Raw genomic sequence first — 57,671 nt, 5'->3', positions numbered from 1 at the left:
CCCAGTGACCAAGTCGAAATCAAGCAGACGGTCATAAATTTGATGAGACGATACGTCAACCGTAGTGCCCGACGTGTCAAGTTGAGGGTTAAAGCTGACCGGGTTACCTTCTGAACAATAGATGATGCCATTGGGGTGCTGGTATTCGCTGGACTCAGGACTACAGCCAATTAACGTCAATGATATTGTCACGAACATGCTGACAAACATAACGGTGGAAGAGGGCAGCCAAGCATAATTCATGACTGTTATTCTCTGTCTTCTGGGGGCGTATCAAGCAAATTGTATTTCTTTAGATAGCCGCGTAATTGATGGTACGTTAGAGACAATCGCTCCGCGGTTTTCTTTTGATTGTATTGGCTATCAGCAAGGGCTTGCTTGATTAAATCAATTTCAAAGTCTTGTGAAAGCTCTTTTAAATCAACTGGGAAATGAAAGCTATTTGAGTGCAAGCTGGTAGAATTGAGTTCGTTATCAACCGAATTCGCTTGGGGCGCCGTTGTTGTAGGTGCAATATCTGGTATTGTTGCATCTGGGGTTTTTATTCTATCGGCGGTACGCATTCTTGTGGCAGGGCGATATATGGACTCAAATGGGTCGAGTATAATATTGTGCACTGGAATATCAGGGTTATTAGCGCGATATACTGCGCGCTCAACAACGTTTTTAAGTTCTCGAATGTTGCCTGGCCATTGATATTCGAGCAAGGTGCGTTTAGCTTTTTCAGTAAAACCACTGAATACTTCCATTTCGAGCTCTCGCGCCATATTGATCGCAAAGTGCTCAGCCAGCATCATAATGTCGTCTTTACGTTCGCGAAGTGGGGGCAGGGTAATAACATCAAACGCTAGTCTGTCGAGAAGGTCAGCTCTAAACTCCCCTGTTTGGGCAAGCCCTGGTAAGTCTTCGTTGGTGGCTGCGATCAGGCGTATATCTACTTTTACACTCTTTGAACCACCTACTCGTTCAAATTCTCCGTATTCGATAACCCGTAATAATTTCTCTTGAATTAACCCTGACGTGTTCGCCAACTCGTCTAAAAAAAGGGTACCGTTATCTGCCGCCTCAAATCGACCTTCTCTTCTTTTAGCTGCGCCAGTAAATGCGCCTGCTTCGTAACCGAAAAGTTCGCTCTCTAGTAAACTTTCACTTAATGCTGCGCAGTTGAGCTTTGAATAGGTTTGGTCCCAGCGTTTAGACAGAAAGTGCAATCGGGCGGCTACACCTTCTTTACCTGTGCCTCGTTCGCCGATAATCAATACAGGTTTATTCAGCGGCGCAATTTGCGATATTTGCTCTAACACTTCGAGGAAACTATTGGATTGTCCTAACAAATTATCTTGTTGGCGAAAGCGGTTCATCAATATCCTCAAAAAGTGGTCTAATCGACTAACTTGTGGTGTATGTAATTATAATTGTAGATCTCAGTCGACTGAGAGTAAATTAATATTTGTTTAAAATCAGATATTTAGTCATTACACTAAGTTGGCCTGCTAATTGAATAGTAATCACCAAGACGAGCTTCCAGCACATGCTAGTTGTTCACCATTAGCTGACATTATATAGAGGTAAAGACTATGGGTATATTCTCGCGTTTCACAGACATAGTGAACTCAAATATCAACGCCATTTTAGATAAGGCGGAAGATCCTGAAAAAATGGTGCGCTTAATTATACAAGAAATGGAAGACACATTGGTTGAAGTACGTTCAGCCTCGGCGAAAACAATCGCTAATAAAAAGGAAATTACAGCGCAAATTAGTAAATTGCAAAACGAGGGTCGTGACTGGCAGAGCAAAGCTGAGCTAGCGATCAATAAAGACCGAGAAGATCTTGCTCGTGCGGCCCTACAAGAAAAGAAAAAGTGTGATGAATATGCGGTAACGCTTGACGCTGAGCTATCAGCGGTAGATGAGCAAATTAGTAAATTACAAAGTGAAGTGACGCAATTACAGGATAAACTGGCAGATGCTAAAGCTCGTCAGAAAACCATTATCATGCGTCAAAAAACGGTAAGTTCTCGTTTGGATATTAAGCGTACCTTGAACGATGGCAAAGTCGATGCCGCTATGGGACGCTTTGAGCAATATGAGCGTAAAATAGATGATCTAGAATCTCAAGTGGATGCATATGATCTTGGTAAAAAGACCTTAGCGGATGAGTTTGCTGATTTAGCCGCCGATGATGACATAGATGATGCGTTAGCGGCATTGAAGAAGAAAGTGAAGAAGCAATCAGCTGATTCGAAAAATCAAGACTAATATCGATTAAAGGAGAAAGGTTGTGGAAGATATCATTGGGATAATTATTGCGCCAATCATCATATTTATGGTGATTGTCGCCCCGATTTGGTTAATTTTGCATTACCGCAGTAAGAAACAGATTAGCCAAGGATTGTCTGATGAAGAATACGCTACCCTTCAAGGGCTAGCTGACCGAGCAGAGAAAATGGCAGATAGGATCCACACGTTAGAATCTATTCTTGACGCAGAGGCGCCGCAGTGGAGAAACAAGGTATGAATACCAGAGGCGAGTTAACACGTGATCCGGACAAAGGTAAAATTGCCGGGGTGTGTGCTGGAGTCGCAGAGTACTTTGGCATCGAGTTATGGCTAGTACGTATTTTAGTGGTATCTGCTTTCTTCTTAACGGCAGGCACGTTTGTGGTGGTAAGTTATGTGGCGGCTTGGTTTATTTTAGAAAAAAAATCAACGCGTCACAGTTCTTCGACTGCTAAAAGTACCCGCCATCAAGGAGGTCAATCGACCTCAGGCGGTAAAGGGTGGCAAAACGCCAGTGAAGATGAAGAAGAGAAGGTAAAAGTAAAATCTAAGGTGTGGCAATCAGGTGAGCCCCCTAAGCAAGCCTTCGCGGATATAAAACAGCGATTTGAGAAAAATGAAGTGCGATTAAGACAGATTGAAACGTATGTAACTTCTGCTCAATATCAATTAAATCGCGAAATTAATAATTTATAAACCTTGCTGTACCTGATTTTTAGGCCTGTGCCATGGTTACGCTTAGTAAACATGAGCAGGCCGATACCCTTTCAATTTGACCTCTTGCCTCCATATCGAATGACTTACTCTGTGTGATTGCTCTGTGCTCAAGACCGTTCATTAGTTTAATAGGATGTCGCAATGAAAAAACTGTTAAATACCAGCCACTTAATCGAGAAAGTGAAGCATAACGTGAAAGTGACTGGGGCACGTATCGCCGATAGGCATCTTAATCTTGCCGTGACCGGTTTGAGTGGCAGTGGCAAAACAGCGTTCATAACCTCGATTGTTAACCAGCTATTAGAAGCAAATGAAACGGCTGAATTAGCCTTTTTCTCAGTGGTGAGAGAAGAGCGCTTGATTGGGGTAAAGCGTGAAGCGCAACCCAATCTTAGTTTAAAACGTTTTGCCTATGAGCAAGCGATGCAAGCGCTGAATGCTTCGCCGCCGACTTGGCCTGAGTCAACGACTGGCATCAGTCAAGTGAGGCTACACATTCGTTATCGCAAAGACTCTGGCCTATCCCGTTACATAAGTGAAGATACTAAGCTCACACTTGATATTACTGATTATCCGGGCGAATGGTTGCTCGACTTACCTTTATTGGAAATGGATTTTTTAGCATGGTCAGAATATTGTGAATCGGAGCTTCAGTCACTGGAGCGTCAAGCACTGGCCAGCGATTTTCTGATAGCCAGGGATGCACTCGATTTAGACGCGGAGGGAGATGAGCTCGGCCTAAAGCACGTTGCCAAACTGTATACTGATTATCTGCATAAGTGTCGCAATGCTGGGTTTCAACTGCTGCAACCTGGGCGTTTTATTCTGCCAGGTGAGTTGGCCGGTGCGCCAGTGTTGGACTTTTTCCCATTATCAGCAACACAGATTGAACGACTCGCACAAAATCGTAAGCGAAAGGGCAGCAATCAAGACTTACTTTTCAGACGCTATGAACACTATCAAGAGCAAGTCGTTAAACCGTTTTATGTAGAGCATTTTAAACGCTTCGATCGCCAAGTTGTATTGGTAGATTGTTTATCTGCGTTAAATAATGGCAAAGCGCATTTTGACGATTTGCAGCGCGCATTGAATTGGCTGCTAACCAGTTTTTCCTATGGAAAATCGAATTTATTATCACGTTTGTTCACACCTAAAATTGATAAACTCATTTTTGCCGCAAGCAAAGCTGATCATGTCACTCCTGATCAGCAAAGTAACTTGGTGAAATTGTTGGACTCCATGCTACACAATGCAAGAAAACAAATGCAATTTGATGGTGTATCCACAGAATCTACAGCAATAGCCGCTATTCGGGCGTCTCGTGCTGGCAGAGCTGAGCATGCGGGGCAAGACATTCAGATTTTGCAAGGCGCAGATGCTGACGGAAAACCTATTCGTTTGTTTCCAGGGGATGTACCAGCAAAGTGCCCCGACGGTCAATTTTGGCGTCAGCAGGGGTTTGATTTTCCCCGCTTCGCACCGCCCGTCAGAGAAGAAAATCATGCATTGCCGCATATCAGAATGGACAGAGTCCTAGAGTTTATTCTTGGAGATAAAATACGATGAGTACGCTTGACAACAATATTGACAAACCAGAGGTTGAAGGTAAGGAAGGCCCTGAGAATATCAAGTCCAAGGTACTTTTACCCTCCCAATCTGAAGAGGTTCCACTCGAACCTATTCGACGCGCCGCGACTATCGATCCTGCTGCAAATTGGCAGGCTTTGGCTCAAGATGAGTATGAATTTGACACTACGCATGATAATGATGTTGATGAAAACACGCCTAAACGTAAACGATGGTTGGTAACGTTTTTCACTATGCTGAGCGTGGTTGTACTGCTTGCAAGCTTTGTAGAGATAGGCCTTTTTATACGCGATATGTATCTAAGCGAAGATTGGCTTAGTGGCATCTGGTTGGCCATTGGTGTGTCCATATTAGCGTTAGTATTTGCTGCTTTGTACAGTGAGTGGCGTGGCTTAAAGCGCCTTAAAAGACAAAGCGCTTCCCGCCAAATCTCTTTGGAGCTTTACGCGACACCCGCAATAGGGCTGGCTAAACAACATTGTTTAGACATTGCTAACACGCTGCCAGCAGGCTACGAAAACGAGGTAGCGTTGTGGCAAAAGAGCATTGATGAGCACCATACCGACACTGAAGTATTGAGCTTGTTTGAACAACAAGTCATCACCAAGGTGGATCAAGCTGCACTGGCTAAGGTGATGCGTAACGCAGGCGCATCAAGCGTGATGATTGCAGTGAGTCCGTTTGCGCTGGTGGATATGGCAATTGTGCTGTGGCGGAATATTCGCATGATGCAACAGGTGAGTGAAGTGTACGGTGTACACTTAGGGTATTGGGGACGCATCGCTTTGATTCGGCAAGTGTTTAAAAATATGCTTTACGCAGGTGCTGCTGAAATCATCTCTGACGCAGGCAATTACGCCCTTGGGGCAAGTATTACTGGCAAGCTGTCCACTCGTATCGCCCAAGGAATGGGGGCGGGGGTACTAACCGCCAGAATTGGTTTAAATGCAATCCATAGTTGTAGGCCTTTACCTTGGCTGTCAGTGAAGCGACCAGGTTTGAATCAGTTAAGTAAGAAAATATTGACAGATTTGCATAAGCAGCTGAAATAAGGGCTTTTTATTTAAGGATTGTGGACCTGTACTGTGATGCACCGCTGCAGCCCGTAAGCCATTTACGGAAGGTGAGTTTGTATGGAGTATGTATAAGTGAGTGGCGTTGCTTCAAAAGCATCCAGCGCAGTATGAGTTGTGCACTAGTGTTATCTAAGGCGCCATTGGTGTGCTTTACTCTTTTTTATACCCCCTAACCATAAAATCTGCAGGTTTGTCTTGAGATTAACCTAGCCTCCATATAAGCCGAAATTCGCACGGATAAGTTAAAACAGATCTACTTTTCTTTAGAGTATGGACAATACTGTTTTGTAGCTTAATGTTTACATTTTGTAATTTTATTGTTGCTAGCTTGTGTCTTCTGATTTAGTCAGTTTTGGGTAGACTTCGTGCGAAGAATGACTCAAATATGGCAGTTTTGTTATTATGACTAAGCAATCTCAATATATCTCACATGATCCTGATGCAAACGGTGTTGTTCATTGGAGTGACTCTGAAAATAAAAGGTGGCAGCGCCTGTTTCATCAGCAAAAAGGCCTGCTAAACGGACGTGCCTGTGATGAATACTTGCAAGGCTTAGCGTTACTTAATTTACCTGAGGATCGCGTGCCGCAACTGGCAGAGGTTAATGCCGTACTGGCAGAGACTACCGGCTGGCAGGTCGTTCAAGTTTCAGCCTTAATTAATTTCGATTCGTTTTTTAAATTACTGGCCAATAAGCAATTCCCTGTCGCGACATTTATTCGCAATGAAGAGGAATTTGATTACTTACAAGAGCCAGATGTTTTTCATGAAATATTTGGTCACTGTCCGTTACTTACCAACCCTGATTTTGCTCATTTTACCCATACCTATGGCAAACTCGGATATGCCGCCTCGCCAAAAGAGCGCCAATATCTAGCGCGCCTTTATTGGTTTACTGTGGAATTTGGTTTAGTGAATACTGATGAAGGAATGCGTATCTATGGTGGGGGAATTTTATCCTCACCTAAAGAGACTCGCTTCGCGCTAGAAAATGCCAGCGCGGAGCGTCGTGAAATGAACCCACTCGTGGTGATGCGTACGCCTTATCGTATTGATATTATTCAACCTATATATTTTGTCATCGACTCGCTTTCATCACTATTTGATTTAGCTAACACAGATATTATGGCGTTAGTAGAGCAGGGACGGCAATTAGGTTTATATCCCGCTATGTTTGAGCAAAAGAGTAGCGTGACTAGCTAGCAACACTTACATTTCGTAACAATCTGCAGAGAATTTACTCACCTAAAGGCACATCTGGATAGTTTTATGTGGTGTGTTGCTGCGTGACTTTGTGTAATATTATCTTTACATTAATTAAAATTAAGAATTGCTATGCGTCTGGAAATAAGCTGTCAGGACCGTCTGGGGATCACGCAAGATGTCCTCGATATTTTGGTCAGTCATGAGGTCGACTTACGCGGTATTGAAATCAATGAAATGGGTAAAATTTACCTAAGTTTCCCAAATATGGATTTCGAGCACTTCCAACATCTGATGCCAAAAATTAGAAAGATAGCAGGTATCGATGATGTGAAAACTATTCCTTTTATGCCCCTCGAACGGGAGCAAAATCAGTTACGCGCACTTCTACAAACCTTACCAGACCCTGTATTTTCCGTTGATACCAAAGGGCGGATTTTGCTTATTAATGATGCGGTTACAGCGAGTTTAGAAACCGAGCGTGAAGCACTGATCGGTGTTGATATCGATGAGTTAGTGAAAGGGTTCAATACACTGCGCTGGTTAGAAAGTAAGAAGATTGCCAGCCTTACGCAGAAGGTACGCTTCATTGAGCAAAATTACTTAGCCGATATCTTACCCGTTATGGTGCCTGATTCTGGAGGCGACCCTATTTTAGCTGGAGCAGTATTTATGCTTAAGTCAGAACAGCGCCTAGGACAGCAATTAACCGTATTTCACGAGGCGTCACTTGACAGTTTTATGTCGATTCAAGCCTCGAGCAAGGTGATGAAAAAAGTGGTTCGTGAGGCTAAGCGGATGGCTGAGCTTGATGGCCCAATTATATTGTACGGCGAAACAGGCACAGGCAAAGAGTTAATCGCCCATGCCTGTCACGAAGCAAGTCGAAGAAAAGACGCCAGTTTTTTAGTGTTAAATTGTGCTTCGCTGCCTGACAACGTAGCTGAAACTGAGCTATTTGGATATGCCGCCGGCGCCTTTGGGCAAAGTACAGGGAAAGAAGGGTTACTTGAACTTGCACAGGGTGGAAGTTTATTCCTTGATGAAGTCGGGGATATGTCGCCTCAACTACAAGCGAAGTTACTACGCGTGCTTCAAGATGGAAAGTTTAGGCGCGTTGGAGATACTAAAGAAGTAAAAGTAGATGTCAGGTTTATTTGCACAACGCAAAAAGACCTCGCTCAGTTAGTCCAAGAGGGACGTTTTCGAGAGGACTTATATTACCGTTTAAATGTGCTCAGTTTGGGAATTCCGCCATTGCGTGAACGTAAAATGGACATCATTCCTTTAGCGGAAACCTTTTTGAAGCAGCACAGCCTGACGCTGGGTCGTAAAGTCCCTAAATTAACCAAATCCTGTGTCGATTATATTCAAGCCTATCCTTGGTTTGGCAATGTGCGTCAATTAGAGAATGTGCTCTATCGGGCGGTCTCTTTGCTGGAAGGCAATGAGCTTGGAAAGGAGCATATTCAAATCCCTTCGAGTGCCAATGCCATGAGTTTTGTGACCGAAGACTTCGATGGTAGTTTAGACGAAGAAGTAAAACGCTTTGAAAAAAGTATTTTACAGCGGCTTTACCCGAGTTACCCCAGCTCAAGGCTTTTAGCAAAAAAACTGGGTCTTAGTCATACCGCTATTGCGAATAAGCTTCGTGATTATGGAATAAATAAAAAGTCCGTAAAGATATAACTACAACTCTGTAGCGTTAAGTTGACAAGCTCATACTTAATATTGGCGATTCTGACCGCTTGAAGCGAGCAAAAAATGTAATGTAAAGTTTATGTTACTTTTTGTTCGTTTCGTTTGTTTTAACTGATCACTTTTTTCCTCTATTCACCACTTCGTTTTTACGCTCTATTAGTGCCTTATCGACAAACAATAACGAGAAAATTATGTGTCCAGATACGCACTACAATCCATTAAATACCGATGGTTTCGAATTCGTCGAATATACCGCAGCCGATGAAAAAGGAATAAAGGATTTAGCTGATTTGTTTAGCTCTTTAGGGTTTGCTGAGGTAGCAAAACACAGATCAAAGCGTGTTTGGTTGTATAAGCAGGGAGACATTAACTTCATTATTAACGCTGAACATGCTTCGCAAGCACAGGAGTTCGCTAGGTTGCGCGGTCCTAGTGTGTGCGGTATGGCATTTAGAGTAAAAGACGGCAAGGTAGCGTTCGAACACGCGCTTGAGAACGGCGCAAAAGCATTTGTTGGGAACTTAGGAGCTATGGAGCTGAATATTCCTGCGGTCTATGGCATAGGCGAGAGTACACTTTACTTTGTTGATCGCTATGGTGATGATTCTATTTATGAGGTGGATTTTCGCTTTTACCCCAACTGGCGTGAGAAGATGAAAGAGTGTGACGCTGGTCTTTTGACTCTGGATCACCTAACGCACAATGTGAAACGCGGCAACATGGTAGTGTGGGCAAACTTCTATGAACGGTTAGGTAATTTTAGAGAAGTTCGTCATTTTGATATCGAAGGGAAATTAACCGGTCTGGTGAGCAGGGCTATGACATCGCCTTGCGGAAAAATTCGTATTCCAATAAACGAATCTTCTGACGATAAATCCCAAATTGAAGAGTTTATTCGTGAGTACAATGGAGAGGGTATTCAGCATATCGCGCTCTGTACTAATGATATTTATCAGACGGTTAAAACCTTACGCAATGTAGGTGTAAACTTTATGGATACTCCCGACACCTATTATGAAGGCGTTGACGCTCGCGTTGCTGGAAACGGTGAGAACTTGGCTGACTTACAAAGCTTAAAACTCTTAATTGATGGCGCACCAATGAGAGACGGCATTTTGCTACAGATTTTCACTGATACGGTTATCGGACCTGTTTTTTTTGAGATAATTCAGAGAAAAGGGAACGAGGGGTTCGGGGAAGGGAACTTCAAAGCGCTATTTGAATCGATTGAGCAAGACCAGATACGTCGCGGTGTTATCGATCAAGATCGTTAATCAAATAAGGCTAATAGTCATTGGCGCCGCAGTTCGCAATATGCCAGTTTAATTTTAAGTTGATATGTCTGCGTGAGCTAATGTTTAAACTAGTAATGAAGCAGGCTTAACCTGCTTAAATACTTCCCATGTTACTGCTGTTTGATCGGTAACTCTGTGGTGTTTTTCACTTGCTTTAAAGCAAAGGTTGAACTGAGGTGATCCACTAAAGGTAGATGAGTCAATGTAGACTTGAGTAAGTGTTCGTATTCTTCGATGCTCTCGACAATCACTTTTAATAAATAATCTTTATCACCACTGGTGGTGTGACACTCAACTATTTCATCTATATTTTGTACCGCTTTTTCGAAATCATTTAATGATTCCCCATCGTGATTTTTCAGCGTCACGTATATAAATACAGATACACCCAGGTTGAGTTTTTTGCTGTTGAGTAAAGTCACTTTTTGCAAAATAATGCCGTCAGCTTCCATTCTTTTAACTCGGCGCCAACATGGAGTATGGGAAAGTCCAACTTTTTGACTTAACTCAGCCATAGAAACGGTGGCATCTTTTTGCATCACTCTTAAAATTTCGCGGTCGAACTTGTCCAATTTCATCATTAATTTTCAATTTTTAGCGAAGTAAAATTCGCGGCTAGCATGCTGAATATTTCTATCATTTTCAAGCACGAATATTAGGATATATATCCTATATTAACTACCGGATAATGACCACTGTTGCAAGGTAGTAATTCTGTCACATTAACATCGCAAGGCATGTCCTCTTTGATTTGCGCTAGTATAGCGACAAGTTTCGTTAACCTTACTCAGAGTATTATTAGAATGTCTGTTTTTGACCATATCGAATTTGATGAACACGAGCACGTCGCTTTCTGCCACGATAAAAAGACCGGATTAAAAGCTATTATTGCCGTGCACAATAGTCATTTAGGTCCCGCTCTTGGTGGCTGTAGGATGTGGCCATATGCTAATTCGGATGAGGCACTGAACGATGTGCTTAGATTGTCAAAAGGCATGACCTACAAAGCGGCGATGGCCAATCTAAACCAGGGTGGCGGTAAAGCCGTTATTCTTGGGGACCCTCGCATGCATAAAACAGCTGATATGATGCGTGCTATGGGCCGCTTTGTGGAAAGCTTAAGTGGTAAATACATCAGTGCAGAAGATTCGGGCATGTCAGTCGCTGATCTACAAATCATGGCTGAGGAAACCACACATGTTTCAGGTACCAAAGCCACCTACCATTTTGCAGGAGAGGAAGCAGACGGAAACCCCGCGCCCTCAACCGCTTATGGCGTATTCACAGGTGTTAAAGCGTCTGTTAAATATCACTTTGGCTCTGATTTACAGGGTAAGAAAGTCGCTATTCAGGGACTAGGGCATGTTGGGTACAGGCTTGCGGAACACTTGCACCGGGAGGGGGCTGAACTATTTGTTGCTGATATTTACCCTGAAGGGGTAAATCGAGCGAAAGAAAAATTAAATGCGACTATAGTATCACCCGATGAAATTCTTACATTAGATGTGGATGTGGTCGCCCCTTGTGCAATGGGCGCTACTATTAACCGTCAGTCGATTAATACGCTAAAAGCAAAGGTCATTGCAGGAGCCGCAAATAATCAATTGGCGTCGGAAGATTTAGGTGAATTGCTTAAAGATAAGGGGATCTTGTATGCCCCTGACTACGTTATTAATGCTGGAGGGATCATCGATATTTACCATCAAAAGATGTTGAGTTCTAATGAAGCATTAAAAACGCACTTGGAAAAAATTGGCGCAACACTAATGGAAGTATATACACGTGCCGATGAACAAAACTTAGCCACTAATAGGGTCGCTAACACTATTGCAGAAGAAAAATTCAAAAAATAGTGGCAAAAAAGTCCTTATATCAAGGATGTGGCTTGCATCTAAATCTAGTTTTGTCATAATGCGCCGCCTAACTGATGTAGAGCAACTTTATATCATTTAGGCAAGTTTCTATGGTGGTTCTTTGGTCCCTCCGCAATGATACTCTGTGAACTCGGTCAGGCCTGGAAGGGAGCAGCCGCAGCAGACGACTCATGTGCCGGAATGTGGCTGGAGAACCGCCACCCAATTCCCCGCATCAACTTATTTATTGTCTTTCTTATCTAAGAATTGAATGGCTTTATTCACGGCGTCCTGTGTATTCATCTCCATTTGCTGACGTTCGCTCTGCGCCAAATAAAAAGACATGTCTACTTCGTAACGTATATACCTAGGTGGCAGCTGGTTCAGTGCTAAACAACATAAATCTGCTATGTAGTCCTCGTCCTGGGACAAAGGCAACTTTAACTTTGCAATGTGTTCAAGCACCAAGTGCTCGTAATAATTATGTATGTCATCATCAAGCTTCATCCTAATTGTTCCTGTGTTGCTTAAATAATTGATCTCGCGCGCACTTTTTAGCTCAGGTGCGTGTCAGAACAAAGTCAGCATAAACCAACACGAAAAATATGAAAGTCTTTGTTTCAGAGCTTTACACTTTTAACCTTTTGATAAAACGTTTAATCGCCTAGACGAATAAATGTTGTCACTTTTCCTTTGATGCCTTTCTCTAGCTAAACTTTTAATTATTTTTAACATCGCTTATAAAATTTAGTCTTGAACGTGTATTCGCAGTTATATAAGTGTCAGGAGAACAGGTCAAACGTTGTGTATTGTAAATATAAATTTACTTTTACCGCCCTATATTGGTATTTCGTTCATAACTTTTGAGTATTAGATGTTCTAAAGCATTGACCTAGGCAAGTTTGTTTGGATACTATTCAGATGAGGTTCACTACCTTTATTTAATAAAAAATCGCATTAGCGAATAAACACTAAACACATATAGTGGTCCAGGGAGACATACATGTTTACAAACTCAAAGTTGACGAAGTCGATTCGTCTTGCTATGGCTGTTGGTACAGTTGCAGCTATTTCATCTAGTAATGTTTACGCACAAGAGGCTGCAAGCGCTGCGGAAGACGCAGCCGTTGAAAAAATTCAAGTTACAGGTTCACGCATTCAACGCGCTAACATGGTTAGCGCTAGCCCAGTTACTGAAATTTCAGCTGCTGATATCAAAGTAAGTGGTATTACTCGCGTAGAAGATATATTAAATGATATGCCAGCAGTGTTTGCTGGACAAACTTCAGGTACAGCTAACGGGGCTACCGGTACTGCTACTATTGACTTACGTAACCTTGGTCCTGAGCGTACACTAGTTCTACAAAACGGTCGCCGTTTACCATCTGGTTCACCTTCTGCTGGTGGTATCAGCGCGGATGTTAACCAAATTCCAGCTGCATTAATTGAGCGAATCGAAGTACTAACAGGTGGTTCCTCTGCTACTTATGGCTCAGACGCGGTTGCAGGCGTAGTTAACTTTATTCTTAAAGATGACTTCGAAGGTTTCTCCTTTGATTATCAACACAGTTTTTACCAACACGATAATGATAACTCTGGTATTCAAGACCTAGTATCAGGCTCTGGTTTCCCAGTTGCCAGCGGCAGCGTTGATGATGGTAATGCGAACGACTTCTCATTCTTGTTTGGTGCAAACACTGATGACGGTCGAGGAAACGTTACCATGTATGGTACTTTCCGTGACATTCAAGCCGTGGTTCAGTCATCACGTGATTACAGTTCTTGTGCAATAAACGGCTCACCAGATGCAATGGGATGTGGTGGTTCAAGTACTACTCCTTTAGGTCGTTTTACCGATTTTGACACATTTAACTATCAATTAAGCGGCGAAGAGTTTGTGCCGTTTACTGACCTGTATAACTATGGTCCTTTAAACTACTTCCAACGCCCAGATGAGCGTAAAACGTTTGGTGCGACCAGTCATTATGAGATTAATGAGCATGTAGAAGTGTACGCAGAGTTAAGTTACATGGATGATCGCAGCGTTGCGCAAATCGCTCCATCTGGTAACTTCTTTAGCACTGACCGTTTATACTGTGGTAACCCTTATCTTTCAGATTCTCAATTCGATCTAACATGTGGCGCTGCAGGTTTAACTGATGAAGATTATTATGAAGGCTTTTATATTGGCCGTCGTAATGTTGAAGGCGGCCCTCGTCAAGATGATCTTCGCCATACTTCATTACGTGGGGTACTAGGTGTTCGCGGTATTATCGATGACAACTGGTCCTATGACGTATTTGCTAATTACGGAACAGTTTCTTACCTCGAAACGTACCGTAATGAACTATCTGTTGATCATATGAAAAAAGCGTTAGACGCTCGAATTGATCCTGATTCAGGCGACATTGTGTGTGCATCAGTCCTAGATGGAAGCGATCCTAGCTGTGTAACGTGGAATATTTTCAGCGAAGGTGGAGTCACAGACGAAGCATTAGCTTATTTAATTAAGCCGCTTTACTCTCGCGGTGATACTAAATCAACGCAAGTGAGTGGTTATGTAACGGGTGATTTGACTGACTCAGGTATTGTTGTTCCGGGTACATCAACGGGTGTTGGTGTTGTCGCTGGTGTTGAATATCGTAAAGAACAACTAATTCTTGAGCCTGATTTTGGTTTCACATCTGGTGACGGTGCAGGTCAAGGTGGACCAACTGCGGGTGTACGTGGTGACTTCAGTGTTAAAGAAATCTTCGGCGAGTTGAACGTTCCTTTACTAGAAGGAAAAGAGTTTGCTGAAGAGCTGACGTTAGAGCTTGCTTATCGTTATTCTGATTACTCAACAGACAAAACAACGAATACTTACAAGTATGCATTGAACTGGGGTATTAACGAGCAAGCACGCGTTCGGGCCAGCTTCCAACGCGCTGTTAGAGCCGGCAACATACGTGAGTTGTTCCGTCCTTCTTCCCTAGGTTTGTTCAACATGGATATCGATCCATGTGGAGTAGGCGGAGACTTTACATTGGCCCAGTGTCTAAATACTGGCCTCACAGAGGCGCAGTATCAGACTAGTGCTTTAGAAAGCCCTGCTGGCCAGTACAATAGTATCACTGGTGGTAATACTGAAGTGAACCCAGAAGAATCAGATACGTTCTCTTTCGGTGTTGCTTTATCGCCTGATTTCTTACCAGGTTTCACACTTAATATCGATTACTTCAAAATTGAAGTTGAAGACGCAATTGATTCAATTCCTGAGACCACAATACTCCAACTATGTGGTGATACGGGCAATGCTGCTTACTGTGATTTGATTAATCGTGGACCTAACGGAAACTTATGGGTTGGTACTTCATCAATTACAGCAACTGATCTTAACATTGGTTATCTTAAGACTGAAGGCGTTGACTTTGACGCTAACTACGAGATGGACTTAGGTGAAGGTGGCGAGCTTAGACTTGGCTTTATCGCAACCTTACTTGATTCGTTGGCTACACAATCGATTCCTGGTGGCGACGTCGACGAGTGTGCTGGTTACTGGGACCGTACGGTATGTGGACAGCCGACCCCAGAATGGCGTCATAATTTGAAAGCGACTTGGGTTTCACCTTGGGACGTGAATGTGACGGCTACTTGGAGACATATGTCTGAAGTCAATGAGTACGAAGGTGTTGGACAAGAAGATGGTCCAGGTAAAATTGATGCTCAAAACTATCTTGATTTGAGTGCTAACTGGCAAGCGCATGAGAATGTTAATTTACGTGTTGGTGTAAATAACATTTTAGACCGCGATCCACCTATCATTGTTAACGCCCCTTCTGGTACGGGCAATGGTAATACTTTCCCTGGATTCTACGATGCTTTAGGTCGTTATGTATTCGGTGGCGTTACAGTAACGTTCTAATTACTGATTTACCGTTTAAAAGGTCGGCTTATATGCCGACCTTTTTTTTGACATTTTAAATATTTAGAGTTTTTAAAACGAGAATAGATTTGCAAAATGTAGGATTGGAAAAAATAGTTGGCTTATTTGAATTGCTTAAGTTCGACGAGGCGGAAGAAAGTTGTTTAGCCTTGTTAGAGCAGAGTAATGTTGAAAAAGAATCGTTATATATCATCCTCCTAGAGATATCAAAAAGGCGAAAAGATGACGCACTTACTTTTCGATACCTTGAGATTCTTATTGAACTCAATAATAAGAAAACGTGTTTCTATTACGAGAAGGCGGAACTTTGTTACAAGAGGGGAATGATAAAGGAAGGCATATCCTGCTACGAGAAGTTAATTGCTAGAAGGCCTGACTATGCAAATGCAAGATATAACTTCGCTATATATTTAAAGAGATGCGGTGAGCCTAATCGAGCATTAGAAAGTTATCGTGTGGCGCTATCGTTAAATATCGATAATCCAAGCGAAGTTTATTTAAATATGGGAGTGATATACGCAGGAATTAACGATGCTGATAATGCGATTGAACATTATTTCAAAGCTCTGAAAGCTAACAAAAGTTATCTACCCGCTATGTATAATTTGGGGGGGATATACGAAGAGCTAGGAGAAAAAAATCAAGCTGCTGAACAGTATTTGAAAATTTGTAGCCTTGAACCTGACAATATTAAAGCACTTACAAGATTATTATATCTAAAAGGTGATCAAGCGTTAGGTAGCGAAGAGCTTCAGAGGCTCGAATCTGTCCTAAGAAGGTCAAGTACAAATATTTCAAATATTGAATTAGAAGCTTCTTATTTTGCTTTAGGTCATAGCCATGATGTAGGTAGAGATTACCCTAAAGCTTTCTATTATTTTACGCTTGCAAATGATCTAGGAAGCAGGCGTGTAGATAAATATTTACCAATTCGGACTGAAAACGAAACAATAAAAATTCTTTCACATTTCACTGAGCTTTGGCGCGAAAAAAATCAACTTGATAATGATTTCGCTCCAATATTTGTATGTGGCATGTTTAGAAGCGGTTCAACTTTAATTGAAAGCTTATTATCAGAACATCCCCATGTAGTACCGGGCGGAGAGCTTAACTTTTTACACCAATCAATTCGAAATTTGGAAGCTGACATTACAAATTTAGGCAAACCAGAGCTCAAAATAATTTCAGAAAATTATCGAAATCTTGTCTCAAAGGCAAACATACAGAATGGATTAGTAGTGGATAAACGTCCAGATAACTTTAAATATATTGGCTTAATTAAAGCTATTTTTCCAAACGCTAAAATCATCTGTACTGATAGGAATACCATAGATACTTGCTTATCTGTGTACTTTCAACAATTGGATTCATCATTGGGATACGCTGTTAAACTTGAGTACATTGCACACTATTATCAAGAATATAAAAAGCTTTTACGCCATTGGCAGAATCTTTTCCCAAATGATATTTACGTAGCTGACTATGAGCGTCTCGTCGACTTTCCTATGGAGGTGTGTAATGAAGTGTTCGAACACTGCAATTTGGTTTGGGATGACGATTACTTAGACTTTTATAACAGTAATAGATTAGTTAAGACCGCTAGCATATGGCAAGTTAGGAAACCTCTAAAAAGGGGCGTTTCGAGAAGTCAAAACTACAAATCTGAAATACATCATATTAAAGCTTTCGAGGGTTTTAATTCTACAGGCCAATAGAATGAGACTAATTTGAAAAGTAGATTGTTGTTTGATGGTGGAAATTATAAGATTGAAACTCAAATATAATAGACTTAAGTATATAAGTCACAGTTAAAAGGGAATATTCATGATTTTCAAAAAAATTATTGTTGTTGGTTGCATTGCACTAGTTTCAGCTTGCAGTACCAATAATAACGCAGACCAAGTGGAGGCTGAAAACCAAGAGAGTGCTTCAGCAGCTAGTAACACAGGTGATTTACGCTGTAAAAACGTTACGGTGACTGGAAGCCGTTTTCCTGTGAAGAGATGTACTACTGCAGCTCAAAGAGCCAGAGAACTAGAGGATGCGAAAAAAGTCTTAAATGATGCTCGAAATAATGTAGGTGCACAAGGTAGTTAACAGTAATAGCTCAGACCTGATCTGACAGGTAACTACATGTAATTTTCGTGGAGTTCTGGTTAGGTTCGAGCTAAATTAACTTTATACTTTGCAACTATCAATGGTCGTTCTGTTAGAGTTTGATTGCCTTAAACTCTCAAGCTCATGCTAAGCATCTAGGTAGTCTCTTAGAGCTCATCATAACTTGTGTAGTAAGATCTTGTTTAATTACACAACAACGATTACTAAAAGACCTCAATTGCCCAAGCAAATGGTTTAAAATTTCGATTAGCGCTCAAAACATCGATTTTAACGTTTCTAACCCCATTAGCTGTAAACGCTTCGACTGCTTTGTTCAACGATAAATTATTGAGTGAACTTTGAAGCATCAAAATCATTCTTTCTTGATAATTGGTTAACTCTTCTTCCATTTTAGTTAGCCAATGCAACACAGCAGACGTATCGAACCGAGTTAAATTTTCATACATGTAACGCGTGTCGTTAAATAGCCTAAGTAACTGTCCCCCAGCTGCATATGGTTGCCGCGTTACCAAATCAGAGACGTCATAAAGCGCATTCCTAAATGTTGCATCAATTTTTATGGAAAAATCTCCAGACATTTTGTCATCTTTTGCGTTAAAAGCACGCCTAGCATGTGCAAAAAAATCAATATCGCTTAAAGCATATAAGACTTTTAAGTTACGCTCGCATTCAGCTTGAATAGCGCCATCTTGGTAGTGACATATAGCAATAAACCTACCGTCTTTACGCAATACACGACTGCATTCTTTAAATGCGCTGAGTCCACAGTACTCAATTCCAAATTGACTTATGATGAAGTTAAATGATTCATTTTTAAATGGGAGCTGTGCACAGTTAGTTTGCAAAACTTTGCTAAGTGGATATTTTGATTTAACAGAGCGTAAAGCAGAATAAGATAAGTCTGCAGAGTAAAATTCAGACAGTTTTTCAGGCAATATACAGTCTTGTCTAACCAAGGTTTCAAGCAATGCTCCCCCACCAGAGGCTATGTCTAATAACTTATTTCTCTCCAGCGAGATTGCACTGAACCTATTTTTCCAAAAATGGTTTAGGGTTTTTACGTGCGTTGCACTAGCATCATAAGCAGCGACATCAGACGTTTTGCCCCAGTGATTATTCCATGAATTGTTGTTCAGTTGTGATTTCAGGGGAACAGCAGAAGCCATAATATATCCCATTATTGAATGCTCCACGGGATAATAGTGCGTTATAGCAGACATTAGTATTCACAAAAGTATCACGGCAGACGCTCACCTCTAGCGGTTGATGATTTAATTAAGTCTTGGAGAAAATGTAGGTTCTTTTAAGTCTAAAAATTTTATTTATATTACAATACGGAAAATTCATGGGTATTCATTTAAGTATCAAGTTTTCTTATTTTTATAACTGTTAGTACTTACATTGTATAAAAAATAATCTCGTTCGGTCATGTAAAGCCAGTTTTGTTCGAAATTTGAGTAAGAACAATGAAAAACAGTGAAATCTCTATGCATTTAGTTCAGCTACTTTGTCGCTTAATATGAATGTGTCACCTTGACAATTCGCAGGGTTCCATGTGAATATCTTGAAGTCTTAGTGTTAAATTCCATTAATGCTAAGCCCCTATAACTTATAAAGCTTAGAAGCCCCTTGCGACGTTTTTTTACCCGTCGGCGAGGATCCAAAACAAGAAAATTGGTTGGGAATTATGTCCAAAATGAGCAAGAGAAACCTTATTGCTTCTACCGTTATCGGTGCACTAGCACTCGGTAGTAGTGCTGTTGTCTCTGCAGACCCGTTGAATGATCTTCATAAAGAAGAGTCAAAGATTCACGTGGATGCAGCGAAGTCTCAAGAAAAAATTAACAAACTATACGAGCAATCGTTAGACATCTTTTCTGAATATCGCCAAGTTGTTGATGAAACAGAAAACCTTAAAGTTTATAACGACTATCTAGCAACTTTGGTTGCAGACCAGCAGCGCGGTATCGATTCTCTTCAACGTCAAATTGACGGTATTGAAGGTGTTAAACGTGGTGTTGTTCCATTGATGTTCAGAATGATCGATAGTTTAGAGCAATTCATTGAACTTGATATTCCAATTAACCTTGAAGAACGTCGTGCTCGTGTTGAGCGTCTTCGTGACGTTATGGCTAATTCAAACGTAACTACGTCTGAACAGTTCCGTCAGGTAATTGAAGCTTACCAAATCGAAAACCAATATGGTCAGAACATTCGTGCATATCAAGGTAAACTTGATTTCGAAGGAACTGAAATTACGGTAGATTTCTTTAACCTAGGTCGTACTGTTTTAGCAGCACTTTCTTTGGATCAGAAAAACGCTTGGGTGTGGGATAATGACGCGAGAGCTTGGCAGAAATTAGGTGATGAATACCTAAGCTCTGTTGTAACGGCTGTTCGTATGGCCAACAAACTCGTGCCAGCTGACCTAATCAAACTACCCATTAAAGCTGCGGAGTAATATCGATGAAAACAATCTATAAATCAGTATTAGCTGCGGCATCGGTAGCTTTATTCGCATCCTCAGTGCATGCGGCTACGTCTCTAGAAGACTTACTGCAAGAAGTTAAGAAAAATCGAGTTTCTGAAGCTCGTATCAATAAAGAACGTGAAGCAGAATTCCAATCTGCACGTGCCGATAAACAAGCTCTTTTGAGAAAAGCGCAATCTGCTCTTAAAGCTGAACAGACTCGTGGTGATAACCTTGCCAAGAAATATTCAGATAATGAAGTAGCCCTTGCAGAGAAAGAGCAGGAGCTTAATCAAGCAACCGGTACCCTTGGTGAAATGTTTGGTGTTGTTCGTCAAGCATCTTCTGAAGCATTCGGTCAGATTTCAACGTCTATCGTAAGTGCTGAATTCCCAGGTCGTGGCGAGTTCTTGAAGAGCATGTCAGAAGAGTCTAAAGGTCTTCCGAATATTCAGGAATTAGAAGACTTATGGTTCGCACTTCAAACTGAGATGACTGAATCAGGTCAAGTATCACGTTTTCAAACTGAAGTTATCAGCTTGGATGGTGGTTCTACTACACAAGAAGTTGTACGTGTAGGTACGTTTAACTTGATTGGTGACCAAGGTTACTTGGTATATGATGATCAAAACGAAATCGTTCAGCCTCTAGGTCGTCAACCTGACGGTTACCTAGTTAGCTCAGCGCAAGATTTGCTATCAGCTACATCTGGCTTAGTGCCTTTCTACGCAGATCCATCACGTGGCGGTATTCTTGGCTTGCTTAAAGAAAAAGCAACTATGTCTGAGCGTTACCATGCTGGTGGTGTAGTGGGTTACGTTATTACAGCAATGTTGATTCTTGGTCTTCTTATTGGTCTTTATAAGATTATTACTCTGACTATTATCAGCGGCAAAATGCGTTCTCAGTTAAACAACACTGGTAACCCTTCAAATGGCAACCCTCTTGGTCGTATCCTTCAAGTTTACAAAGATAACAAAGCAACTGATGCTGAGAATCTTGAATTGAAACTTGATGAAGCGATCCTTAAAGAACTACCTAAGATTGAAAGCGGTATTAACATCATCAAGATTTTCGCAGCAATCGCTCCGTTACTTGGTTTGTTAGGTACGGTACTAGGTATGATTGCAACGTTCCAACAAATTACTTTGTTCGGTACGGGCGCCCCAAGATTGATGGCTGGTAGTATATCAATGGCGTTGGTAACAACTGCTCAAGGTATTATTGCGGCATTGCCACTGATTCTTATGCACAGCATCGTTGCTGGTCGTAGTAAGTCAATCGTTCATATTCTAGATGAGCAAACTGCCGGTATTATTGCGGCACACGCTGAGTCGGAGAAAGCCTAAGATGTTATACCTGATAGAACTATGGGAGTCTGTCAGGGACTTTATCGCTGCCGGCGGTGACGTTTTATACGTTGTCGCCCTAGCGCTCTTCTTAATGTGGGTTTTGATGATAGAGCGTTATTGGTACTTAGCTTCCGTATTCCCTAAAATGAGAAAAGAAATTGTCTCTAATTGGGATGCTCGAGAAGATACTACCTCTTGGTATGCGCATAGAATCCGTGACGCATGGATTTCGCAAGCATCCGATGGACTTAGTGCAAGAATGTTGTTGATTAAAACTCTTGTTGCAATGTGTCCACTAATCGGTCTTTTAGGAACGGTTACCGGAATGATCGGCGTTTTCGAAACAATGGCAACACAAGGCACAAGCAACCCGCGCCTGATGGCTGCTGGTATTTCAATGGCTACGATTCCAACGATGGCTGGGATGGTCGCTGCTTTATCTGGCGTATTTTTTAGTTCTCGTCTTGAGGCGAAAGTAAAAATGGCTAAAGAAAAGTTAGTTGACAGTTTGCCCCATCATTAGAGAGAGGAATTTATGGCTCGCAAAGTACGTGTTGAAGAAGAAGATGCTGCGATAGACATGACGCCGATGTTGGACATCGTGTTTATCATGCTGATCTTCTTTATTGTAACGACTGTTTTCGTTAAAGAAGCGGGCATCGAGGTTAACAAACCTGGTGCTACGCAAGCGATTATGCCCAAGAATGCCAACATCTTTATCGCAATTACTGAAGACGGTGACGTCTGGATGGATAAGCGTGAAATTGATGTTGACAGTGTTCGTGCTAATTTAGAGCGCCTGATGGCTGAACAGCCTTCAGATGTTGTAATAGTTCAAGCTGACGAAAATGCAGAACATGGTGTGGTGATCGACGTAATGGATCAAATCAAAGCTGCAGGTATAGATCGCATTTCTATTGCTGCGAAGGGGAACTAATATGGGACGTTTAATTGTTTCTGTACTCCTTGGTGGGGTAATCGCGTTTGTATTATTTGTTGTCATGGCCAAGTTAATTGCTAACTCGTCACGTCCAGCAGATAAGGTACCACCTGCGCCTGTAATTGATATTGTTATGTCTACACCGGATGATTCTACTCAAACTAGAACTCGTGTACCGCCTCCGCCTCCGCCTCCGCCCCAGCAGCCTCCTAAATTGGAGCCAGTTGAGCCGGATACAGCAGATGCTAATACTGATGGCTTGAGTTTCAATATGCCAGCTGTCGATATTGGCGGAGCTTCAGTTGACATCGGTGGTGTTGGTGCAATGCAACGAGATGGCGATGCAACACCTATCGTTCGAATTGAACCTAAGTATCCTGCACAGGCTGCTCGTGATGGCAAAGAAGGGTGGGTTAAACTGTCTTTCACCATTAATGAAGTTGGTGGTGTTGAAGATGTCGACGTTATCGAAGCTGATCCTAAGCGTGTATTTGACCGTGAAGCTAAACGTGCACTGAGAAAGTGGAAGTATAAGCCTAAGGTTGAAGACGGTAAGCCTATGAAGCAGTTCGGTATGAAAGTTCAGTTAGACTTTAAGTTGGATCAATCATAATGAATAAATATTTTAAAACATTGTTGGTTGGCGCAACGTTTGCTGCTTCTACATTAAGTTCCAGTTTCGTTAGTGCTCAGTCCGCAGCGATTGTTTGTCCTGGTTACAAACGTGGCCCTACAAATATTCCTAGTGAGAGAACCGGTAAAAAAGTTCAAAAAGCGTTCGAAGCATACAACGAAGATTTGGTTGATGAAGCCCTGTCTATTTTGTATGACATTGATACGTCGCAGACTTTTGACCGCGCTTTTACAGACAGATTTATCGGTAACTTGTTAGCGACTAAATCTGAATCTGGCCCCAAGGCCTTAGAATATTTGGAAAAGTCAGTAAACGCTAAAGCGCTCAATGACACTGAACAAGCTGGTACCTTACGTTTAATTGCAGATCTGAACATGCAAGAAAAGCGTTATGAACAAGCTGTTAAGCGTTATCAAGAGTGGATGGACTTTACCTGTAAAGAAGATGCTGATGTGTATCTTCGTATGGGGCAAGCGCTGTATGAGACGAAAGCATATGCAGATATGATTTCGCCTCTGAATAAGTCTATCGCACTGGATGATAAGCCCAACAAAAATGCATATGCATTGAAGTTGACCTCTTATTATAGTCGTAAGATGTATAAAGAAACTGTGGAAGTCGCTGAGGAAATGGTGAAAATCTTTCCTGACAACAAGGCGAATTGGACGCAACTTGGTTTCTTCTACATGTTAGTTGAAGACTATAAGAAAGGTTTGTCTACGTTCGAAATGGCTTACGACCAAGGTTACTTGACGAAAGCAGCGGAAATTAAGGCATTGACTCAGTTGTACGCAACTAATGAGATCCCTTACAAAGCCGCTGTGGTATTCGAAAAGAACGTTGAAAGTGGTTTGATCAAACGTGATGATAAAGCACTAACTAATCTTGCGAACTCTTGGCATCAGGCTAAGAATCATTTGAAAGCTGCCAAGTACTATGGCGAAGCTGCTAAGATGAATTCAGACCCTGACCTTTATCGCAAACAAGGTACGTTATTGCTAACGGCTGAAAAGTACAGTGATGCACTTGCTGCCCTTCAAAAGGCATTGGATGAGGGCGCAGATGATCGCGGTCGTATTCACATGGCCATGATGGAAGCGAACTTTTATACAGGCAAATACAGAAGTGCTTACAAGCACGTCTTAGAAGCCAAAAAGGACAAATCAACTTCACGCAGTGCGAGAAGTTGGGAACCTTATATAAAAGAGAAAGCGAAGAATCGCGGTATTACGCTTTAGTCATACTAAATAGTAGTTCGTTAAAAAAGGCTCCCTTGTGGAGCCTTTTTCGTTTCTAAAGCCCGTTTATTTGTCTATTAATGCCTTTTATCTCGAGACTTCTCTACTTGATCAGTGCGTTATACATTAGGCGAATATCTGATAGTTTAATAGTTCTGATAGACTACGAATTGAAGATGAATAATTTAAAGAAGACATTATGAAAAAAGGATTAGGATTTTTAGTTTTATTATTATTGCTTGCCGTAGGCGTAGCTTGGTACCTACTCAGTGGTGCGGGGGATTTCATTCGTACCCAAATAGAGGAGCATGGGAGTGACTTTCTTGGTACTAGAGTTTCCGTTGCGAAAGTTGAATTAGCGCTTGCAGATGGCCGCATGAGCATTGGTGGCTTAAACGTCAAAAACCCCCAGGGTTTTAGTGACGAAAATGCGTTTAGCCTAGGAGATATCACTCTTGATATAGGTGAGGTACTCAGCGAGCCTTACGTGGTACAAACTATTAGTGTGAATGCGCCAGAAGTATTGTATGAAGTCGATGCAAGCGGTAAGGGGAATCTACTTGTATTAAAAAATAACGTAGAAAGTAAACTTTCAAAGACAGAAAGTAAGGCTGAGCCTGAAACGACCGGCGGGGCTAATCCGTTGGTCATTGTTGAAAACGTAACTGTGAGTAACGTACGCCTGAAGTTAAATTTTGAGCAACTTTCTACAGGAGACTTAGCGCTTAAAACTAAAGCCTACGAAGTCACTTTACCGACATTCAATGCGGGACCTATTGGGGAACCTAGTGGTATGCCTGCTGATCAAGTCGGTGCAGCCGTAGTAAAGAGTATGCTCGATAATGTCATGGCAGCTGCTAAGTCTGAAGCAAAGAAGCGGTTAGCAGAGGAAGCTAAAAAGAAAGTAAATGAAGAACTTGAAAAGCAAAAAGAGAAGTTGCTAGATAAGGCGGGTGATAAGCTCAAAGGCTTATTTAATTAGATTGCTCATTATCCCTCAGGGCAGTTGATTATTGTTTAGTGTACGCCAACTAAGCAATTAAACTGCTCTGTTACAGGGTCATATAATCTGGCCTTAACTAATTCAGCCTGTGCATCTTATTACCCTGCAAAGAGGTGATTATGTGGATTCATAAGGCTATTTATCCTATTTGCTGTGGCAGCAATCAAAACATTTAATGAAGAAATAATATTTTTACTTTACACTCCTGCGCTTTGTCTTCGAATAACTAACAGTGGATAACGTACAGCAGATATGGCAGCGATAGGTATTGATTACGGAACCTCAAATTCAGAGGTCTCTTATTTTGACGGAAAACAACATCACTTCATAAAACTGGATGCGGAGCTTGAAGGTGCGCATAAAATCCGTTCGTCTGTCTTTATCTATTACGAGAATGAATTACCTACTCCTCCTGTCTCGATGATTGAAGCGAAAGTAGCGCAAATAAAACGTGCTATTAGTGAGCAAATCGACAAAGCGAAGGACGGCTATTACGAAGCCCCTGATCCAAAAGAACAGCAGCGTTACAGCGAGCGAATTGATTCCCTTCGAGTCGAATTTCACAACTTGCCTGAGCTGCAACGTCGTGCAATAGAAATATTACTTAAAGATATGACGGTTCAAGATCTGCCGTTAAAACAGCTCGTTGAAACGGGTAAATTTGCCTTTGGCGAAGAGGGGTTCAGACGTTATCTGCAAACACCTGATAAGGGGCGTTTGATTTACTCACCTAAGAATTTCTTAGGTGCAAATTTGGTGGCAGGGCAGCAGCACGCTTTTGTCGGTCTTATTGCCAAGCAGCTAGAATTCTTTCGTTTAAGCGCTCAAGATCAGCTCAACATGACCGTCGATAGTGCTGTAATAGGACGTCCAGTAAAGTTCCATGGTACTCGCGGTCAAGAAGGAAATGAGCAAGCGATAGAGATTATGACCCAGGCCGCTCAACAGGCTGGCTTCTTACATGTTGAGTTTTTAGAGGAGCCTATTGCTGCTGCTTATCAAATTGAGCGTACCCTCAATAAACAAACCAATGTGTTGGTGGCCGATATTGGAGGAGGTACTACCGATATCTGTTGTATCACGTTATCACCCGATAAGCAGATAAACCTTGACCGTCAGCAAGACGTATTATCAGTGACGGGGGCGCGCTTAGGTGGAATGGAGTGTGATAAAAATCTCATAATAAAGAGTATTGCACCCACAATGGGGCGTGGCTTATTGATGCGTAATGGGTTACCGGTACCGCCTACCTATTACTCTGATATGTGCGCAGTAGATGATATTCCAAAGTTAAATCATTTCTTTTCTGAAGAATACTGGTTAGCTATCGCACAAACCAAATCAGATGTGAAAGAGCCAAAGCTCCTAGCGCGATTACTCACGGTTCAGGAGGATAAGCTTTCTGCGCGGCTGGTTAATTCATCTCGCTTGGCAAAAGAAATGCTCTCATCAAAAGACAGCATTACCTTACCTCTGCATTATGTTGAGCAAGATTACGAAGTCAATATCGATATAGAGGCGCTAAAAAGCTCTATGCAGCCTTGGCTGTCTCGCGTAAAGGGATTGGTTAAGGAGTGTCTGCAAAATAGTGCACAAGAGCCAGAGATGCTCTTTATTACGGGGGGGATGAGTTTATCTCCGATTGTAAGAAAAGAATTAGGAGAGGTTATGTTACCGCACTTACCTCTAATGCAGGGAGATGCGTTTAACTCAGTGTGCGAAGGGTTAGCCATCCAAGCAGCTAAATTGACTGCATGATAGAGATTAAGTTGAAGCGTAATTCGTCGATGTATCTACTGATCTCCAAAAAAGAGCTGTTATGCAACTGATTAACGTTAACAAAGAGCGTTACCGTCGCCACTTGAACTGGGTTATTGGTATGTGTATTTCTGGATTAGCTGCTGGTAGCTTGGACATTTCACAGCTATTGATTGCACTATTTCCGGATCAAAGCGGCAGCCACTTTCATTGGAATCTACTCGGTGTCATCGTATCTAGCGTCACCATTGGTTGGTTATTAAACAAATATCGCCATCACGACTTTATGACTGAAGTTACCTATGTTTGGGAACTGAAAAAAGCGCTCAACAAAATTAATCGCAAGCTGCCCAAACTTAAAGCTGCAGCGGCAAAAGGTAACCTTAATGCCATGATTGCATTGCAGTATAGCTACTCTGGCTCACGTTTACTGTGGGAATTAGACGACAATACCATTGTGATGGAAGAATTAACGATTGAGCAAGCCAAGCTAGATGCACTTATTTCACAATACCAACTCATTCTGCATGTAGAAGACTATAACGATTCACTCTTGAAGGAATTTTGACCCAAACCAGAGGGGGCTAGCTCTTCCCCGCAACAGGTTTTCAAAACGTAAGTTTGATGGCGATGTTATAGCGCCAGGCTATACGACCATCATAACGGCTGCAACACCTGTAGCGGCCAATATTAACCAACGATACTGCTTCTCTGGTATGTATCTCACTATCTTGATGCCAACGAACGCCCCGATCGCAATAAAAGGCAGCAAGGCCAAGTTCAACGAAAATGAATTGAGAGAAATGGTGTGCCAGCTGAAAATATGGAAGGGCACCTTAAACACGTTCACAGCAAGAAAGAACCATGCTCCAGTGCCAATGTACTCGTTTTTCGGTAAGCGCATGCTGAGTAAGTAAAGCGCCATGACAGCGGCCGCCAAATTACCAATCATACTGGTGAACCCACCTAGCAACCCCATCAATACGGCAAACCACATGTAATCAGGGATAGTCTCTTTGTTGGCGGTTTCCATCCACAACATGATGGCTAGGCTGACAAAGATAATAACCCCCATCGCGACGCGAAATAGCTGATCGTCTATATAACTGCCTATTAAAGTGGCTAAAACAACTCCCACCGCCGCTGAGGGAAACAACTTCATCAAATAAGACCAATTGACATGCCTTCGGTAATAGGTAACGGCAAATAAATCAGCCATGACAAGCAAAGGTAACATCAAGCCTGACGAGTCTTTCCCGCCAAAAATGATAGCCATAATTGGAATAGTAAATAAAGCGACGCCACCGACACCAGTTTTTGACATGCCTATTAGAAAAGCCGTAAGCAGTAGCATGCCCGCAGTGGAGTAGGTCAATGAATAAGAGAATAAATCAAACATTAGCAGTCGCTATTCATCCTCAAGTAAGCTAAAAGATAGGCCCTTTAAGGAGGTACTTCTTTGCAGTGATAGTTTAATTGTGAATAACCTTAACCCGGCCCACTTGACCGTCTTCGAGCCTCACTTTAATACCATGGGGGTGGTTAGGGGAGTTAGTCAGAAGCCTTGCAACGGTCCCCTGTGTTAATTCACCAGAGCGCTGATGCTCTTTTAGCACAACTGACACCTCAGCCCCTATTTTTACGTTCGCACGTTTAGTGCCGTCCATTGTTTGTTCCTTCTCACGTTAAAACTAAGGAGATCATTCGTCTGAAGTTTTATCTTTAAACTCACATAAATCTTCCACTATACAGCTTCCGCAACGTGGTTTACGAGCGATGCAAGTGTAACGTCCGTGGAGTATTAGCCAGTGGTGCACGTCGACTTTAAATTCAGCGGGTACGACTTTATGCAGCTTTTTCTCAACCAAATCAACATTTTTTCTTATCGCAAATTTAGTCAGGTTACTGACACGGTCAATGTGGGTATCTACCGTAATAGTAGGGCAGCTAAAAGAAAAGAAAGATAGATGGAAAATGGTCTACATATTGGCACTATTTTGAGACTTTCTTCAATTTTTCCAGTTTATTGACATAGTTGAATCGTTCAGAGTAAACCGTGGGAATGAAATTATTTTATTCGACGCTCAAACCCTGTTGTTTTTTCTTTCTATTGTTTGGCTCCATTGCTTTGGAGCTTGACCGTACATTCTTTTAAAATCTCGACTGAATTGCGATGAACTGACATAGCCGACTTCCATGGCGGCGACATTAACATTTCTCCCTTCAGCAATTTTCATGGCAGCGTTGTTCAGCCTCATAGATTTAACGAATTGGATAGGTGACATACTCGTTGCTTGTTTGAATTTACGATGAAACACCGCGCGACTCATACCGACTTGATGCGCTAGGTTTTCGATTGTTACAGACTCGTTTAGATTAGAAGACAGCAATTCAATCGAACGAGCAATTTCGTTTCCTACCCCAAATGAGCGTCTGACCGCGTAACCTGAATCTCCTTTTAATATTGCATAGTAAAGCTCTCGTATACGGCTACTACCAAGTATTGCTATATCTGTAGTACTTTTTTCTAACATTATTAACCGATATAGAGCGTCAGTGAACGCCTCATCCCAATTAGCTGTGGATATGCCTTGCGGATGCACAGACTCTTTGACTTTGTATGTCACGCCTGTAGCACTTTCCAATTCAATGGCTAACTCTGTCATCACTCTAGTATTTAAGGATATGTACACACCCATAAGAGGGTTATCAGGTGAAGCTTCTGGGGTACCAGCTTCTATTGGCATAGACATAGTGCAGCAAATATATTTATTTTTATCATAATAATGTTTATTGCCATTCCAAATGGCTTCTTTTCCACCACTGACTATTGCCGTAACAGATGGTTCGTACAGTGCAGGAGCACAGCGAATTGGCTCCGTTATTTTAAACAATTGCACGCCACTAATTCTGGTTTCTATCATGCCACTTTGGCCTGCTTTTGCGTCAATGAGCTGTCTAATTAACTCTTTACTCATGTGAATTGCCTTCACTCCTATGAAATTATTTTCAAATTAACCAGATGAGCATCAAAAATCAACATGATGATACAAATAGGCAATTTTTAGAGACTATTCCGCCTATTTAGCTCTAGGCAAAGAGATTATATTAGCTTCATAAAATAATTTAAGTTTTGAATCAGTAACTGCTTTAGCCGTTACTGGTTTAATTAAAATTGAGGGTGATTTATGACTACTACAAATCGATTTGGTCCGAATGGTTGGACCCCAGAGCGTATCGGCTCACTTGCGGGCAAAACCTTTGTTATTACTGGAGCCAATACTGGAGCAGGTTTTCAAGCTACACGTATCTTGTTGTCTAAGGGCGCTAACGTGGTAATGTTGAACCGCAACCCAAGTAAATCAGAAGCTGCAATCGCAGAGCTTAAAAATGAATTTGGTGATGCTACCGCTGTAAGCTATATACGGATGGATTTAGCAGAGCTAGCCTCAATTAGACAAGCATCGAAACAAGTATTAGCGGAAGTCCCTAAAATTGATGCACTTATGTGTAACGGCGCTATTGCACAGATCTCTACCCAGCAATTAACGGTAGATGGATTTGAAAGCCAACTAGGGGTAAATCATTACGGCCATTTCTTATTGTGCGGTTTACTTTTTGGTCGCATCGAAGCATCACAGGGCAGAATTGTGGTGGTGTCGAGTGAAGGCCATAAAATGGGGATAAGAAGCATTCAGTTTGACGATATGAATTGGGATAAAAATTATCATCCAAATAAAGTGTATAGCCAAAGTAAACTTGCCCAAATGATGTTTGCATACGAATTACAAGACAAGGTCAAAGCAGCAGGTAAAAATGTCAAAGTTTACGTTTGCCACCCTGGCGCATCTAACACCTCCCTTATCAGAGAAAGCGCCAGCTTTATGACCAGAATATCTTGGGCATTCATGGTAAAGATAGGCATTGCGCAAACCGCAGAAAAAGGCGCTTACCCAGAAGTGATGTGTGCGACCGAAGATAGCTTAAAGGAGCGTGCGTATTACGGCCCAACTGGGTTTATGAATTTCGGAGGCCCAGTAGGAGAAGGCAAACTTGAGTCATTTGCATTAAACAAAGAGGTATTAACAAAGTTATGGACGCTATCTGAAAGAGAAACATCTATTTATTGGCCCTTTTAATTCAATCTATTATGTTTGGCAAAAATTATGAAAGCATTAATCTTTATTTTGGGGATAGGTATGTTAACTCCTATATCGTCATCAGCTAACGACGAGAATAATCTGAAAAGCAGCGCACGCGACGCGATTCAAAACGCTAACCAAGAAACAGTTCAAGACATTGACGGTAACACTTATCGCACAGTGAAAATTGGCGAGCAAATCTGGTTAGCTGAAAACTTAAGGGTCACTAAGTATCAAGACGGAACTAAGATTAATACTGGCTTTATTCCCGATGATAAAGAAGAAAACCTATTAAAACATGGCCGACTCTACGATTGGCACGATGTAGTGGATGAGCGAAATATTTGCCCAGTTGGTTGGCGAATAGCATCAGATGATGATTGGAAAGCCTTGGAAAAAAGTATTGGTATATCTGAGTCTGAACTAGATACACTCGGCTGGAGAGGTGACAATGATATTGCCATTACACTTAAAGCCGAGCAACAAGACACAATTTTTAAAGGTTTTGATCAGTCACAGGTAAACAAATATCAATTCTCAGCTAGCCCAGCGGGTGTCAAAATTGGCAATTGGTATCTTACACAAGGTATGTATACAGAATTTTGGACCGGCAGCTCTGCCACTGAAAAACAAGCCTACGCCAGAACCCTTGCTTATTCTTGGTGGAATACACACAAAGGAGAAATTCGCCGGGAAAAGCTAAACAAGAATTACATGTTTTCTGTAAGATGCGTGAAAAATTAGAGCCAATAATGACAAAGAGCATAGTTACCAGCATTCTATTTTTTCTAAGCCAGCAAATAGCTGGCTGTGCCAACTCTACTGAAAGCTTACCTACCTACAAACCAGATGATGAGCTTGTAGTAATAGCTCATGGGTTAGGGAGAAGCGACTGGGCAATGTGGCGTTTTGCACAACGATTAGAGGATGCTGGCTATAAAGTCTGTAGTTTGGATTATCAGAGTATCGGTGTAAGTGTTGCTGAGGTATTGACAGAAACACGCACCCAAATCGACGCATGTATTTTAAACGCCCCAAAGGTGCATTTTGTGGGGCACTCCCTTGGCGGATTGGTTATTAGAGGTTACCTACAAAATAAAACTCACAAGTTACAAAAAGCTAGAATTGGCGAAGTTGTACTCATTGGCACCCCCAACAAAGGAAGTGAGTTGGCCGATCACTTGAGTGACTCGTGGTTAATGGATATTGGCGGCGGCATAAGTCGCGCATTGGTTACTGGGACTCACAGCTTAGGCAACAACTTGAATGCTTTAGATGTGAATATTGGGGTAATTGCAGGTACAAAATCATTTGGCCTAACCAATGCAAACTTTACAGGCCCAAATGATGGATTAGTATCGGTGGCGTCAACCAAGGTAGATACCATGAGTGATTTCATTACCATTGAAGTGAGTCATTCTATGATGCGTTATAACCTAGAAGTTGCCCAGCAAACTATTCACTTTTTGCAAAAAGGAATGTTTAAGCATTGATGAGTGATATTAATAATATTTCATATTGGATTAGTTACATTTGTTTAGGTAAAGCAACTTACATATTATTAGAGATATTTTATTACTTACTCTGTTTTATCTTTAAACTCACACAAGTCTTCAATAACACATGCGCCACAGCGCGGTTGACGGGCCATACAAATGTATCTGTCATGTAGTATCAACCAATCATGCACGTCCACTTTAAATTCAGCCGGTACCACTTTAAGCTGATTCTGTTCAGCTAAATCGACATTTTTGCCCATGGCGATCTTAATGCGGTTGGAAACACTGAATATATGTGCATCTACCGCAATGGTAGGCCCAGCAAAGCACAAGGAAGGTAGAGGTTATTTCTAAGCGTTTAATATGATTACATTCGAGTATTTGCAAACAATATTTTGAATGGGTTCATTCTGATACGTAGCGATATGTACTAGTTTCAAAGCTTGAGTTCTGAGAAGGCATTCCAAATTTCAGTCGCTACTGGACCAAGGATTTTTGATTTATTTTTTATCAAATAAAATGGAAACGTACTTGAACATTTTTTATCTGCGACCCTAATTTTCTGTAAGGCTCCCGAAGCTAATTGATTAGAAATGAAATGTTCAGGCAACATTCCCCAACCTAGACTATGGGATATGAGTTTATGCTTCGCTTCAAAGCTGTTTACGTACCAGCGCTTTTGTCCTGTTTGTGTGTTGAAATAATTGTCCTGCGTTATTTTACCTGTGTCTTTCACTATGATCTGATTTTCATTGACAAGCGCTTCTATTGAATCCAATGGTTGATATCTTTCTAGCATTTGTGGTGTTGCTACGTTAATCAACTCACCTTCTGCGATCTGTTTTGAGAAAAGTTCGCTAGACTTGGCTAAGTAATCAATTGGGGCACCAGTCACGGCTAATTGTGCTTTACCCTCCGCCACAAGTTGTAAAGCGCCGGTTACATATTCTTGAGTTAAAGAAAGTTGAGTCGAAGGGAATTGGTTTTTTATTTGTTCAAATACCGGAAAAAGCGGTTCAATAGGGAATGCTGCTTCTATAGCAATAATGACTTTTGCTTCATTTCCTAGATTTAAGTGATTTGCATATTGTTCAATCAACGATACCTCTCGAAGAGCTTTAAGGGCCATTTGAAGCGCAGTTTTACCTGCGTTAGTTAAGCTTAACCTATAGCTATCTCTTGTGAATAGTTCCAATCCGAGTTGTGTTTCTAGCTGCTTAAGTGAATGGCTTAATGCGGGTTGTGTTTTGTTTAGTTTACTTGCTGCTGCCCTTAGTGACTTTTCTTCTGCAATTGCTTTCAACACTTTTAATTGTTCGATTGTAATCATGATAAAAATTATGCATCAAGTTTATAAGTTAATATCAATATATGTTAACTAAATGGTTGTTTATAGTCTACGCACTGAAATTGATAATCTTGAGAGAAAATGATGAAAAAAATATTACTTTGGGTGCCGCTTGTACTGCTTGGATTGGTAATGATTTTGGCTGGTGGAGCTAAATTAGCTGGTTTGCCGGAGGTACACGCTAGTTTTGCAAAAATGGGGTTGCCCGAGTGGTTTGGGTATTTTATTGGCCTAGCTGAGTTGCTCGCTGGTATTGCAATGTTTGTCCGCAAGTGGACTGCACTGGCCGCGACTGGAGTAATTCCAGTAATGATAGGTGCTGTTTACTATCATATTGCCTATGAAGAACCTTCAGCAATACCAGCGGTGATATTTATCGGTTTGGCCGTTTACGCGATTTTTATTCGTAAAAAAGAAGCGATTTGGTATCCGGTATAACCTACAAAACGTATTTTATACGCAAAAAGAAAATGTATTTTCTTTTTAAATTTGTCGAATTAGGCACAACACAATGTGCCTAATACGGTTAATAACCATGGTGACGAAAATTCTATAGTTGAATGGCAGTTTAGCGCTTTAAAAGCAAACGATTAACTAATCTACTTTATCTTTAAATTCACACAAATCTTCGATAATGCAAGAACCGCAACGTGGTTTACGAGCGATGCAGGTGTAACGTCCGTGGAGTATTAGCCAGTGGTGCACGTCGACTTTAAATTCTGTAGGAACAACCTTAAGCAGTTTCTGTTCAACGTCATCAACAGTTTTACCCATTGCTAACTTAGTGCGGTTAGAAACACGATATATATGCGTATCTACTGCGATTGTCGGCCAGCCAAAGGCCGTATTAAGCACCACATTTGCTGTTTTGCGACCAACGCCAGGTAATGCCTCTAGGGCTGCGCGATCCTCTGGAACCACGCTGTTATGTTGCTCGATAAGCATCTTGCAGGTTTTGATCACATTCACGGCTTTGGTATTAAACAGCCCAATGGTTTTAATGAACTCTTTTACGCCATCCACGCCCAGGGCGTAAACAGCTTCAGGTGTATTGGCTACAGGGAACATCTTGGCCATGGCTTTATTAACGCTCACGTCGGTCGCCTGAGCTGAGAGCAAAACGGCAATCAGTAGCTCGAAGGGACTTGTGAAGTTCAATTCAGTTGTAGGGTGCGGGTTAGCATCACGCCACCTCGTTAACATCTCTACACGTTTCTGTTGGTTCATCTACGAGTAATGTCCTGTATTCGTCAAATTTCGCTTAGGTTTCGGCAGTGACACGAGCACGCTGAACGACTTTGGCTTCTTGTTTGGCTGCAAACATACGTTCAAAACGCTTATCAAGTATGTTCTTAGCGGCGATCAGCAAGCCCATACCTAAGAATGCCCCTGGAGGTAAAATGGCAAGTAAGAAGGGGGAATCTGTAGTGAAAATTGTCACTTTTAAACTGGTTGCCCAATCGCCTAACAGCAGGTTAGCTCCGGCAAATAAAGTACCGTAGCCAAGCAGTTCACGCATTGCCCCCAAAAGCACGAGCACCACGGTAAACCCGAGCCCCATCATCAACCCGTCGAATGCGGCATAGCCAATAGGGTTTTTAGAAGCGTAAGCTTCAGCTCGGCCGATAATTGCACAGTTGGTCACAATAAGGGGAATGAATATACCAAGCGCCTGATACAACTCGTACGTGTAGGCATTCATTAAAAGCTGCACGACAGTGACAAACGCGGCAATAATCATGACGAAAATAGGAATTCGGATTTCATTTGGCACTAGGTTACGAATAATCGATACGGTCGCATTTGAGCCAATCAAGACCAAGGTCGTGGCTAAGCCTAGGCCTAGACCGTTGGTAACGGTCGCAGTAACGGCAAGTAGCGGGCACAAACCAAGTAGTTGTACTAGGGCCGGGTTATTCTTCCACAGGCCTTGCCAACTTAACTGTTTGAATTCATTCATTCTATTTTACCCTTGTGATGCAAGTTGGCTGCGACATTCGTTGCTGGCAGAAAAAATCGCCTCTTTGTTAGCTTGATAATACAGCGCGGTATTTTTAACGGCACTTACTACTGCCCGCGGGGTAATGGTTGCACCGGTGAACTGATCAAACTGACCACCGTCTTTTTTTACGGCCCAGTTAGATGCATTGTCTTGTGTCAGTTGCTGATTGTTAAAGCCCAAAACCCAATCACTGATACGTAAGTCAATTTTGTCACCTAGGCCTGGTGTCTCTTTGTGGTCTATCACTCTTACACCAGATACGGTTGCATCCCCTGACAACCCCACCACGAGCTCAATACGCCCGCTATACCCATTGGGAGCAGTGGCTTCGATGACTGCTGCAACTGGCTCGCCAGCTCTGGTTGCCCGGTAAATATGCTGCGGACTGTTGCTGCCAAGGTATGCCTGTGAGGTGACTAGCACACAGTCATGCTGCATCAGGTTATCGTAACTACCCCTTGGAACAAGTTCATCTAGGATGGCCAACAACGTTTGTTGACGTTGTAGCTCTATTTGTTCTTGTGTTCCGAAATAGGTGAGGGCAATCAAGCCGCTGGTAATAATTGCAAACAAACTTAGGATCAGCCCATTTTTGGCAATAATCTGCTTCATTTTGGCTCTCCCTTAGTGCGTTTTGTATGGCCATAAGTGCGTGGGCGGGTGTAGTAATCAATGAGCGGTACTGCCATATTCATGATTAAAACAGAAAAGGCAATTGCGTCAGGATAACCGCCCCATGTGCGGATCACATACACCCAAAACCCAATGGCAGCGCCAAAAATAATACGCCCTTTATTGGTGGTTGACGCGGATACAGGATCTGTCGCGATAAAAAATGCACCGAGGATCAAACTACCGTTAAAAATATGGAATAACGGAGACGCAAATCGGTCTGCATCCACTAGAAACATTACACCGGCACATAGAGCCGCGCCTGCAAGCATGCCCCCTGGAATATGCCAATTGATGATCTTAGCGCGTATCAGATATAAGCCACCAAGCAGGTATCCAGTGCTAACCCACCACCACCCAATGCCTAAACTGCCGTCAAATATGGCCGACTGGAGTCCTTCTTCATAGGTTAAGCCCTGGGCAAGTCCTGTTTTAATGGCATCAAGAGGCGTTGCCATGGTATGACCATCTGCAGCGCCTTGCAGCTGAGCTAGGCTAAAACCATCGGCACTAAAGCCAGTAAAGACTGCATAGATAGCGTCGATAAGGCCGGGTTGATGCGCGGTGAGACTTTGCGCAGGTAGCCACTGGGTCATTTGTACCGGAAATGACACCAACAACATGACGTACGCCGCCATTGCCGGATTAAAGACATTGAAACCCAGCCCGCCGTATAATTGCTTAACCATGGCAATTGCGAAGAACGTGCCGATGACAATCACCCACCAAGGAGCAAAAGGTGGAATGCTGATAGCCAACAGAATAGCGGTTAATATCGCGCTGTAATCTTTAATCGCGCGCTCGAAGTTGCGCTTACGCATTTCTAATATTGTCGCTTCAGTGACAACCGCCGTTATTACCGCGAGTGCTATTTGCACCAACACCCCGAAACCGAAAAACCAAGTTTGCAGTAAAATGCCTGGTATTAATGCATAAATCACCATGCGCATAACCTGACCGGTGTTGCGTCGCACATGCTGATGAGGTGAACTGGCTAGTTTATAATTCATTGGCGCTTTTATTCTTCTGATGATTTCATTTGAGCCGCCTTTTTAGCTTTCGCTTTCGCTACGGCAGCAGCGATGCGGCGTTTCTTCTCGTCTAATGCGTGTTCGGCATCAGTTACCTGGGGCTCTTGGGTCTGTTGAGCATCTTGAGCCTCCGGTGAAGGCGTAATAGGTTTGTCACTCGGACTTTGCGTTTCACCCGACGTTTGGTCTTTAGCTAATTTTTTCGCTTTCGCTTTGGCTACCGCAGCGGCAATTCGTGCCTTTTTCTGTTCAGCAGGATCACGCTCCTGAACGTCATACTGTTCAGGTGTTTTCTCTACCGGCTCTTGAGCAGGCTCACTTTGGTGGTTAGAAATTGGCCCGGATGCCGAGCCGCTCTCGGCAGAAGCATTTTGTGTTTCCTTCAGCGTTTTTTTAGCTTTGGCCTTGGCGATAGCGGCTGCAACACGCTCGTCTTTCGACTTAACAGCGTCATTACTCTGTGTTTGTGCGTTCGGTTTATTTAACGAACGAATCGAAGCGCTATCAGATGCAGTAGTGGGGGCATCAAGCGAGGTGTCTGACTCACTGGGGGGATTCGAAGCTAAATTTTCGGCAGATTTTTGTGCTTTTTTAGCTTTCGCTCTAGCAATAGCCGCTGCCACGCGCTCATCTTTGGCAGTACCAGATTTTTGGCTTGCGGTCTCTGCGCCTGTTGCTTGTGAGTTTTCCACTGTCTTGGGCTGCGTTTCATGCTCAGAGCTTGTATCAGCCTCCAGCGGCGCCGAACGCTGTGCTTTCTTGGCTTTCGCTCTAGCAATAGCCGCTGCCACACGATCATCTTTTGACGTACCAGATTTTTGAGTTGCTGATTCTGTGCTTGTCACTGTCGCGGGCTCAGCTGCTTCGGACTGGGTTTCATGCTCAGAGCTTATATCAGCCTCCACCGGCGCCGAACGCTGTGCTTTCTTGGCTTTCGCTCTAGCAATAGCCGCTGCCACGCGATCATCTTTTGAAGTACCAGATTTTTGAGTTGCTGATTCTGTGCTTGTCACTGTCGCGGACTCAGCTGCTTTGGGCAGTGTTGCCTGTTCAGAACTGACATCTGGATTATTTGCCGTTGTTTGTACCTGCTCAGCCTTTTTAGCTTTGGCCCGCGCAAGCGCAGCGGCGATTTTATCTTGAGCGTCATTGCCTTTATTTTGCATGGCTGACTTGCGCGCTTCGGCTGCTTTGCGATGCTTTTCATCTCGGGCTTCTTGTTCTCGCACCAAACGTGCAGCTCGGCTTTCAAAGCGCTCTCTCGCTTTGTCTGATTTTTGCTTCTCTTCTTGCTCTACTCGAATTTCGGCTTTTGCTACGCGGTAATAATGTACTAATGGAATTTCGCTGGGGCATACATACGCACAAGCGCCGCATTCTATGCAATCAAACAAATTGTAATCTTGGGCTTTGTCTAACTCTTTGGCTTTGCTGTGCCAGAATAACTGTTGTGGTAACAGGGATACAGGGCACGCATCAGCACACGCGCTGCAGCGAATACAAGGTTGTTCCGCTTCAGGCTCAGCCATTTCATCAGATGTGGGGAGTAACAAACAATTCGTTATCTTAACCACGGGCACTTGATCGCTTGCCACGGTAAAGCCCATCATAGGCCCGCCCATGATAATGTGTTTTTGCGCCTGCCTGTGGGCCACATAACCAGCAGAGGAAAGCAAATGCGCCACAGGGGAGCCGATCAACGCCCAAACATTTTTTGGGGTTTCAACTGCCTTGCCCGTAATTGTGACTACGCGTTGTATTAGCGGTTTGCCACTAAAAATCGCATCAGCAATAGCAAAACAAGTTCCCACATTATGCATGATCACCCCTACATCTATGGGCAACCCTTGTTTGGGGACTTCTCTGTTTGTGATGACTTGGATCAGTTGCTTCTCGCCACCCGCGGGGTATTTGGTCGCAATAGGAACGACTTTATATTGTTCGCTTTGCTGGCACGCGACGCGCATCGCTTCTATAGCTTCAGGTTTGTTGTCTTCAATCGCAATGTAAACTTGCTTAGGGGATAATAAATGGCATAAGACATCGATACCTTGACGAATTTGCCAAGCGTGCTCTCGCATTAAACGGTCATCAGAAGTAATGTACGGCTCACACTCCACACCATTGATAATAATGAACTCGACATCTTTCTTCGGTGCCGCTTTTATATGCGTAGGAAACCCCGCACCGCCCATCCCTGATATGCCTGCATTACAAATCGCTTCAAGCACTGTTACTTTGGGCAGTGATTGATAATCTTGTAATGGGCTTAAGATTGCCCATTTGTCTAGATTATCGGGCTCGATGATCAGGGTTTGCTCGGGTAACGCAGACGGATGCGCTGAAATATGTGGACCGATACTCACAACCGTGCCCGAAGTAGGCGCATGCACCGGCACTGAAAATGGGTTTGCACTTCGCGTCAGTGGTTGGCCTTTTAGTACTTGCTCGCCTGGCGCAACGATTAATTGTCCTTCGACTCCGATGTGCTGCTTAAGCGGAATATACAGTCGTTCAGGCAGTGAGATACTTTCGATCGGTTGTTGATTAGATAATTCTTTTTGCTGTGCAGGAAAAACCCCTCCGGGGAAATCCCATAATTTGTTGTTTTGTACACGCGTCACGATGTCTTCGTAGGCAGGAATTAGTTCACGATTCATTAGCTCACCTGCTTAACGGGGATACTTTCAATGTTCCAGCGCCATGATGATGGCGTGGTCTGCGTAGGGATCATGTCAATACAATCAACAGGGCAGGGGTCGACACATAAGTCGCAGCCGGTACATTCGTCACTTATTACGGTATGCATTTGTTTGGCGGCGCCTAAAATCGCGTCAACGGGGCAAGCTTGAATGCATTTTGTGCACCCTATACATTCATCTTCGCGAATAAACGCGACTTTTTTTATGTCTTCACTGCCATGAGCCGCATCAAGAGATGTGGCTTCAACTCCCATCAAATCGGCAAGACGCTTTATGGTGGCGTCTCCTCCGGGGGGGCATTTATTGATATCATCACCATCAGCAATGGCTTGGGCGTAAGGTTTGCACCCCGGGTACCCACACTGACCACATTGGGTTTGTGGTAATAGTTCATCGATTTGTTCAACTAAAGGGTCGCCTTCAACCTTAAAGCGTATTGACGCGAAACCGAGTATGGCTCCGAATACTAAGGCAAGCAGCCCTACTGCGATAAGTGCGGTAAAAATGGCCCACATAAAACTCATTAAAATTTCACCAAACCAGTAAAACCTAAAAAGGCTAACGACATTAAGCCTGCGGTTATCATACTGATAGAGGCGCCTTTAAACGGCGCAGGTACATCTGCCACTGCTAAGCGCTCGCGCATCGCAGCGAACAAAATGAGAACTAATGAAAAACCAACGGCTGCACCAAACCCGTAAATAACCGATTCAATAAAGTTGTGATCATGGTTAATGTTCAGTAGCGCTACACCCAATACCGCGCAGTTCGTAGTGATCAACGGCAAGAAGATACCTAACAAGCGATATAACGTAGGGCTGGTTTTGTGCACGACCATTTCAGTAAATTGTACCACCACAGCAATAACAAGAATAAAGCTCAGTGTGCGCAGATACTCGATGCCTAAAGGCAACAAAATGTAGTGTTCAACCAAATAACTAGAAAGTGACGCTAGGGTTAAAACGAAAGTGGTCGCCATGGACATACCAATGGCGGTTTCGAGCTTCCCTGAGACTCCCATAAAAGGGCATAAACCAAGGAATTGAACCAATACAAAGTTATTAACCAGTACGGTTCCGATCAGTAAAAGTAAAAATTCAGTCATGTTGATTGCAACCTAGAAGCAATATCAAAATAATGAAACCTGTTTAAAGTAGTACGTTAATGCGGCGATATCGGTCTACGGATAAACTAGGCGTTAAGGTTTACCCATAGGGTGTTTCAATCAGGTGTTTATAGAAGGCACAATACGATTAATCAGCGTTAACGCGATATATCTCGTTTATCAGCAGCAAAATTACACCTTAGCGCGCACTAAAACCAATTACTCCCGTTAATGAATATAGATAAAAAGCAATTCGACATTAGCTGTATTGAATACACGTTGGTCGAGCTGAATGCATCATCGAGAAAGTGTGCAGTATTATCCAAGTATTCAAGGCGATTAACAACTTGATATGCAAAAACTTTTGAAGGTAAATTGAGAATATAATGAAAGAGAATAAAACAGATATTGAGCCTGATTGGCTCCCCCTCCCCGATTCGAACGGGGGACCTGCGGATTAACAGTCCGTCGCTCTAACCAACTGAGCTAAGGGGGAATCATATATCAAACTTATAGACCCAGAGGGAATATAATGCGCTTCGAATCAAACGTAATGAACCAACTAATATAAAAAATTGCTTATATAACATTGGCTCCCCCTCCCCGATTCGAACGGGGGACCTGCGGATTAACAGTCCGTCGCTCTAACCAACTGAGCTAAGGGGGAATCGTATAACGCTCATCGAAACTCACTTTCATAGAGTTAATACTCTAGTAGAGTGTTGCCTTGGAGGCCGTTTCAACGGGGGCGAATATTAATGAGCATCCCGTCTTGTGTCAACACCGATTACAACTATTTTTAGGCTTTTTGCAGGTTTATTTATCAATTGATTTTTATTCGTACAATCTGTTGGGTTAATCGTACAAGAGTTGAACGTTTCCAAAATATTAAGAGATGAATCCTTATTATTAAACCCAAAAAGAAAACATTTCCTCGGATATTGCTCCGTCGGGATACGGCGCTAGGGTGAACTTACCTTTTGACTATTTTGATCTCAATACAAAGAGACGAGGGGGGAAGTCGCAAATAGTAATAACGGGTTTCTATATAACGAATAGTTATTTAAACTACTGTGATTACTGTATGTATAATCAGTGCTTAATAAAACTGTAACCTATTGTAAGACTGCTAGAGGTTAGTGACAACTTACAAACGGATCGTGCAATTATCATTCAAGTTCACGGATTTGTTGAGGCGGGGATAGTTATCCACTATATCTGTGGATAACTATGTGCATGAATTCGCAATGCATCCCGCCAGCCTAGTGAATTCGTTGTCAATACGAATTCTTAAAATCTTTTGCTTTTTTATTTTTTGCTTTTTAAATCATAGTGTTAAGCCTATTGTTGGACATTTTAAGCTTAGCTTGGATGATTTTCGCTCAGGGCTTTTTTGCTTGTGTGTTGTTTTTAATTGCAACTAAAGTTTTATAAAAATAGTGCTTGAAATTACTAGATTTATGCCTACTGTTTTTGCCGGAAAAGTAGCAACTTAATGATCAATTCATCTGCAAATTGGTGCTAAGTGCATAGCAGTTGATCAAATATTGTCACTTTTCACATACAGTTCAGGGGTTTTGCTTGTGTGGTAATGAATTTAATTCATATAACCGTATTTTCTTATCTTTTTCCGCGACAGTGGGCCTGCTCGTATTTTGATACAGCTTTTCGTTAGTCATATGAAATGCGTTAGCTTAGTATAACCGGCTTGTTAACAAAGGAACCCCTAGAGTGAGTCAAAAATCTGAGTCTTCAGGCAGCCGTGATCTGTTAAATAACCCCATAGGTAAAACTCTTCAAAGTATGACAGTCCCTATGCTTGTGGGCATGATTATGATGATGTCTTTCGGATTGGTTGATACCTTTTTTATTGGGTTGCTGGGAACCGACGAGCTCGCAGCGATCAGTTTTACTTTTCCTGTCACTTTTACGCTCATCAGTTTACATATAGGTCTTGGCATAGGGACGTCAGCGGTTATTGCTAGGTTCCTAGGAAGTAATAGTCATAGTGAAGCACAGCTGTCTGGTACAGGTGCATTAATGCTGGCTTTTGTATTGGCAACTGTACTAGCGTTAATTGGGGTGTTTACCATTGACCCCATTTTTACCTTGCTTGGTGCCAGTGAAAAGCTTCTGGAGTATATCCATCAATATATGGTGGTTTGGTACGCTGCAGGTGTGTTTTTGGCAATGCCTATGGTGGGCAATAGTATCCTGCGGGCATCAGGAGATACCAAAACACCCAGTTATGTTATGGCGGGCGGTGGGCTAGTTAACGTTATTTTAGATCCTATTCTGATATTTGGCTGGGGGCCTATTCCCGCCATGGGGATGCAGGGGGCGGCCCTTGCTACATTAATCGCTTGGGCGTTAGGGCTAGTATACATTCTTTATTTACTCGCTTATAAGCGACGGCTCATACTATCTCGCTTACTTACTATTCCAGAGTTAAAGCAGGCCATCAGCGGCATTTTAAAAATTGGATTGCCTGCAGCAGGTGCAAATATGTTAACGCCGGTGGCTGGGGGGATCCTAACTGCTGTGGTCGCAGGATACGGTCCAGGCGCCGTCGCTGCATGGGGGGTAGGTGGCAGACTAGAGTCTATTGCCAGTATCGTTATTCTGGCTTTATCCATGTCATTACCGCCCTTTATCAGTCAAAATTACGGAGCAAATAATCTTTCTCGAGTCTCAAAGGCTTACCAACTTTGTGTGCGGTTTGTAATTCTTTGGCAGTTATTGGTTTTCGTTCTGTTTTATTTTTTATCTGGTGTTATCGCCAGTGCGTTTTCATCTGAGCCTAAAGTCATTGAGCTAATTCAAACTTATTTGATGATCGTTCCATTGGGATACGGTGTACAAGGCATTGTGATTTTAACCAACTCGTCATTTAATGCGATGCATCTACCTATGTCGGCTTTAATTATGAGTGTTTTACGCTTGTTTGTTTTTTTTGTACCCATATCTTATTTAGGGAGTTACCTATTCGATTTAAAAGGTATGTTTTGGGCTGGCATTTTAGCCAACATAATAACGGCCACGATCGCCTATTTGTGGTTCTGTCGTTCGCTTGCTAAGCGCATTGATGCATAACTTAATCGTTCTTTTCCCTTTTTCAAGGAGTATTCATGGCACGTGCCTTTCAACTTACGTCTAATTATTCACCGGCAGGGGACCAACCTAAAGCCATTCAGGCGTTGGTCGATGGGCTGGAAAGTGGACTGGCTGCTCAAACACTGTTAGGTGTAACCGGCTCTGGTAAAACATTTACTATGGCTAATGTGATTAATGAAGTGCAGAGACCGACCTTAATTCTTGCACATAATAAGACCTTGGCAGCCCAACTGTACGGTGAGATGAAGGAGTTTTTCCCGAATAATGCAGTAGAGTATTTTGTTTCTTATTATGATTACTATCAACCTGAAGCCTACGTACCATCGAGTGATACCTTTATTGAAAAAGATGCCTCGGTAAATGCGCATATTGAGCAGATGCGTTTGTCGGCAACAAAAGCATTGATGGAACGCAGAGACGTGGTCATTGTTTCTAGCGTGTCTGCTATTTACGGCTTGGGCGACCCTGATTCATACATGAAGATGCTGTTGCATTTTCGCCAAGGCGATATCATGAATCAGCGCGATATTTTGCGCCGCTTGGCTGAAATTCAATATAGCCGCAATGACGTAGCATTCGAGCGCGGCACTTTTCGTGTGCGCGGTGATGTCATTGATATATTTCCTGCTGACTCCGAGCGGGAAGCTGTGCGGGTGGAATTATTTGATGAAGAAGTCGAACGGATCAGTATTTTCGACCCGTTGACGGGGGCAGTGGAGAAAACTGTTGCCAGAGCAACCATCTTCCCTAAAACCCACTATGTTACACCCAGAGAAAAAATTCTCGATGCTGTAGAGCACATAAAAGATGAGCTGAAAGAGCGAAAAGCACAGCTTTTGTCTGTCAATAAGTTGATTGAAGAGCAGCGTATTAGCCAGCGATGCCAGTTTGATATGGAAATGATGCAAGAGCTGGGGTATTGCTCCGGCATCGAGAATTACTCTCGTTATTTGTCTGGTCGTACGCCGGGCGATCCGCCGCCTACCTTAATTGATTATTTTCCGGCTGATGGTTTGATGTTTATCGACGAGTCTCACGTTACCGTTTCGCAAATTGGCGCAATGTACAAAGGCGATCGCTCTCGTAAAGAAACGCTAGTGGAATACGGATTTAGACTGCCCTCAGCACTGGATAACCGCCCGCTAAAATTCGATGAATTTGAACAAATTGCCCCACAAACTATTTACGTCTCAGCCACACCAGGCAAATATGAGCTAGCTAAAACCCCAGACGACATTGTCGAACAGGTCGTGCGACCGACGGGATTGATCGATCCTGAAATTGAAATCCGCCCAGTGGGCACTCAAGTTGATGATTTACTGTCGGAAATCGAAAAGTGCGTAGCCCTTAATGAACGGGTCCTCGTGACCACGCTGACGAAGCGAATGTCAGAGGATTTAAGTGAGTATCTAGACGAGCACAACGTGAAAGCACGTTATCTTCACTCAGACATCGATACAGTTGAGCGGATCGAGATCATACGTGATTTACGCTTAGGTAAGTTTGATGTATTGGTGGGGATTAACCTATTGCGAGAGGGGTTAGATATGCCAGAGGTGTCGCTGGTCGCCATACTCGATGCGGATAAAGAAGGCTTTTTACGTTCCGATCGCTCACTTATTCAAACCATAGGTAGAGCGGCTAGGCACATTAATGGCCGCGCTATCTTATATGCCGATCGGATAACCGGCTCTATGCAGCGCGCGATGGATGAAACCGATCGACGTCGTGAAAAACAGCGGGAACACAATAAAAAACACAATATTGTACCTACCCAGCTAAATAAACCCATCACAGATATTATGGATGTTGGGGAGGGCTCTGGCCAAGGGAAAGTCATGTTACGTAAAGTGGCTGAGTCCGGCAAGAAATATAACGGCATGAGTGCCCCTGAGCTGATGAAAAGTATTGCTGAGCTTGAAAAGAAAATGTTTCAAATGGCGAAAGATTTGGAATTTGAACAAGCGGCTTCTCTTAGAGATGAAGTGGAAACTCTGCGCAAGAAGCTTGTGGATATGTCATAGGTAAGGCGTTTCCTTTTCCGCTGACAATAAGAACTGTCCATTGCCAAACGCTCGGTAAATAAAACACTCACTTTTGAACGTTAGTCGAACTTTTGTGGTTTTTCGCGAAGGTTCGCCTCGTTTTCATGATATTTACATTGTAATCACATTTCGCCTTGCCTATTATGTTCTTAAGTATCAATAACTATACCTATAAGTGGTGCTAACCATGATTAATCGACTGCAAGAGTCTGATATAAAACTTTTACGTGTGTTTTACGCCGTTGCTTCGTGTAATGGCTTCACGGCGGCCGAGTCTGTATTGCGTATGCAGCGCCCGAACATCAGTGCTGCTATCAAGAAGTTAGAAGATCGCCTCGATCTTGTGTTGTGTCATCGCGGACGCGGTGGTTTCCAGATGAGTAAAGAAGGTGAGGTTGTCTTTCAAGAAACCAAACGTATTTTCAACTCATTCGATAATTTTGTATTCAACTTAAAAAGCTTGCACGACGATTACTCAGGGCATATTACTTTAGTGATGATGGCTGGCTTGCCGCTCAATTATCATCTTGCGGTGAGTAAAGCAGTCAAAAGCACCATGAAAAAATTCAACGATATACACGTTAATATTCAAACGCGTTTATACAACGAAGTTGAGCATGTGGCGTTGTCTGGTGAATGTCATTTAGTGCTGTCAACTTATGATATGGTCAAGCCTGAGTCGGTCACATTTCATCCCATAGATGTGAAATGTCGCGGGCGACTATATTGCGCGCCGACGCATCCGTTGGCAAAGTACGCAGACGGCTTACCTGATACGGTGCGTATCGATGATTACCCTGCTATTGGTATTTCTGGATTGTCGTCTGGAAACTACATTGACGGTGAGCGACGCTTGTCTATTCAAACCTTTTCAGACTCGTACGATGGTTGCTTATCAGCAATCATGACGGGTGAATACATGGGGTTGCTGCCTGATTACATGGTTGAACATCAGGGCAAAGACTTAGGATTGGTGTCGATCAAAAATCGTCAGTTTGAGTTCAATCACGAGTTGTTCATGATGAACGGTAAAAATACGCGCTTGAATCCTGTTCTGCGCCATCTGATAAAAGAAGTGGCTTATTTTATTCAGCAAACCGAAAAGTAAACTTTATTAATGCGCGTAGTCCGTTCTTATTGAGCTTTTACGTGATTGAATACGCAGTCTTGCAGCGAATGTTGTTTGTGCAAGACTGACGGATTCCCAAGTGAATTAATTGGGCTTTGAATAAAGTGAATGCTTTATATTGAGCAGTGCCGCCCATACCCATATCGGCATTTATTCGTATTCTAATGGGTCTTGCGCGTTATTTTTGTCAAAGGCCTCTAAGCGCTCTTGGCAGGCACCGCATTTTCCACAGGCTTTTTCTCGGCCGTTATAACACGTCCATGTCAGGTTATAATCCAGTCCCATGTTTAACCCTGCGGTTAAAATATCTATTTTACTTTGATACAAAAAGGGAGACACGATTTCCACTTTTTCATAGTTGGCAATTGCACAGACGTCATTCATGCGTTCAACAAATTCAGGGCGGCAATCAGGGTAAATGTCGTGATCGCCTGAATGCGCTCCGTAGTACACTTTATTTGCATCCAGCGAAACGGCGTAACCTACAGCCATGGATAATAAAATCATATTGCGATTAGGGACCACGGTCGACTTCATGCTTTCTTCGGCATAATGCCCTTCTGGAATATCCACATCAGAGGTAAGTGACGAGCCACCAATGAGCTCATTGATTGCGGATATATCAATAATTTTATGCGCCACGCCTAGGGTTATACAAGCTCGGCTGGCGTAATCTAATTCTTTGCTATGGCGCTGTCCGTAGTTGAAAGACAGGGCATGCACTTCATAGCCCTCTTTGACAGCCATATTTAGCACGGTAAATGAATCCATGCCTCCTGAAAAAATTACCACCACCTTTTGTACCATTTGTTCTGCTTCTCTATAATCGACTGTTTCAAGATGCTAATGTTAAGCTATCCGGTCGATAAATCCCAGATAACCCTTAGTAAAACCACAGGAAAGCTGTTGAATACATACAAGATAAATGAGGTTTTTGAATCTCTGCAAGGTGAAGGCGCTCATACTGGAGTGCCTTCTATTTTTATTCGTCTTCAGGGCTGCCCTGTAGGCTGCCCTTGGTGCGATACAAAACACACGTGGGAAATAGACCAAAACTTAAAAGTAGCGGCGCCCGTTGTCATGGCACAAAATGAAGATACCGCGCAATGGTTTGAACATACGCCCGAGCAATTGTTGGCCTTATTTAAACAGCATGAATATACAGCCAGCAATATTATTCTTACTGGCGGCGAACCTTGTATGTATGATTTAACCGATCTTTCCAGTGTTTTGATTGAAAATGGTTTTAGTGTACAAATTGAAACCAGCGGAACCTATGAAATTTTGACCCATCCTGACACATGGGTGACTGTGTCACCCAAAGTTAATATGCCAGGTAAACGTGATGTGTTAAAAAGTGCAATGCACCGAGCGAACGAGATAAAACATCCCGTCGCCATGGAAAAACACATTGAGGAATTAGAACATGTATTGACGCTGCTAGTGGGCTCTGACAACCCAAAGCCTTTAATATACTTGCAGCCTATAAGCCAACAAAAAAGAGCAACCGAACTGTGCATTAAAACCTGTATCGCCCGCAATTGGCGGCTATCTCTGCAAACTCACAAATTCATTGGAATTGAATAACAAAGGTTTTTTATATGCAACGTGATGCAATAAAATTTTTACAAGACTATGCCCACGCGCTGGATCGTCGAGATGAGGAGCGTTTAATTGATTTTTGCTTATTACCAACGGTGGTGATGAATGATCATGACAAACGTGTGTTTATTCATGGTGAAGATTTAGCAAAATCTTGCCACGTGCTGGTGAAACGATTACAAGCAGCTGAAATTGTATATCATAAACCGAATTTGACTCAGGCAATCCGCTTGTCTGACTCGCTACATTTTTTGAAAATGCGCTGGCAGTTTTTAGATAAAGACAAACAGGTTATTTTTACCTGTGCTACCTCTTATACCTTGCAGCAAGTAAAAGACGGCTCCTTGAAAATTATTGTGGCTGTGGTGGATGATGATCGAAAGTCCATTTTCAGCTTTTTCTCAAACGATAGTGAGAGCGAAGTTAGTGGCTAAACTCATTATCCTGCTCAGCGTGTTGCTGTCTTTTGCAGTACAAGGGGCGACATGGCGCATTACTTATCCTAAACCGATGTCTGAATCAGACAAGCGTTCTAATTACCCGGTGAAGCTTCTTTCGCTAGCGCTTGAGAAAACAGGGGTGCAGTATTCCCTTATGCCATCAGAGCGGATCATGCTGCAGAATAAAGCGCTAAAACGCTTAATGGACAGCCGTGATGTTAATGTTGTTTGGAGTGTCACGGACAAACAGCGAGAGCAACAACTGCTACCAATCCGCATCCCCATTTACAAAGGGTTAATTGGTTGGCGTTTGTTGCTGATACGTGACGATATGCCAGCGCGCTTTCAATATGTTCAAAAACTGGAGCACCTGATAAAGCTTATCCCGGTGCAAGGACGTGACTGGCCTGATACTAAGGTGCTGCAAGCTAATGGATTCAACGTTACTGCTGATAATTCTTATGGCAATTTGTTTAATTTATTGCGTCGTGCACAAGGGGATTTTTTCCCACGCTCAGTTGTTGAGATATGGGATGAAATTGATAATCCTGCATACAATGCTGATTTGATGGTAGAGAAAGAAATCGCGATTCGATATCCAGAGGCGATGTACTTTTTCGTTAATAAAAAGAGCAGACCGCTGGCTAATTTATTAGAACAAGGGTTAGAGAAAGCCATTGCCGATGGCTCATTTGAAGCGCTTTTTGTGCGCACATTTCAGGATAAGTTAAATAGGGCGAAGATGTCCTCTAGGCATGTATTTGAATTAGAAAATAGCTTTTTACCTTCTGTGACGCCTCTTGAACGAAAAGAGTTGTGGTATCAATTTGATGATCTCGCGTCTGGATCTGAAAAGTAGCGAATGTAGAGCAGGGTCTCTTGGATTACTTTTACTCGCAGTAACCTATAAAAATAGGCAGTGAAAGAGGCCACGGTGAATACTTCACTGTGGCCTTTCTGCGTTAGATATAGCGCTGGCGCAATCCGATAGTTGGGACCAAACCAGGCTCAACTGCTGTAATTTTATTCTTCTATGCCTCTTTTACATTGACCACATAACGGCCAACCACTTTGCCTTGTAGAAATCTATCCAAATATTCAGGAGTTTGGCTCAAAGTGATTTCCTGTTGATAGCGGTCTAAATTAGGTAGCTTCATGTCGGTCGCGACCCGTTGCCAAATGTGCTTCTTGTCTTTTAAGGGAATATACACAGAGTCCACACCTAGTAGGGATATACCACGAGTGATAAAAGGAATAACACTCATGGCAATGTCCGCAGAGGCTGCTAAACCAACTGACGCCACACCGCCGCCAGGCTTAAGCTGTTTTAACAACCCTGTTAGGTAATCGCCCCCTAAGGTATCAATGGCGTGTGCCCACTTAGGCTTACCTGCAAGGGCGTCTTTAACCTCTAAAAGACTGTCTCGGAGCAGGACATCACTGGCACCGAGTGCTTTTAACTTATATGACTGCTCAGGTTTGCCTGAAAATGCTACCACTTCATAACTCAATTGTTTGAGTAGCGCGATGCTAATTGTGCCTACGCCGCCGGTGGCGCCCGTTATTGCCACAGGACCATCACTGGGCTTAGCGCCCATTTGCTCAAGCTTTTGAATACAAAGGGCCGCGGTAAGTCCGCCAGTACCATAGGTCATGGCTTCTTTTAACGACAAGGTGTCAGGGCAGACAACGGCCCAATCAGCGGGAATAGATATTATTTGGCCAAGGCCGCCCGGGGTATTCATTCCTAAGTCATACCCGAACACCAATACCTCGTCGCCAGCGTTAAACGTGCCTGATTTGTCGCTTATCACGATGCCGGCGGCATCTATGCCTGGTGTGTGAGGAAAGTGCTGGCTGATGCGTTTATTGCCGCTGGCGGACATAGCATCTTTATAATTAAGTGATGAGTAGTGTACTTCAATAAGCACGTCATTGTCTGGTAAATCACTGATGCTGCGCTGCACGATATTCTTGCTGAATGATTTGTCATTATGCTCTTCAACAAGCAAAGCGTTAAAGGTATTGGGCTGAGACATAAAGTTATTACTCCGGTTATGAATATTGAAGACGGCTAGAGAACCAACGCTGCGGCCTATCTAGAGTGAAGCAGTAGCATTACTAAACGATAAAAGCGCTAAGCAGCTAATGCAGCCGCCCCGATTTTTTGCTACCAATAAATGTTGGGGGAGGTGTTCAGTATTCAAGTGGTAAACCAGATATTCTGAGGCATTGGGGAATTACGGGGGCATCTTGCTATGTGGATTTTCTATTCATCTGGTGAAGTCAGACGAATTAGGCAAATAAAGTATATAAATCTTTCAAGCAGATTTACTCTAAATATAAAGAAAATCACGCGGGCTGGTTTTCATGCCAGACGGGTATTGCTTGAACCGGCTAGGCACCATTGAACGAGGAATAGCAATGTCGAATGAATTTACAGGTAAAACAGCCATCATCTCAGGTGCTGCTGGTGGGATAGGTCTCGCTTTAGCCGAAGCCTTAGGCAAACAGGGCATGAATATTGTTATGGGTGACATTGATATTCAGGCGTTGGCGGTATCTAGACAGTCACTGCTAGACAAGGGCGTCAATGTGCTGGCCTGTGAATTAGACGTGACAGATTATAAGCAATGGGAAGACGTAGTCGCTCGGGCGAAAGATACCTATGGCAAGGTGCACATGGTGATTAATAATGCTGGTGTGGGCGGTATCCCCGGTAAGATTGAAGATACTGAACACGAAACGTGGCGCTGGGTAATGGATGTTAACGTCATGGGCGTTCTGTACGGTGCGCAGGCGTGTGTGCCTGCCATAAAAGAGCATGGTGAAGGGGGCTGGGTCGTTAATGTAGCCTCTATGGCCGGCATGCTGGGGATGCCTTATGCCGGAGCGTACTGCGCCTCAAAAGCGGCCGTAGTGTCTATGACAGAAAGCTGGGCAGTAGAGCTTGCACCGCACAATATTCACGTGTCGGCGTTGTGCCCTGCATTTGTAAAAACTCGCATTCACGAATCTCATCGTAATCGACAAGAAAAATACGCGGTTGCCCCCGCAGATCGCCAAGATAAAAAGAAATTACAAGCAGGCGCTAATGCTGCGACTTTGGCTGTAGAGTCGGGCATACCCGCTGGCGTACTTGCACAGCGCGTGCTGGAAGCTCTGAAGTCAAAGCAGACTTATATTTATACTCATCCGAATTACCGTAAGGTGACAAGTGGTCGTTCAAAAGCAATTGACAAGGCCTTTGTTGATGCCCAAGAAAGCCCAGTTGTAGGCCACTTGATTGATGAAGAAATAGTGACTTTCTAACAGATATTAGTTCATTTTGTAAATCAGTGAATAAGGGGCGTAAGCTCCTTTTTTATGGCTGTTTTTGATATTTATTAGACTTTTGCCGACCTCCCTTAACACTCGCAGGTACACGATTCGCGGATTAACAGGCACAAAAAAACCGCCGAAGCGGTTTTTATTAGTTTGCTAATCGTATTGAACCACTCAACTAGTTAGCTTGGTTGTGCACATCTCGCATAGCTCGTCCCGAAGGGTCAGCATTGCCTTTAAAGCTTGCATCCCATTCGAGTGCTTCAACGGTACTGCAGGCGATTGACTTACCACCTGGTACACAGTTTGCGGCACTTTCTTGCGGGAAGAAAGACTCAAACACTGTACGGAAGTAGTATCCTTCTTTCGTATCTGGTGTATTGATAGGGAAACGGAACGCAGCAGTTGCGAGTTGTTGATCAGTGATGTCTTGCTCGACTTTTTCTTTAATCGAGTCAATCCATGAATAGCCTACGCCATCACTGAACTGCTCTTTTTGACGCCATAGCACTTCAGCAGGCAAGTACTCACCGTTATCAAACGCTTTACGTAAAATCCATTTTTCCATTTTGCCGTCAAGACACATTTTATCTTGTGGGTTTAAGCGCATGGCGACATCCAAGAATTCTTTATCAAGGAATGGTACGCGAGCTTCTACGCCCCAAGCTGAGGTAGATTTATTTGCACGAGCGCAATCAAACATATGTAAACGCTCAAGTTTACGCACGGTTTCTTCATGGAATTCTTTGGCGTTTGGTGCTTTGTGGAAATACAAATAGCCACCAAAAATTTCATCCGCGCCTTCACCAGACAACACCATTTTAATCCCCATAGCCTTGATTTTACGGCTCATTAGGTACATGGGTGTGGCGGCACGAATAGTTGTGACATCGTAAGTTTCAAGATGGTAAATCACGTCACGAATAGCATCTAGGCCTTCTTGCACGGTGAAATGCACTTCGTGATGCACTGTGCCAATCATATCTGCTACTTTTTGCGCAGCGATTAAATCTGGCGCGCCTTCAAGACCCACAGCAAAAGAGTGCAAACGCGGCCACCAAGCATCAGACTCGTCATTGTCTTCAACCCGCTTTGCCACGTATTTGGCCGCAATAGCAGATACTAATGATGAATCTAAACCGCCTGAAAGTAACACACCGTAAGGCACATCAGACATCAAATGAGATTTGACTGACTTTTCAAATGCCACTTTCAAATCGTTTAGATCAGTGGTGTTGTCTTTAATATTTTCATAGCTCATCCAGTCGCGCTGATAGTATTTTTTCAGCTCGCCTGATTTACTCCAAAGATAATGTCCTGGAGGGAATTCTTGTACCGTCTTGCAAACAGGCACTAAAGACTTCATTTCAGAGGCCACGTAGAAGTTCCCGTGCTCGTCAAACCCTGTGTACAAAGGAATAATGCCCATGTGGTCACGAGCGATAAGGTAGGCATCTTGTGCTTGATCGTACAAGACGAATGCGAACATACCTTGCAGTTGGTCGATAAACTCAACACCTTGCTGTTCATATAACGGAAGAATAACTTCACAGTCAGATTTTGTTCTAAAATCATATGGTTGAGCGAGGTTTTGCTCAAGAGCCTTGTGGTTGTATATCTCACCATTAACGGCAAGTACATTATTATTATTTCGGCTGATAAGTGGTTGCGCGCCTTTGTCAACGTCAACGATCGCTAAGCGCTCGTGACACAAAATGGCATTATCATTATTCCATACACCTGACCAGTCAGGGCCGCGATGGCGCAGTAATTTGGAAAGTTCTAATGCTTGCGTTCTAAGTTCTGATACATCAGTTTTGATGTCCAGAATGCCGAAAATACCACACATAAAAAGGCTTCTCTCTTGGTTATTTGTTACTAACTCATATAGCTGATTCGCTTGGTTTCATTGAAAACCAAACATGCGTGCGGGGAAAGTGCTGGTTATAGTATTTATTATTACTTTCTTGCGCCCTTGAATTTGCCAGCATGAGAAAAAAAAGCAAGGGGAAACTGTAATTTTTTTACACTTGTTGGCTATTAGTTAGATTAACGGCTGTTTATTAGCATTAATCAAACATAATTTCGTCAGTTAAAAGACAAATGACCGGTTGGTTGGAAAACTCACCAACCGGTTTTGGTGGGGCAATTCGGCAGCAGAAAATTACTTACGCTGAAACTCACTGCTGGCATTCCACTTAGGCCAATCTGCCGATTGGGCTATATCGTATCCTACCTCGAACAACAGTTGGGCATCTTCACGTACACCTGAAAAATCCCAGTTTTCACGGAATTGATCGCAAACTTGGTGATAACAGCCTGTAATCAATACTTTAGTGCGCTTCTTGTACTGTGCGGTTTGTGCATCGATAGGGATATTTCCCCCTTTCGCATACAAAGCTGGCACCCCTTGTTTGGCGAAGCTGAAATGATCTGAACGATAATATGAGCCGGCCTCAGGGCGTGATTCTTGGGTTAATGTTCGGTCTTGACGCGCTGCGGCTTTAGCCAAGTAAGTTTCTAGTTCTGACTTGCCCATGCCAACAACTGAAACATCTTTCGTTCGCCCTAGTACGTTCATGGCGTCCATATTGATATTCGCGACTGTTTTGTTTAGCGGAATAATTGGATGTTCAGCGTAGTACTGTGAGCCCAGTAAGCCTTGTTCTTCAGCGGTGACGATAAGAAAATCAACAGAACGTTTTGGAGCAGAGCCCAGCGCTTTAAACGCTTTTGCTATGGCAAGGGTGCTTGCTGTGCCTGTGGCGTTGTCGTGCGCACCATTGTATATATTATCGCCTTCTTTGCTCTCGTCTTTGCCTAAGTGATCCCAGTGGGCACTGTAAATGACATGCTCGTCAGGTGTTTCTGAGCCGGGTAGGGTTGCCATTACATTATAGCTAACCGACTTTTTCATCGTGCTGTTTACCGTCACTGAGGCTTTTTGTTTTAGGCTAGTGTGGTAGGGGCCTTTTAAGGCCTTGGCTTTTTCTTTGGCAAAATCTAATCCGGCAGCCGAGAAAACCTGTTTTGCCGCATCATTCGACAACCAACCTTCCACTGCAACACGATCTGCATTGCCATTTTCGCTGACCAAGCTATATTGCGGACCGCTCCAACTATTTGCCACTACAGACCAGCCATAAGATGCAGGGGCTGTTTCATGCACTATGATTGCTGCGGTTGCACCTTGACGGCTCGCTTCTTCGTATTTGTAAGTCCAGCGCCCATAATAGGTCATGGTTTTCCCTTGAAATTTTCCGCTGTCAGGGCGCTCAAAGCCTGGGTCGTTGACCAGAATAACCACTGTTTTGCCTTTAACATCAAGGCCCTCGTAGTCATTCCAATCGTATTCTGGGGCGTTAACGCCAAAGCCAACAAATACGACGTCCGAGTCAGTCACCCTGACTTGCTGTTGCTCGCGTTTTGTTGAGGCAATCATGCCTTCTTTATAGGCGAACTGGTTGTCACCTATGGTCATGGTCATGTCTGGTGAGGCTGTCATTTCTAATAGATTAACCGCTTGTAAATAGCTGTCGCCGTTACCCGGTTGATAGCCCATCTGCTTAAAATTACTGACTAGATAATCAAGAGTGACTTTCTCACCTTTTGAGGTGGGTGAGCGTCCTTCAAATTCATCAGAGGCTAAGGTTTTGGTGTGCGCTTTGAGCGTTGCATCTGTAATGTTCTGATATGCAAGGCTAAAGTCGTTATCTGCACTGGACGTAGAGATGTTATCGCTATTCACACCACAGGCAAACAAAGTTGCGCTGATTAGCGGGATAGCGGCCAGTTGAATTCTTTTCATTGTTATATTCACCTAGTTTTAATTTATGTCATGCCTATATGTATTCTGTGGATACGAGACACAAAGGAGTTGATATAATGCCACTCATCAACTTACTCGCAACGAATTTTGTTTTTCTTTTTATGTCGTTACCCTGGAATGAACCCTTTACACAGCAGTTATCTTGCGCCCCGCTAGCCCGTTTGAACGCCCAGTTTTTTCTCAGTGATTTTTCTGATTGGCCAAATGCCGAAGGGCTAAATACCTTGAAACAACGATGTTTAGCAGATGTTCGAAACGTCCCGGATTTTATTGACCAAGACGTTTTGCCTCCGAGTGATCATTACTATGAGCAAATTATATTCAACCAAGGGCATATTCCTACCAGAGCTAATGGTTGGCATGACTTGTTCAACGGTTTGGTATGGTTGCAATATCCCCTCACCAAAACGCGTCTAAACCAACTGCATGTTGAAGACATTAAACAGAACGGCCTGAGCCCACGTAGTCGCCAGCGCAACCATATTACTCATTTTGATGAATGTGGAGTAATTTTGGCGGTTGAATCACCAGCGGG

At 42.9% G+C, this 57,671-nt stretch carries 53 protein-coding genes, 2 tRNA genes, 1 other RNA gene and 2 pseudogenes (2 of these 58 only partly in view); 34 read left to right on the top strand and 24 right to left on the bottom strand.

The window, feature by feature from the left end; translation table 11 throughout:
• Both PATL_RS15405 and pspF read right to left on the bottom strand, forming a co-directional pair.
• Positions 1-243, bottom strand: the start of a protein-coding gene (locus PATL_RS15405) for an ABC transporter substrate-binding protein (RefSeq protein WP_011575761.1). Its footprint begins 1,392 nt before the window's first position; 243 of the gene's 1,635 nt are visible here — the first part of the coding sequence; its start codon is at positions 241-243; its stop codon lies off the left edge, out of view.
• 5 nt (positions 244-248) lie between these two features.
• A complete protein-coding gene (gene pspF, locus PATL_RS15400; protein WP_011575760.1) occupies positions 249-1,361 on the bottom strand; it encodes a phage shock protein operon transcriptional activator in 1,113 nt (370 codons plus the stop codon).
• Between the two features lie 216 nt (positions 1,362-1,577).
• On the opposite strand from pspF, the gene pspA reads away from it, so the two are divergent.
• The 8 genes from pspA (at position 1,578) to hppD (ending at position 9,840) form a co-directional block, all read left to right on the top strand.
• The gene (pspA, locus tag PATL_RS15395; RefSeq protein WP_006993678.1) at positions 1,578-2,261 is read left to right on the top strand and encodes a phage shock protein PspA; all 684 of its coding nucleotides are present in this window, start codon (positions 1,578-1,580) and stop codon (positions 2,259-2,261) included.
• Between the two features lie 22 nt (positions 2,262-2,283).
• Positions 2,284-2,520 carry an envelope stress response membrane protein PspB gene (gene pspB / locus PATL_RS15390; protein WP_006993677.1) on the top strand — a complete coding sequence of 79 codons (237 nt, stop codon included), beginning with the start codon at positions 2,284-2,286 and terminating at the stop codon, positions 2,518-2,520.
• Entirely contained in the window at positions 2,517-2,978 is a 462-nt protein-coding gene (pspC, locus tag PATL_RS15385) for an envelope stress response membrane protein PspC (RefSeq protein ID WP_011575759.1), read from the top strand. The genes pspB and pspC overlap by 4 nt, the downstream gene beginning before the upstream one ends.
• 162 nt (positions 2,979-3,140) lie before the next feature.
• On the top strand, positions 3,141-4,565 hold the full coding sequence (locus tag PATL_RS15380; protein ID WP_011575758.1) for a YcjX family protein: 1,425 nt from the start codon (positions 3,141-3,143) through the stop codon (positions 4,563-4,565).
• Positions 4,562-5,638 carry a YcjF family protein gene (locus PATL_RS15375; RefSeq protein WP_011575757.1) on the top strand — a complete coding sequence of 359 codons (1,077 nt, stop codon included), beginning with the start codon at positions 4,562-4,564 and terminating at the stop codon, positions 5,636-5,638. The genes PATL_RS15380 and PATL_RS15375 overlap by 4 nt, the downstream gene beginning before the upstream one ends.
• A 426-nt stretch (positions 5,639-6,064) precedes the next feature.
• A complete protein-coding gene (gene phhA, locus PATL_RS15370) occupies positions 6,065-6,865 on the top strand; it encodes a phenylalanine 4-monooxygenase (protein WP_011575756.1) in 801 nt (266 codons plus the stop codon).
• A gap of 132 nt (positions 6,866-6,997) precedes the next feature.
• Complete coding sequence (gene tyrR, locus PATL_RS15365) at positions 6,998-8,554, top strand: transcriptional regulator TyrR (protein WP_011575755.1); 1,557 nt, start codon at positions 6,998-7,000, stop codon at positions 8,552-8,554.
• A gap of 203 nt (positions 8,555-8,757) precedes the next feature.
• On the top strand, positions 8,758-9,840 hold the full coding sequence (gene hppD / locus PATL_RS15360) for a 4-hydroxyphenylpyruvate dioxygenase (RefSeq protein ID WP_011575754.1): 1,083 nt from the start codon (positions 8,758-8,760) through the stop codon (positions 9,838-9,840).
• A 131-nt stretch (positions 9,841-9,971) separates the two neighbouring features.
• On the opposite strand, the gene PATL_RS15355 is transcribed toward hppD, so the two are convergent.
• Positions 9,972-10,439 (bottom strand): Lrp/AsnC family transcriptional regulator, encoded by a 468-nt coding sequence (locus tag PATL_RS15355; RefSeq protein ID WP_041714501.1) that lies wholly within the window; start codon positions 10,437-10,439, stop codon positions 9,972-9,974.
• A gap of 225 nt (positions 10,440-10,664) precedes the next feature.
• On the opposite strand from PATL_RS15355, the gene PATL_RS15350 reads away from it, so the two are divergent.
• Together PATL_RS15350 and ffs are read left to right on the top strand one after the other, a co-directional pair.
• Positions 10,665-11,714 (top strand): Glu/Leu/Phe/Val dehydrogenase dimerization domain-containing protein, encoded by a 1,050-nt coding sequence (locus PATL_RS15350; protein ID WP_041713941.1) that lies wholly within the window; start codon positions 10,665-10,667, stop codon positions 11,712-11,714.
• A gap of 119 nt (positions 11,715-11,833) precedes the next feature.
• An RNA gene (gene ffs, locus PATL_RS22530) (signal recognition particle sRNA small type) lies at positions 11,834-11,930 on the top strand.
• Positions 11,931-11,954: 24 nt separating this feature from the next.
• On the opposite strand, the gene PATL_RS15345 is transcribed toward ffs, so the two are convergent.
• Entirely contained in the window at positions 11,955-12,221 is a 267-nt protein-coding gene (locus PATL_RS15345) for a late competence development ComFB family protein (RefSeq protein ID WP_011575751.1), read from the bottom strand.
• Positions 12,222-12,717: 496 nt separating this feature from the next.
• Between PATL_RS15345 and PATL_RS15340 the strand changes: the two genes are divergently transcribed.
• The 3 genes from PATL_RS15340 to PATL_RS15330 all read left to right on the top strand — a co-directional run bounded on the left by PATL_RS15340 (position 12,718) and on the right by PATL_RS15330 (position 17,736).
• Positions 12,718-15,618, top strand: a complete 2,901-nt coding sequence (locus tag PATL_RS15340) for a TonB-dependent receptor domain-containing protein (RefSeq protein WP_011575750.1) — start codon at positions 12,718-12,720, stop codon at positions 15,616-15,618.
• Between the two features lie 89 nt (positions 15,619-15,707).
• Positions 15,708-17,354, top strand: coding sequence for a tetratricopeptide repeat-containing sulfotransferase family protein (locus PATL_RS15335; protein ID WP_011575749.1), 1,647 nt, complete (start codon positions 15,708-15,710; stop codon positions 17,352-17,354).
• A gap of 109 nt (positions 17,355-17,463) precedes the next feature.
• Positions 17,464-17,736: a hypothetical protein gene (locus PATL_RS15330; protein ID WP_041713938.1), complete on the top strand. Its 273-nt coding sequence runs from the start codon at positions 17,464-17,466 to the stop codon at positions 17,734-17,736.
• A gap of 224 nt (positions 17,737-17,960) precedes the next feature.
• Here PATL_RS15330 and PATL_RS15325 read toward each other — a convergent pair whose 3' ends face one another.
• Positions 17,961-18,923 carry a class I SAM-dependent methyltransferase gene (locus PATL_RS15325; protein WP_041713936.1) on the bottom strand — a complete coding sequence of 321 codons (963 nt, stop codon included), beginning with the start codon at positions 18,921-18,923 and terminating at the stop codon, positions 17,961-17,963.
• A gap of 530 nt (positions 18,924-19,453) precedes the next feature.
• Between PATL_RS15325 and PATL_RS15320 the strand changes: the two genes are divergently transcribed.
• From PATL_RS15320 to PATL_RS15280, 9 genes are all read left to right on the top strand, one after another.
• Positions 19,454-20,218, top strand: a complete 765-nt coding sequence (locus PATL_RS15320; protein ID WP_011575747.1) for a DUF3450 domain-containing protein — start codon at positions 19,454-19,456, stop codon at positions 20,216-20,218.
• Positions 20,219-20,223: 5 nt separating this feature from the next.
• On the top strand, positions 20,224-21,576 hold the full coding sequence (locus PATL_RS15315; RefSeq protein WP_011575746.1) for a MotA/TolQ/ExbB proton channel family protein: 1,353 nt from the start codon (positions 20,224-20,226) through the stop codon (positions 21,574-21,576).
• A gap of 1 nt (position 21,577) precedes the next feature.
• Positions 21,578-22,102: a MotA/TolQ/ExbB proton channel family protein gene (locus PATL_RS15310; protein WP_006993661.1), complete on the top strand. Its 525-nt coding sequence runs from the start codon at positions 21,578-21,580 to the stop codon at positions 22,100-22,102.
• Between the two features lie 12 nt (positions 22,103-22,114).
• Positions 22,115-22,516 (top strand): ExbD/TolR family protein, encoded by a 402-nt coding sequence (locus PATL_RS15305; protein WP_011575745.1) that lies wholly within the window; start codon positions 22,115-22,117, stop codon positions 22,514-22,516.
• A 1-nt stretch (position 22,517) separates the two neighbouring features.
• A complete protein-coding gene (locus PATL_RS15300) occupies positions 22,518-23,132 on the top strand; it encodes an energy transducer TonB (protein ID WP_006993659.1) in 615 nt (204 codons plus the stop codon).
• Positions 23,132-24,391: a tetratricopeptide repeat protein gene (locus PATL_RS15295; RefSeq protein WP_011575744.1), complete on the top strand. Its 1,260-nt coding sequence runs from the start codon at positions 23,132-23,134 to the stop codon at positions 24,389-24,391. Before PATL_RS15300 ends, PATL_RS15295 begins: the two co-directional genes overlap by 1 nt.
• A 199-nt stretch (positions 24,392-24,590) precedes the next feature.
• Positions 24,591-25,373 carry a hypothetical protein gene (locus PATL_RS15290; protein WP_011575743.1) on the top strand — a complete coding sequence of 261 codons (783 nt, stop codon included), beginning with the start codon at positions 24,591-24,593 and terminating at the stop codon, positions 25,371-25,373.
• A gap of 273 nt (positions 25,374-25,646) precedes the next feature.
• A complete protein-coding gene (locus PATL_RS15285; protein WP_011575742.1) occupies positions 25,647-27,152 on the top strand; it encodes an Hsp70 family protein in 1,506 nt (501 codons plus the stop codon).
• Between the two features lie 61 nt (positions 27,153-27,213).
• Positions 27,214-27,720 carry a DUF3087 domain-containing protein gene (locus tag PATL_RS15280; protein ID WP_011575741.1) on the top strand — a complete coding sequence of 169 codons (507 nt, stop codon included), beginning with the start codon at positions 27,214-27,216 and terminating at the stop codon, positions 27,718-27,720.
• A gap of 78 nt (positions 27,721-27,798) precedes the next feature.
• On the opposite strand, the gene PATL_RS15275 is transcribed toward PATL_RS15280, so the two are convergent.
• The 4 genes and pseudogenes from PATL_RS15275 to PATL_RS15265 all read right to left on the bottom strand — a co-directional run bounded on the left by PATL_RS15275 (position 27,799) and on the right by PATL_RS15265 (position 30,130).
• Positions 27,799-28,551, bottom strand: coding sequence for a sulfite exporter TauE/SafE family protein (locus tag PATL_RS15275; protein WP_011575740.1), 753 nt, complete (start codon positions 28,549-28,551; stop codon positions 27,799-27,801).
• 73 nt (positions 28,552-28,624) lie between these two features.
• Entirely contained in the window at positions 28,625-28,819 is a 195-nt protein-coding gene (locus PATL_RS15270; RefSeq protein WP_006993653.1) for a YwbE family protein, read from the bottom strand.
• A gap of 33 nt (positions 28,820-28,852) precedes the next feature.
• Positions 28,853-29,095, bottom strand: a pseudogene (locus PATL_RS22525) (endonuclease III); the annotation flags it as partial.
• Positions 29,096-29,236: 141 nt separating this feature from the next.
• Positions 29,237-30,130 (bottom strand): AraC family transcriptional regulator, encoded by an 894-nt coding sequence (locus PATL_RS15265; protein ID WP_011575738.1) that lies wholly within the window; start codon positions 30,128-30,130, stop codon positions 29,237-29,239.
• A 210-nt stretch (positions 30,131-30,340) separates the two neighbouring features.
• Here PATL_RS15265 and PATL_RS15260 point away from each other — a divergent pair, with 210 nt between their 5' ends.
• Genes PATL_RS15260 through PATL_RS15250 form a run of 3 tightly spaced genes read left to right on the top strand, consistent with a single transcriptional unit; the run spans position 30,341 to position 32,787 of the window.
• The gene (locus tag PATL_RS15260; protein ID WP_011575737.1) at positions 30,341-31,291 is read left to right on the top strand and encodes an SDR family oxidoreductase; all 951 of its coding nucleotides are present in this window, start codon (positions 30,341-30,343) and stop codon (positions 31,289-31,291) included.
• A 27-nt stretch (positions 31,292-31,318) separates the two neighbouring features.
• Entirely contained in the window at positions 31,319-32,038 is a 720-nt protein-coding gene (locus PATL_RS15255) for a fibrobacter succinogenes major paralogous domain-containing protein (RefSeq protein WP_232283231.1), read from the top strand.
• 8 nt (positions 32,039-32,046) lie between these two features.
• Positions 32,047-32,787: an alpha/beta fold hydrolase gene (locus PATL_RS15250; protein WP_232283230.1), complete on the top strand. Its 741-nt coding sequence runs from the start codon at positions 32,047-32,049 to the stop codon at positions 32,785-32,787.
• Positions 32,788-32,873: 86 nt separating this feature from the next.
• Here the strand turns inward: PATL_RS15250 and PATL_RS15245 are convergent.
• Together PATL_RS15245 and PATL_RS15240 are read right to left on the bottom strand one after the other, a co-directional pair.
• Positions 32,874-33,110, bottom strand: a pseudogene (locus PATL_RS15245) (endonuclease III); the annotation flags it as partial.
• Between the two features lie 119 nt (positions 33,111-33,229).
• Entirely contained in the window at positions 33,230-34,123 is an 894-nt protein-coding gene (locus tag PATL_RS15240) for a LysR family transcriptional regulator (protein WP_011575733.1), read from the bottom strand.
• Between the two features lie 99 nt (positions 34,124-34,222).
• On the opposite strand from PATL_RS15240, the gene PATL_RS15235 reads away from it, so the two are divergent.
• Positions 34,223-34,579, top strand: a complete 357-nt coding sequence (locus PATL_RS15235; RefSeq protein WP_011575732.1) for a DoxX family protein — start codon at positions 34,223-34,225, stop codon at positions 34,577-34,579.
• Positions 34,580-34,735: 156 nt separating this feature from the next.
• On the opposite strand, the gene nth is transcribed toward PATL_RS15235, so the two are convergent.
• From nth to PATL_RS15190, 9 genes are all read right to left on the bottom strand, one after another.
• On the bottom strand, positions 34,736-35,368 hold the full coding sequence (nth, locus tag PATL_RS15230; RefSeq protein ID WP_011575731.1) for an endonuclease III: 633 nt from the start codon (positions 35,366-35,368) through the stop codon (positions 34,736-34,738).
• 34 nt (positions 35,369-35,402) lie between these two features.
• Positions 35,403-36,101: an electron transport complex subunit E gene (locus PATL_RS15225; protein WP_011575730.1), complete on the bottom strand. Its 699-nt coding sequence runs from the start codon at positions 36,099-36,101 to the stop codon at positions 35,403-35,405.
• A 6-nt stretch (positions 36,102-36,107) separates the two neighbouring features.
• Positions 36,108-36,755 (bottom strand): electron transport complex subunit RsxG, encoded by a 648-nt coding sequence (gene rsxG / locus PATL_RS15220; protein ID WP_011575729.1) that lies wholly within the window; start codon positions 36,753-36,755, stop codon positions 36,108-36,110.
• Positions 36,752-37,825, bottom strand: a complete 1,074-nt coding sequence (gene rsxD / locus PATL_RS15215; RefSeq protein ID WP_011575728.1) for an electron transport complex subunit RsxD — start codon at positions 37,823-37,825, stop codon at positions 36,752-36,754. The genes rsxG and rsxD overlap by 4 nt, the downstream gene beginning before the upstream one ends.
• A gap of 8 nt (positions 37,826-37,833) precedes the next feature.
• Entirely contained in the window at positions 37,834-40,506 is a 2,673-nt protein-coding gene (gene rsxC, locus PATL_RS15210) for an electron transport complex subunit RsxC (RefSeq protein ID WP_011575727.1), read from the bottom strand.
• Positions 40,506-41,072: an electron transport complex subunit RsxB gene (gene rsxB, locus PATL_RS15205; protein WP_011575726.1), complete on the bottom strand. Its 567-nt coding sequence runs from the start codon at positions 41,070-41,072 to the stop codon at positions 40,506-40,508. Before rsxB ends, rsxC begins: the two co-directional genes overlap by 1 nt.
• Positions 41,072-41,653 carry an electron transport complex subunit RsxA gene (rsxA, locus tag PATL_RS15200; RefSeq protein ID WP_007989830.1) on the bottom strand — a complete coding sequence of 194 codons (582 nt, stop codon included), beginning with the start codon at positions 41,651-41,653 and terminating at the stop codon, positions 41,072-41,074. Before rsxA ends, rsxB begins: the two co-directional genes overlap by 1 nt.
• A 419-nt stretch (positions 41,654-42,072) precedes the next feature.
• A tRNA-Asn gene (locus PATL_RS15195) sits at positions 42,073-42,149 on the bottom strand.
• Between the two features lie 94 nt (positions 42,150-42,243).
• Positions 42,244-42,320 (bottom strand) — tRNA-Asn (locus PATL_RS15190).
• Between the two features lie 1,064 nt (positions 42,321-43,384).
• On the opposite strand from PATL_RS15190, the gene PATL_RS15185 reads away from it, so the two are divergent.
• The 3 genes from PATL_RS15185 to PATL_RS15175 all read left to right on the top strand — a co-directional run bounded on the left by PATL_RS15185 (position 43,385) and on the right by PATL_RS15175 (position 47,920).
• Complete coding sequence (locus tag PATL_RS15185) at positions 43,385-44,746, top strand: MATE family efflux transporter (protein ID WP_011575725.1); 1,362 nt, start codon at positions 43,385-43,387, stop codon at positions 44,744-44,746.
• Positions 44,747-44,781: 35 nt separating this feature from the next.
• Positions 44,782-46,791, top strand: coding sequence for an excinuclease ABC subunit UvrB (gene uvrB / locus PATL_RS15180; RefSeq protein ID WP_011575724.1), 2,010 nt, complete (start codon positions 44,782-44,784; stop codon positions 46,789-46,791).
• A gap of 208 nt (positions 46,792-46,999) precedes the next feature.
• The gene (locus PATL_RS15175) at positions 47,000-47,920 is read left to right on the top strand and encodes a LysR family transcriptional regulator (protein ID WP_006993641.1); all 921 of its coding nucleotides are present in this window, start codon (positions 47,000-47,002) and stop codon (positions 47,918-47,920) included.
• 171 nt (positions 47,921-48,091) lie between these two features.
• Here the strand turns inward: PATL_RS15175 and queC are convergent, their stop codons facing one another.
• Complete coding sequence (gene queC / locus PATL_RS15170; protein ID WP_011575723.1) at positions 48,092-48,748, bottom strand: 7-cyano-7-deazaguanine synthase QueC; 657 nt, start codon at positions 48,746-48,748, stop codon at positions 48,092-48,094.
• 39 nt (positions 48,749-48,787) lie between these two features.
• Between queC and queE the strand changes: the two genes are divergently transcribed.
• From queE to PATL_RS15155, 3 genes are all read left to right on the top strand, one after another.
• Entirely contained in the window at positions 48,788-49,528 is a 741-nt protein-coding gene (gene queE, locus PATL_RS15165; protein WP_049765905.1) for a 7-carboxy-7-deazaguanine synthase QueE, read from the top strand.
• A 14-nt stretch (positions 49,529-49,542) separates the two neighbouring features.
• Positions 49,543-49,977 (top strand): hypothetical protein, encoded by a 435-nt coding sequence (locus PATL_RS15160; protein WP_011575721.1) that lies wholly within the window; start codon positions 49,543-49,545, stop codon positions 49,975-49,977.
• 76 nt (positions 49,978-50,053) lie between these two features.
• Positions 50,054-50,842: a hypothetical protein gene (locus tag PATL_RS15155; RefSeq protein WP_041714493.1), complete on the top strand. Its 789-nt coding sequence runs from the start codon at positions 50,054-50,056 to the stop codon at positions 50,840-50,842.
• 172 nt (positions 50,843-51,014) lie between these two features.
• Here PATL_RS15155 and PATL_RS15150 read toward each other — a convergent pair whose 3' ends face one another.
• On the bottom strand, positions 51,015-52,022 hold the full coding sequence (locus PATL_RS15150) for a YhdH/YhfP family quinone oxidoreductase (RefSeq protein WP_011575719.1): 1,008 nt from the start codon (positions 52,020-52,022) through the stop codon (positions 51,015-51,017).
• Between the two features lie 385 nt (positions 52,023-52,407).
• Between PATL_RS15150 and PATL_RS15145 the strand changes: the two genes are divergently transcribed.
• Positions 52,408-53,295, top strand: a complete 888-nt coding sequence (locus PATL_RS15145) for an SDR family NAD(P)-dependent oxidoreductase (protein WP_011575718.1) — start codon at positions 52,408-52,410, stop codon at positions 53,293-53,295.
• Positions 53,296-53,485: 190 nt separating this feature from the next.
• Here PATL_RS15145 and asnB read toward each other — a convergent pair whose 3' ends face one another.
• The gene (gene asnB, locus PATL_RS15140; protein ID WP_011575717.1) at positions 53,486-55,156 is read right to left on the bottom strand and encodes an asparagine synthase B; all 1,671 of its coding nucleotides are present in this window, start codon (positions 55,154-55,156) and stop codon (positions 53,486-53,488) included.
• A 315-nt stretch (positions 55,157-55,471) separates the two neighbouring features.
• A complete protein-coding gene (locus PATL_RS15135) occupies positions 55,472-57,115 on the bottom strand; it encodes a M28 family metallopeptidase (RefSeq protein ID WP_011575716.1) in 1,644 nt (547 codons plus the stop codon).
• Positions 57,116-57,192: 77 nt separating this feature from the next.
• Between PATL_RS15135 and PATL_RS15130 the strand changes: the two genes are divergently transcribed.
• Positions 57,193-57,671, top strand: the 5' portion of a protein-coding gene (locus PATL_RS15130) for a DUF3025 domain-containing protein (RefSeq protein WP_011575715.1). The gene runs 376 nt beyond the window's last position; only the first 479 of its 855 coding nucleotides appear in the window; it begins with the start codon at positions 57,193-57,195; its stop codon lies beyond the right edge, outside the window.

This window comes from Paraglaciecola sp. T6c, from assembly GCF_000014225.1.
GTDB classification, from domain to species: domain Bacteria; phylum Pseudomonadota; class Gammaproteobacteria; order Enterobacterales; family Alteromonadaceae; genus Paraglaciecola; species Paraglaciecola atlantica_A.
This window is presented reverse-complemented; position numbering and strand designations above follow the sequence as displayed.

Excerpts from the sequence above, each read along its gene's own strand:
- queC (WP_011575723.1), bottom strand. The coding sequence starts at position 48,748 with ATGGTACAAAAGGTGGTGGTAATTTTTTCAGGAGGCATGGATTCATTT.
- rsxB (WP_011575726.1), bottom strand. The coding sequence starts at position 41,072 with ATGAGTTTTATGTGGGCCATTTTTACCGCACTTATCGCAGTAGGGCTG.
- PATL_RS15295 (WP_011575744.1), top strand. The coding sequence starts at position 23,132 with ATGAATAAATATTTTAAAACATTGTTGGTTGGCGCAACGTTTGCTGCT.
- PATL_RS15355 (WP_041714501.1), bottom strand. The coding sequence starts at position 10,439 with ATGAAATTGGACAAGTTCGACCGCGAAATTTTAAGAGTGATGCAAAAA.
- PATL_RS15380 (WP_011575758.1), top strand. The coding sequence starts at position 3,141 with ATGAAAAAACTGTTAAATACCAGCCACTTAATCGAGAAAGTGAAGCAT.
- PATL_RS15315 (WP_011575746.1), top strand. The coding sequence starts at position 20,224 with ATGAAAACAATCTATAAATCAGTATTAGCTGCGGCATCGGTAGCTTTA.
- PATL_RS15265 (WP_011575738.1), bottom strand. The coding sequence starts at position 30,130 with ATGAGTAAAGAGTTAATTAGACAGCTCATTGACGCAAAAGCAGGCCAA.
- PATL_RS15285 (WP_011575742.1), top strand. The coding sequence starts at position 25,647 with ATGGCAGCGATAGGTATTGATTACGGAACCTCAAATTCAGAGGTCTCT.
- PATL_RS15350 (WP_041713941.1), top strand. The coding sequence starts at position 10,665 with ATGTCTGTTTTTGACCATATCGAATTTGATGAACACGAGCACGTCGCT.
- PATL_RS15290 (WP_011575743.1), top strand. The coding sequence starts at position 24,591 with ATGAAAAAAGGATTAGGATTTTTAGTTTTATTATTATTGCTTGCCGTA.
- uvrB (WP_011575724.1), top strand. The coding sequence starts at position 44,782 with ATGGCACGTGCCTTTCAACTTACGTCTAATTATTCACCGGCAGGGGAC.
- rsxA (WP_007989830.1), bottom strand. The coding sequence starts at position 41,653 with ATGACTGAATTTTTACTTTTACTGATCGGAACCGTACTGGTTAATAAC.
- PATL_RS15260 (WP_011575737.1), top strand. The coding sequence starts at position 30,341 with ATGACTACTACAAATCGATTTGGTCCGAATGGTTGGACCCCAGAGCGT.
- PATL_RS15345 (WP_011575751.1), bottom strand. The coding sequence starts at position 12,221 with ATGAAGCTTGATGATGACATACATAATTATTACGAGCACTTGGTGCTT.
- PATL_RS15225 (WP_011575730.1), bottom strand. The coding sequence starts at position 36,101 with ATGAATGAATTCAAACAGTTAAGTTGGCAAGGCCTGTGGAAGAATAAC.
- nth (WP_011575731.1), bottom strand. The coding sequence starts at position 35,368 with ATGAACCAACAGAAACGTGTAGAGATGTTAACGAGGTGGCGTGATGCT.
- PATL_RS15300 (WP_006993659.1), top strand. The coding sequence starts at position 22,518 with ATGGGACGTTTAATTGTTTCTGTACTCCTTGGTGGGGTAATCGCGTTT.
- PATL_RS15325 (WP_041713936.1), bottom strand. The coding sequence starts at position 18,923 with ATGGCTTCTGCTGTTCCCCTGAAATCACAACTGAACAACAATTCATGG.
- PATL_RS15310 (WP_006993661.1), top strand. The coding sequence starts at position 21,578 with ATGTTATACCTGATAGAACTATGGGAGTCTGTCAGGGACTTTATCGCT.
- PATL_RS15155 (WP_041714493.1), top strand. The coding sequence starts at position 50,054 with ATGTCTGAATCAGACAAGCGTTCTAATTACCCGGTGAAGCTTCTTTCG.
- PATL_RS15145 (WP_011575718.1), top strand. The coding sequence starts at position 52,408 with ATGTCGAATGAATTTACAGGTAAAACAGCCATCATCTCAGGTGCTGCT.
- PATL_RS15340 (WP_011575750.1), top strand. The coding sequence starts at position 12,718 with ATGTTTACAAACTCAAAGTTGACGAAGTCGATTCGTCTTGCTATGGCT.
- hppD (WP_011575754.1), top strand. The coding sequence starts at position 8,758 with ATGTGTCCAGATACGCACTACAATCCATTAAATACCGATGGTTTCGAA.
- PATL_RS15150 (WP_011575719.1), bottom strand. The coding sequence starts at position 52,022 with ATGTCTCAGCCCAATACCTTTAACGCTTTGCTTGTTGAAGAGCATAAT.
- PATL_RS15320 (WP_011575747.1), top strand. The coding sequence starts at position 19,454 with ATGAGCAAGAGAAACCTTATTGCTTCTACCGTTATCGGTGCACTAGCA.
- PATL_RS15270 (WP_006993653.1), bottom strand. The coding sequence starts at position 28,819 with ATGGACGGCACTAAACGTGCGAACGTAAAAATAGGGGCTGAGGTGTCA.
- PATL_RS15235 (WP_011575732.1), top strand. The coding sequence starts at position 34,223 with ATGATGAAAAAAATATTACTTTGGGTGCCGCTTGTACTGCTTGGATTG.
- asnB (WP_011575717.1), bottom strand. The coding sequence starts at position 55,156 with ATGTGTGGTATTTTCGGCATTCTGGACATCAAAACTGATGTATCAGAA.
- PATL_RS15135 (WP_011575716.1), bottom strand. The coding sequence starts at position 57,115 with ATGAAAAGAATTCAACTGGCCGCTATCCCGCTAATCAGCGCAACTTTG.
- pspF (WP_011575760.1), bottom strand. The coding sequence starts at position 1,361 with ATGAACCGCTTTCGCCAACAAGATAATTTGTTAGGACAATCCAATAGT.
- rsxG (WP_011575729.1), bottom strand. The coding sequence starts at position 36,755 with ATGAAGCAGATTATTGCCAAAAATGGGCTGATCCTAAGTTTGTTTGCA.
- tyrR (WP_011575755.1), top strand. The coding sequence starts at position 6,998 with ATGCGTCTGGAAATAAGCTGTCAGGACCGTCTGGGGATCACGCAAGAT.
- PATL_RS15275 (WP_011575740.1), bottom strand. The coding sequence starts at position 28,551 with ATGTTTGATTTATTCTCTTATTCATTGACCTACTCCACTGCGGGCATG.
- pspA (WP_006993678.1), top strand. The coding sequence starts at position 1,578 with ATGGGTATATTCTCGCGTTTCACAGACATAGTGAACTCAAATATCAAC.
- PATL_RS15240 (WP_011575733.1), bottom strand. The coding sequence starts at position 34,123 with ATGATTACAATCGAACAATTAAAAGTGTTGAAAGCAATTGCAGAAGAA.
- PATL_RS15280 (WP_011575741.1), top strand. The coding sequence starts at position 27,214 with ATGCAACTGATTAACGTTAACAAAGAGCGTTACCGTCGCCACTTGAAC.
- phhA (WP_011575756.1), top strand. The coding sequence starts at position 6,065 with ATGACTAAGCAATCTCAATATATCTCACATGATCCTGATGCAAACGGT.
- PATL_RS15305 (WP_011575745.1), top strand. The coding sequence starts at position 22,115 with ATGGCTCGCAAAGTACGTGTTGAAGAAGAAGATGCTGCGATAGACATG.
- PATL_RS15160 (WP_011575721.1), top strand. The coding sequence starts at position 49,543 with ATGCAACGTGATGCAATAAAATTTTTACAAGACTATGCCCACGCGCTG.
- PATL_RS15250 (WP_232283230.1), top strand. The coding sequence starts at position 32,047 with ATGACAAAGAGCATAGTTACCAGCATTCTATTTTTTCTAAGCCAGCAA.
- PATL_RS15175 (WP_006993641.1), top strand. The coding sequence starts at position 47,000 with ATGATTAATCGACTGCAAGAGTCTGATATAAAACTTTTACGTGTGTTT.
- rsxC (WP_011575727.1), bottom strand. The coding sequence starts at position 40,506 with ATGAATCGTGAACTAATTCCTGCCTACGAAGACATCGTGACGCGTGTA.
- pspC (WP_011575759.1), top strand. The coding sequence starts at position 2,517 with ATGAATACCAGAGGCGAGTTAACACGTGATCCGGACAAAGGTAAAATT.
- rsxD (WP_011575728.1), bottom strand. The coding sequence starts at position 37,825 with ATGAATTATAAACTAGCCAGTTCACCTCATCAGCATGTGCGACGCAAC.
- queE (WP_049765905.1), top strand. The coding sequence starts at position 48,788 with ATGTTAAGCTATCCGGTCGATAAATCCCAGATAACCCTTAGTAAAACC.
- PATL_RS15255 (WP_232283231.1), top strand. The coding sequence starts at position 31,319 with ATGAAAGCATTAATCTTTATTTTGGGGATAGGTATGTTAACTCCTATA.
- PATL_RS15375 (WP_011575757.1), top strand. The coding sequence starts at position 4,562 with ATGAGTACGCTTGACAACAATATTGACAAACCAGAGGTTGAAGGTAAG.
- PATL_RS15330 (WP_041713938.1), top strand. The coding sequence starts at position 17,464 with ATGATTTTCAAAAAAATTATTGTTGTTGGTTGCATTGCACTAGTTTCA.